34 protein-coding genes (2 of these 34 cut by a window edge) are annotated in these 57,671 nt (G+C 65.6%); 11 read left to right on the top strand and 23 right to left on the bottom strand.

The window, feature by feature from the left end:
• The 11 genes from CAG29_RS15625 to CAG29_RS15575 all read right to left on the bottom strand — a co-directional run.
• Positions 1–3,032 carry the 5' portion of an autotransporter serine protease gene (locus CAG29_RS15625; RefSeq protein ID WP_085694741.1) on the bottom strand. The gene continues 55 nt to the left of window position 1, outside the view, so only the first 3,032 of its 3,087 coding nucleotides appear in the window; it begins with the start codon at positions 3,030–3,032; the stop codon falls past the left edge of the window.
• Between the two features lie 139 nt (positions 3,033–3,171).
• Positions 3,172–6,123 carry an autotransporter serine protease gene (locus tag CAG29_RS15620; RefSeq protein ID WP_085694740.1) on the bottom strand — a complete coding sequence of 984 codons (2,952 nt, stop codon included), beginning with the start codon at positions 6,121–6,123 and terminating at the stop codon, positions 3,172–3,174.
• A 73-nt stretch (positions 6,124–6,196) separates the two neighbouring features.
• Positions 6,197–7,555 (bottom strand): TolC family outer membrane protein, encoded by a 1,359-nt coding sequence (locus CAG29_RS15615; RefSeq protein ID WP_256575549.1) that lies wholly within the window; start codon positions 7,553–7,555, stop codon positions 6,197–6,199.
• A gap of 14 nt (positions 7,556–7,569) precedes the next feature.
• Positions 7,570–8,919 (bottom strand): HlyD family type I secretion periplasmic adaptor subunit, encoded by a 1,350-nt coding sequence (locus CAG29_RS15610; RefSeq protein WP_085583137.1) that lies wholly within the window; start codon positions 8,917–8,919, stop codon positions 7,570–7,572.
• A complete protein-coding gene (locus CAG29_RS15605; protein ID WP_085583139.1) occupies positions 8,916–10,691 on the bottom strand; it encodes a type I secretion system permease/ATPase in 1,776 nt (591 codons plus the stop codon). Before CAG29_RS15605 ends, CAG29_RS15610 begins: the two co-directional genes overlap by 4 nt.
• A 204-nt stretch (positions 10,692–10,895) precedes the next feature.
• The gene (locus tag CAG29_RS15600; protein WP_170930051.1) at positions 10,896–11,324 is read right to left on the bottom strand and encodes an AprI/Inh family metalloprotease inhibitor; all 429 of its coding nucleotides are present in this window, start codon (positions 11,322–11,324) and stop codon (positions 10,896–10,898) included.
• A 93-nt stretch (positions 11,325–11,417) separates the two neighbouring features.
• Positions 11,418–12,881, bottom strand: a complete 1,464-nt coding sequence (locus CAG29_RS15595; protein ID WP_085656802.1) for a serralysin family metalloprotease — start codon at positions 12,879–12,881, stop codon at positions 11,418–11,420.
• A 443-nt stretch (positions 12,882–13,324) separates the two neighbouring features.
• On the bottom strand, positions 13,325–14,410 hold the full coding sequence (locus CAG29_RS15590; protein ID WP_085632482.1) for a polyamine ABC transporter substrate-binding protein: 1,086 nt from the start codon (positions 14,408–14,410) through the stop codon (positions 13,325–13,327).
• Positions 14,411–14,476: 66 nt separating this feature from the next.
• Positions 14,477–14,821 (bottom strand): cupin domain-containing protein, encoded by a 345-nt coding sequence (locus CAG29_RS15585; RefSeq protein ID WP_085583147.1) that lies wholly within the window; start codon positions 14,819–14,821, stop codon positions 14,477–14,479.
• Between the two features lie 32 nt (positions 14,822–14,853).
• A complete protein-coding gene (locus tag CAG29_RS15580; RefSeq protein WP_085694739.1) occupies positions 14,854–16,260 on the bottom strand; it encodes an FAD-binding oxidoreductase in 1,407 nt (468 codons plus the stop codon).
• A gap of 51 nt (positions 16,261–16,311) precedes the next feature.
• The gene (locus tag CAG29_RS15575) at positions 16,312–17,127 is read right to left on the bottom strand and encodes an AraC family transcriptional regulator (RefSeq protein WP_085583151.1); all 816 of its coding nucleotides are present in this window, start codon (positions 17,125–17,127) and stop codon (positions 16,312–16,314) included.
• A 265-nt stretch (positions 17,128–17,392) separates the two neighbouring features.
• Here CAG29_RS15575 and CAG29_RS15570 point away from each other — a divergent pair, with 265 nt between their 5' ends.
• Complete coding sequence (locus tag CAG29_RS15570) at positions 17,393–17,665, top strand: DUF1652 domain-containing protein (protein ID WP_085583289.1); 273 nt, start codon at positions 17,393–17,395, stop codon at positions 17,663–17,665.
• 61 nt (positions 17,666–17,726) lie between these two features.
• On the opposite strand, the gene CAG29_RS15565 is transcribed toward CAG29_RS15570, so the two are convergent.
• Together CAG29_RS15565 and CAG29_RS28515 are read right to left on the bottom strand one after the other, a co-directional pair.
• On the bottom strand, positions 17,727–20,201 hold the full coding sequence (locus CAG29_RS15565; protein WP_085694806.1) for a UvrD-helicase domain-containing protein: 2,475 nt from the start codon (positions 20,199–20,201) through the stop codon (positions 17,727–17,729).
• An 81-nt stretch (positions 20,202–20,282) separates the two neighbouring features.
• Positions 20,283–20,453, bottom strand: coding sequence for a hypothetical protein (locus CAG29_RS28515; RefSeq protein ID WP_170930376.1), 171 nt, complete (start codon positions 20,451–20,453; stop codon positions 20,283–20,285).
• Between CAG29_RS28515 and CAG29_RS15560 the strand changes: the two genes are divergently transcribed.
• A complete protein-coding gene (locus tag CAG29_RS15560) occupies positions 20,452–21,147 on the top strand; it encodes a pirin family protein (RefSeq protein ID WP_085583153.1) in 696 nt (231 codons plus the stop codon). The genes CAG29_RS28515 and CAG29_RS15560 overlap by 2 nt on opposite strands.
• Before the next feature lie 141 nt (positions 21,148–21,288).
• Here CAG29_RS15560 and pgm read toward each other — a convergent pair whose 3' ends face one another.
• The 4 genes from pgm to CAG29_RS15540 form a co-directional block, all read right to left on the bottom strand.
• On the bottom strand, positions 21,289–22,935 hold the full coding sequence (gene pgm, locus CAG29_RS15555) for a phosphoglucomutase (alpha-D-glucose-1,6-bisphosphate-dependent) (RefSeq protein ID WP_085632478.1): 1,647 nt from the start codon (positions 22,933–22,935) through the stop codon (positions 21,289–21,291).
• Between the two features lie 106 nt (positions 22,936–23,041).
• Positions 23,042–24,442, bottom strand: coding sequence for an aminotransferase class I/II-fold pyridoxal phosphate-dependent enzyme (locus CAG29_RS15550; protein WP_085694738.1), 1,401 nt, complete (start codon positions 24,440–24,442; stop codon positions 23,042–23,044).
• Positions 24,443–24,490: 48 nt separating this feature from the next.
• The gene (locus CAG29_RS15545; RefSeq protein ID WP_085694737.1) at positions 24,491–25,948 is read right to left on the bottom strand and encodes a hypothetical protein; all 1,458 of its coding nucleotides are present in this window, start codon (positions 25,946–25,948) and stop codon (positions 24,491–24,493) included.
• A gap of 536 nt (positions 25,949–26,484) precedes the next feature.
• Positions 26,485–27,507 (bottom strand): zinc-dependent alcohol dehydrogenase family protein, encoded by a 1,023-nt coding sequence (locus CAG29_RS15540; RefSeq protein ID WP_085583161.1) that lies wholly within the window; start codon positions 27,505–27,507, stop codon positions 26,485–26,487.
• A 270-nt stretch (positions 27,508–27,777) separates the two neighbouring features.
• Here CAG29_RS15540 and CAG29_RS15535 point away from each other — a divergent pair, with 270 nt between their 5' ends.
• Positions 27,778–28,692, top strand: coding sequence for a LysR family transcriptional regulator (locus tag CAG29_RS15535; RefSeq protein ID WP_085583163.1), 915 nt, complete (start codon positions 27,778–27,780; stop codon positions 28,690–28,692).
• Positions 28,693–28,746: 54 nt separating this feature from the next.
• On the opposite strand, the gene CAG29_RS15530 is transcribed toward CAG29_RS15535, so the two are convergent.
• Positions 28,747–30,153 (bottom strand): amidase, encoded by a 1,407-nt coding sequence (locus CAG29_RS15530; RefSeq protein WP_085632470.1) that lies wholly within the window; start codon positions 30,151–30,153, stop codon positions 28,747–28,749.
• A 505-nt stretch (positions 30,154–30,658) separates the two neighbouring features.
• On the opposite strand from CAG29_RS15530, the gene CAG29_RS15525 reads away from it, so the two are divergent.
• The 8 genes from CAG29_RS15525 to CAG29_RS15490 all read left to right on the top strand — a co-directional run bounded on the left by CAG29_RS15525 (position 30,659) and on the right by CAG29_RS15490 (position 53,164).
• Positions 30,659–31,609 (top strand): fatty acid desaturase, encoded by a 951-nt coding sequence (locus CAG29_RS15525; RefSeq protein WP_085632468.1) that lies wholly within the window; start codon positions 30,659–30,661, stop codon positions 31,607–31,609.
• Between the two features lie 68 nt (positions 31,610–31,677).
• Entirely contained in the window at positions 31,678–36,930 is a 5,253-nt protein-coding gene (locus tag CAG29_RS15520) for a non-ribosomal peptide synthetase (RefSeq protein WP_085694736.1), read from the top strand.
• Positions 36,931–37,037: 107 nt separating this feature from the next.
• Positions 37,038–47,279 carry a non-ribosomal peptide synthetase gene (locus CAG29_RS15515; RefSeq protein WP_085694735.1) on the top strand — a complete coding sequence of 3,414 codons (10,242 nt, stop codon included), beginning with the start codon at positions 37,038–37,040 and terminating at the stop codon, positions 47,277–47,279.
• 36 nt (positions 47,280–47,315) lie between these two features.
• A complete protein-coding gene (locus tag CAG29_RS15510; RefSeq protein ID WP_256576792.1) occupies positions 47,316–49,820 on the top strand; it encodes a methyltransferase domain-containing protein in 2,505 nt (834 codons plus the stop codon).
• Positions 49,821–49,871: 51 nt separating this feature from the next.
• Positions 49,872–50,078 (top strand): MbtH family protein, encoded by a 207-nt coding sequence (locus tag CAG29_RS15505; protein WP_085583173.1) that lies wholly within the window; start codon positions 49,872–49,874, stop codon positions 50,076–50,078.
• Positions 50,079–50,180: 102 nt separating this feature from the next.
• Positions 50,181–51,464: an MFS transporter gene (locus CAG29_RS15500; protein WP_085694734.1), complete on the top strand. Its 1,284-nt coding sequence runs from the start codon at positions 50,181–50,183 to the stop codon at positions 51,462–51,464.
• A gap of 225 nt (positions 51,465–51,689) precedes the next feature.
• A complete protein-coding gene (locus tag CAG29_RS15495; RefSeq protein WP_085583177.1) occupies positions 51,690–52,175 on the top strand; it encodes an Lrp/AsnC family transcriptional regulator in 486 nt (161 codons plus the stop codon).
• A 179-nt stretch (positions 52,176–52,354) separates the two neighbouring features.
• A complete protein-coding gene (locus CAG29_RS15490) occupies positions 52,355–53,164 on the top strand; it encodes an isocitrate lyase/phosphoenolpyruvate mutase family protein (protein WP_085694733.1) in 810 nt (269 codons plus the stop codon).
• 98 nt (positions 53,165–53,262) lie between these two features.
• Here the strand turns inward: CAG29_RS15490 and CAG29_RS15485 are convergent, their stop codons facing one another.
• From CAG29_RS15485 to CAG29_RS15465, 5 genes are all read right to left on the bottom strand, one after another.
• Positions 53,263–53,718, bottom strand: coding sequence for a DUF6691 family protein (locus tag CAG29_RS15485; RefSeq protein WP_085694732.1), 456 nt, complete (start codon positions 53,716–53,718; stop codon positions 53,263–53,265).
• Between the two features lies 1 nt (position 53,719).
• Positions 53,720–54,145: a YeeE/YedE family protein gene (locus CAG29_RS15480; protein ID WP_085583183.1), complete on the bottom strand. Its 426-nt coding sequence runs from the start codon at positions 54,143–54,145 to the stop codon at positions 53,720–53,722.
• 45 nt (positions 54,146–54,190) lie between these two features.
• Positions 54,191–55,384, bottom strand: coding sequence for a sodium:proton antiporter (locus tag CAG29_RS15475; protein WP_085694731.1), 1,194 nt, complete (start codon positions 55,382–55,384; stop codon positions 54,191–54,193).
• 154 nt (positions 55,385–55,538) lie between these two features.
• Positions 55,539–56,681: an ABC transporter permease gene (locus CAG29_RS15470; RefSeq protein WP_085694730.1), complete on the bottom strand. Its 1,143-nt coding sequence runs from the start codon at positions 56,679–56,681 to the stop codon at positions 55,539–55,541.
• A protein-coding gene (locus CAG29_RS15465; RefSeq protein ID WP_085694729.1) for an efflux transporter outer membrane subunit crosses the window boundary here: on the bottom strand, positions 56,678–57,671 show its 3' portion. Its footprint extends 470 nt past the window's final position; the window shows 994 of its 1,464 coding nt (coding positions 471–1,464); its start codon lies beyond the right edge, outside the window; the stop codon is at positions 56,678–56,680. Before CAG29_RS15465 ends, CAG29_RS15470 begins: the two co-directional genes overlap by 4 nt.

Here is a 57,671-nt window from a genome sequence, read left to right as displayed (position 1 = left end):
ATCAGTCCGTTGTAATCCAGGCTCACACGGGCGGCGCTGCCCACCGCCAGCCCGGCGCGCACGCCGACCACGGCGGCATCGCGGTCCATCGACACGCTCTGCACGGTGAACGCGCTGTTGCCGTTGGCGAAGGCCAGGTGCTCCTTCGAGTCCACGCCGCTCAGGTTGTGCTGCCAGCCCAGGCTCGCGCCCAGTTCCAGTTGCTGCTTGTCGGTCAGGGCAAACGTGCGCTTGGCCCGTACGCCGAGGGTCGAGAGCACCGCGTCGCGGTTGTCTTCGCCGCCCTTGAGCGCCGCCGCGTCACCCTTCTCGGTGAAGCTGTCGCTGTTCAGGTGCACGTAGGCCAGGTTGACGAACGGCTCCAGGTTCATCGGTTTCAGGCCCAGGTCGTAGGCCGCTTCGGTGAACAGCTGTGCGGTGGTGGCGTCGCGCTTGACCTTCTGCTTGCCGCTGACGTCGCCGAACGCCAGGTCACGCTTGACGTCGATGCGGTGCCAGCCGTACGCGCCGCCCACGGTCAGGCGCCACGCGTCCATCTGATGCCCCAGGTAGGCGCCCAGGTGGTAGCTGTCGACCTTGGCCGACGAGTGCGTGCCCTCGCCCATGCTCAGCGAGCTGTCGCTGTAACCGGTCACGAAGCCCAGACGGGTATTTTCAGCGACCAGACCGTCGACACCCAGCAGCAGCCCGCCGATGGAGTTGGTGGAGTCGGCGTAGTCGTGCCCGCCGTCGCTCTTGCCCCAGGCGCCGAGCACTTTGAACCAGGCGTTGCTGCGGTCATCGGTGGGGGCGCCGGCGTCGAACATGTCACGTTCGCGCAGACGTTCGCCCACAGCATCGCGCAGGTGGCGGCTGTCGTTGATCAGCAGCGTGCCGATGGCCGGGTGGATCTCGCCGGTCAGTTGCTGGAAGGCCTGTTGCGCGTCCGCCGGGGTGGCCGACAGCAGCAGGGTTTCGTACAGGGCGTTGCCCGCACCGAGGGCTTCGGCGGCGGCGCCGACGGCACGCTGGTTCGGGGTCGCGCCGACGCTGGCGAACGATGCGCCGTTGCGCGCGACGGTCAGCCCGATCCCGCCGGTCGAGTAGTCGAGGATGCCGCCGAGGAACGCATAGTTCGGCAACACCTGGCCGAAGCGCCCTTCGATGCCGCCGGCCGCCTGCAGGATGTCGTAGCGGGTGCCGAGCAGGGATTTGACCTGGGCGCTGGTCAGCAGGGTCGGGCTGTTCTCCAGGGACAGGCTGACCGTGGCGCCGTCAATGATCGCCTTGCCGCTGGCGACGATCTGGTCGCTGCTGGTGGGCGAGACCTCCACCGCGTAGGTCGAGCCCGGCTCGAAGGTCACGTCACCGACCACGTTCAGGGTGCCGATGGAGTTGCCCGGCGCCACGGTGCCGCCAAGTTTCACGCTCAGGGCACCGATCCGGCCGTTGCCGCCCAGGATGCCGCTGTCGTTGACGGTGACCGCCGAGGTCAGCGAGCCGTTGATCGCCAGGCGTCCCTGGTTCACCAGGGTCGGGCCTGCGTAGGTGTTGGCGCCGGCCAGCACCAGGGTGCCGAGGCCTTGCTTGGTCAAGCCGCCGTGGCCGGAAATGTCGTTGCGCCACACATCGAGCCCGCAGGTGATGTCGGTGCACAGCCGCTGGGTCGGTTTGCCGGCGTCCAGCACCGCGCCGATGCCCGGCAGGTCAGCGACGAACTGGCCGTTGCCGTAGGCGCCGTCGACGCGGAACTCCGCCGGGATGTCCTGGGCGGTGACGAACATCGCCGGGCCGTCGATGGCCTTGCGCAGGTTGATCATGCCCCAGCCGTACAGGGCGTCGATGCCCGGTGCGCCCAGGTCGGTCGCGGTGGTGCGCAGCACGCTGGCGACTTCCGCGCCGGTCATGTACGGGAAGCGCTCCATCAGCACCGCCACGGAGCCGGCGGCATGGGGCGCGGCCATCGACGTACCGTTGTAGTTGGCGTAGCCGGTGGTCAGGTTGTCGGCGTTGGTGCCTTCGATGATCGAGCTGTAGATCCGGGTGCCGGGGGCCGACACGCAGAAGCTCGCGGTGTAGCCGCAGCGCGAGGAAAAGGTGCTGAGGGTGTACGGAATCGGGCTGCCCTGATCCGGGTTCTTCTGCAAGGCCGCGACGGTCATCCAGTTGGGCGCGATGTCCGGCACGAAGTAACCGAGGCCGGCGATGGCGTCGGGGTTGTTCAGGTTGTAGTCGTTGCCGGCGGCGAAGATCGTCACGATCCCGCTGCGCGCCGCCGCGATGGCGCCGTCGTAGGCGCCGCCGGGCTTGGTGCCCATCAGCTGGCGGATCTCGTTGAACTGCAGTTGCGCGTCGTTGACGGTGAAGTGCGGATACGCCGGGTCGCGGCCGCCGAGGTCGAAACGGTCGGTGATGCCGATCCCCCAGCTGTTGTTGATGATCCGCGCACCGCTGGCGATCAGGGCATCCCAGCCGGCCTTGTACACGGCGCCGTCGTTGCCGCGCACGATCCCGTCTTCCGGGCCCGGGTCGCCGTTGTCGGCACTGATGATCTGCGCGCCGAACGCCACGCCGTGCATCACCCCACCGTCGCGGCTGCCGGCGGCGATGCCGCCGACGTGGGTGCCGTGGGCGCCGAGCTTGCCGTTGGAGCCCACCGAAGGCGAGCCGTCATAGACAAACGCATCGCCTGCCTTGACCGGAATGTAGGGGTCGGTGTACTCGCGGATGCCGCGGGTCACCAGGGTGACGACCTTGTTCGCGCCGGAGAACTCCGGGTGCGCGGCGTACACCGGCTGGTCGAAGATCCCCAGTTTCACGCCTTTGCCGGAGTACCCGGCGGCGTAGGCATAGTCCGCGCCGATGGCGCCCAGGCCCCAGTCGGCCTGGAACTCGGCGCTGCGCCAGCTGGCCGGGTCCCCGGCCCGGCCGTTCTCCACGTAGGGCGCCGCCTGGGCGTTGCCCCAGATGGCGAGCGCGCAGAGCAGCGCGCCGTTGAGGGTTTTCAGGCGAAAGCGTCCACCCGATTGCGCGGGGGTGTTGTTGTTTTTCATCCAGCGACCTTCCTTAGTGATGTTGCACAAAATCCTTTTTCCTCAACGCATCGAGGAACACCCTGTGGCGAGGGATCTGGCGCCCGCCCGACGGCATGGCCGCCGTCAAAGAGGCGCGGCCGCAGCCCCCTCCCCACCTTCAAAACTGCCAGTTCAGGCTCAGGCCCACCCCATGGCTCTTCTCGCGGCTGGCCAACTGGCCGGCGTAATCCAGGTTCACCCGCACATCGCGACTCAGCGCCAGGCTGGCCTGCACGCCCACCACGGCGGCGTCGCGCACCAGCGGCGAACTCTCGACCGTGTACGGCGCAGTGCCGCTGGCGAAACGCAGGTGCCGTTCCGACTCGATGTCGCTGAGGCTGTGCTGCCAGCCGAGCTTGCCGCTGACGTCCAGGGCCTGGCCGGCCGGCAGGGCGAACGTCTTGCCCGCCCGCACGCCGAGGGTGCCGAGCACCGCGTCGCGGCGGTCATCGCCGCCCTTGAGCGCGGCGGCGTCGCCCTTCTCTTTGAACCCGTCGCTGTCCAGATGCACCCAGGCCAGGTGGGCGAACGGTTCCAGCGCCAACGGCTGCACGTCCAGCCGGTACGCCGCTTCGCCGAACACCTGTGTGGTGGCGGCATCGACCTTGGCCTTTTGCTTGGCGCTGAGGTCGCCGTACTGCAGATCGCGCTTTACGTCGGCGCGGTGCCAGCTGTAGGCGGCCCCCGCGCTCAGGCGCCAGGCCTCGATCTCGCGGCCGGCGTAGACGCCCAAGTGATAGCTGTCGACCTTGGCCGACGCGTGCGTGCCGGAGCCCATGCTCAACGAGCTGTCACTGTAGCCGGTGACCAGGCCGATGCGGGTCTGCTCGTCCAAGGCCCCGTCGACGCCCGCCAGCAGGCCGCCGAGCGAGGTGCTGTAGCCGGCGGTGTCGTGCGTCGAGTCCGTGGTGCCCCAGGCGCCCAGGGCCTTGACCCAGCCGTTGCCTTGCGCAGCCTGCGGGTCGCGCAGCCGCTCGCCGACGGCATCGCGCAGCTGACGGCTGTCGTTGATCAGCATCGAGCCCAGGGCCGCATGGATTTCCCCGCTCAGTTGCTGGAACGCCTGCTGCGCCGAAGCCGCCGTCGCCGACAGCAACAGGCTTTCGTAGACGGCGTTGCCCGCCCCCAGCGCTTCTGCGGCGCCGGCCACGGCACGCTGGTTGGGGGTTTGCCCGACACTGGCGAAGGACGTCGCGTTGCGCTGCACATCGAGCTGAATGCCGTTGCCGGCGTAGCTCAGGTTGCCGCCGATGAACAGGTAGTCCGGCACCACCGCCGCGAACTGCCCCTGGATGCCGCCCGCCGCTTGCAGGATGTCGTAGGAACGGCCCAGCAGGCTCTTCGCTTCGACGGTGCTGAGCAGCGTCGGGCTGTTCTCCAGCGACAGGCTGACGGTGGCGCCGCTCACCGAGGCTGTGCCGCCGGCGACGATGCGGTCGCTGGCGGTCGGCGACAGTTCCACCGCATAGGTCGAGCCGGGTGCGAAGGTCACGTCGCCGGCCACGTTCAAGGTGCCGATGGAGTTGCCCGGCGCCACCCGCCCGCCCCGGTTGGCGGTCAATGCGCCGATCCGTCCGGAACCGCCGAGGCTGCCGCCGTCGTTGACGGTGACCGCCGATGTCAGCGAACCGTTGACCGTCAGCAGGCCGCCGTTGACCGTGGTCGCGCCGCGATAGCTGTTGTTGCCGCTGAGCACCAGTTGCCCTGCGCCGCTTTTGGTCAGGCTGCCTTCATACACCCGGCCTGCCGCGGCGGCATCGCGAAGGCTGCCGACCGCGTAGTCGGTCTGGTCCTGCTGGCTGCTGCCCGCCGGCAGGCCGTTCTGCCAGCCGCGGGTCTGCAGGGTCTGCTGCCAGGCGGCGCGTTCGGCGAGGTCTTCGTTCTGACGCTGGATCAGCGCCTTGTCGGAGAGGTCGTTGCTCCACACGTCCCGCTGCCCTGCCGCTAGGTTCGCGTCGAAGGCCCCGAGCAACTGGCCCGGCCCGCGCATCGCCCGGGCGAGGTCCGCCACGCCCCAGCCGACCTGGGTGGTCGGCGCCTCGGTGACCGAGCCGTCCAGTTGCGTGGCGGTGGTCAGCAGCACCTCCAGCGCCTGGCGGTTGGTCATGTACGGGTAGCGTTCCATCACCAGCGCCAGCGCCCCCGTGGCATGGGGCGCGGCCATCGAGGTGCCGGACTTGACCGCGTAGCCGCCGTCGGGAATGGTGCTGTCGATCTTCGCCCCCGGCGTGGTGATGCACCAGTACTTGGCGATGCCGCACTGGTTGTACTTTTGCTGGTTGCCTTGGTCCAGCCCCGAGACCGCCAGCCAGTGGCCTTCCAGGTCCGGCTGGAAGTACGGCAGCGCCGAACGCACGCTGGCGTTCGGGTAACCGCTGTTGCCGGCGCTGAACACGTTGATCACACCGCGCCGCGACACGTCGGCGGCGGCATCGAGCCAAGTGCCTTTGTTCCAGTGCTGGGCGTAGGCCGCGTGCAGGTCGGCCAGGGTGCGGTAGCTGACGTCCGGCGGCTGGCTGCCCCAGCTGTTGTTGATCGCCCGCACGCCGGCATCGGCCAGGGCGTCGTACGCCGCCTTGAAGTAGCGCGGGTCGGGATTGGGGCCGAACAGGAAACTGTCGTTCTTGTTGGTGTTGCCGACGTAGATCTGCGCGTTGTACGCCACCCCGTGCATGCCGTTGCCGTCCCGGGCCGCGCCCATGGTGCCGACCACGTGGGTGCCGTGGGAATCGTTGTTGGGGTTGAGTGTGCCGTTGACGCTGAACGGCGAGCCGTCCAGGTAGCTGCCGTTGGCCAGCACCGGGCGGTAACGGTCCGTGGAGAACTCGGGATGGGGCGCATCGAAACCCGAATCCAGGGCGCCGATCTTCACGCCTTTGCCGGTGATGCCGGCGGCATACGCCTGGTCGGCCTGCATGCGGCCCAGGCCCCAGTCGCGCAGGAACTCGGCGCTGCGCCAACTGGCCGGATCGCCGGCCTTGCCGGTTTCGAGGTACTGCGCCTGGGCCTGCGCCACGGAAATCGCGAGCAACAGGGTGCCGACCGCTGCCGGCTTGAAGTGTACGTCCATGTTCACCACTCGTTTTTCTATTGTTGTTTTAGTGCTGCAATCCCTTCACCTACCCCTATGGTGAAGGCCGCCGTCAATTCATCCGGCCTTTGGGACCTTGTCCGAAGGCTTCGTCCACCCGGGCCAGATCCTGCTCGCTCAAGGTGCCTGCGTAGTAGTGCAGCTTGGTCCAGGCCATCAGGTAGTCGTAGCGTGCCTGCGCCAGGTCGCGGCGGGTGGTAAACAGTTGTTGTTCGGCGTTCAGCGCGTCCAGGTTGGTGCGTTCGCCGCCGAGAATGCTCTGCTTGGTCGACACCACCAGCGCTTCGGCCGACGCCAGCGCCTTCTGATAGGCGCGCAGCTTGCTCACGCCGGACAGACAGGCGCTGAACTGGCGGCGCAGCTCGATCAGGGTTTCGCGGGTCTTGCCGTCCAGTTCGTATTCGGCCCGCTCCATGTTGCGGCTGGCCTGACGGGTCGAGGCCGAGACCCCGCCGCCGGCGTACAGCGGCACGCTCACTTCAAAACCGATGGTGTTGGTCTCGTAGCGCTGGTTGTAGGTGTTGCCGCTTTCCGATTCGTTCTGGCGCATCGACGCGTAGGCGCTGACCTTGGGCAGGTGCCCGGCGCGGTTGCGCTCCACTTCGTAGCGTGCGACTTCCACGGCCTGGCGCTGTGAGGCCAGGTTCGGGTTGTTGCTGATCGCCAGCTCGTGCCAGGTGTCGTAGTTGGCCGGTTGCAGGGTGAACGTCTGGAAGTTCTGGTCCAGCGGCGCCAGGTCGCCGATGTCGATGGCCGGCACGCCGGTCAGGGCGCCGAGCTCCCGCAGCGCCGCGTCCTGTTCGTCGCGCGCCTCGATCTCTTCGGCGGTGGCCAGCTCGTAGCGCGATTCAGCTTCCAGGATGTCGGTGCGGGTGCCCTCGCCTGACTTGAACAGATGCTCGTTCTGCTGGAACTGCTGCTCGTAGGCCTTTTTCTTGGCCTGCGCGATGTCGATCTGATCCTGGGCGAACAGGGCCTTGGTGTAGTTGTCCAGCACCCGCACCAACAGCTCCTGGCTCTTGCCGCGAAAGTTTTCGTCGGCGAACAGAGACTGCGCCACGCCCTTGCGGTAGGCGGCGTAGGCCTCGTAGTCAAGCAGCGGCTGTTGCAGGGTCAGGCTGGAGCCGTAGCTGTTGTACTTACGGTCTTCGGTGATGTTGCCGCGACTGTTGAGCTGAGTGGCCTTGGAGTCGTTGTGGCCCTTGTTGTAGGTGTAGCCGAGCTTGGGCAACAGCCCCGCGCGGCCGATGGCGCGGTTCTCAAGGCCGGCGTCGCGCTCCTTGATCGCGCCGAGGAACACCGGGTCGTTGCGCAACGCTTGTTCGTAGATCTCGAACGGCCCCACGGCCGCCACCGCACTGTTGCCTGCGAGCAGCGCGAACGCTGCCGCCAGCATGGAAAGCTTATTCATACAGCCGAACATCCTTATTCTTCGGTCAACGCGGAGCCGGCCCGATCGAGCAGCGGTTTGAACAGGTAGTTGAGGAGTGAACGCTCGCCGGTGCGCACGAACATTTCCGCCGGCATGCCGGGCTTGATCACCAGACCGTTGAGTTTCTCCATGGCCTGGTCGCTGACGCTGCTGCGAATCACGTAATAGGGCGCGCCGGTCTTCTCGTCGACCATCTGGTCGGCGGAAATCAGGCTGACCTCGCCCGGCACCCGTGGGGTCTTGCTCTGGTTGAACGCGGTGAACAGGATGTCCACCGGCAAGTGGGTGCCGACCTTGTCGATCAGGTTGATCGGCAGGTGGCCTTCCACTTCCAGGCTGGTGCCTTGCGGAACGATCTCAAGCAAGGTCTCGCCCTGGCGCACCACGGCGCCTTCGGTGTGCACGCCGAGGTTGACCGCCACGCCGTCGGAGGTGGCCAGGATCTCGCTGTGCTGCAAATCGAAGCCGGCGGAGGTCAACTGCTCGGACAGGGTGACGCTCTTGAGCTGGGCGTCGGCCAGTTGGCTGCGCACTTCTTTCTGGTATTCCTCGCCGTGCTGCTGCAGTTTCAGGCGCGATTCGAGGATGCCCTGCTCCACCCGCCCGCTTTCGCCGGTGTTCTCCGCCAGTTGCTGCTGCACTTGCGACAGCTGACGCTGGTATTCGAGTACGCGGTTGCGCGGGATGTAGCCGTTGTCCGCCAGCGGTTGCAGGTTGCTCAACTGCTGTTGGAGCGAATCGGCCTGGGCGTTGAGGTCCGTGCGGGCGCGGCGCATGCCGGCCAGTTGCGCACTGGCGCCTTCGATGCTGGCGCGCAGCGCGGCCTGCTCGCGGGAATACGCCTCGCGTCGGCTGCTGAACAGCTGACGCTGGCCTTCGAGCACCAGCGCCAGGCGCGGATCCGGATCGTTGCTCAGTTCGGCCGGGAACGTCACCTGCTTGAGGTTGTCGCGCTCGGCCTGCCAGCGCGCCAGGCTGGCCCACGCCATGCGGTACTGGGCCTGGAGCGACTGCACGTCGGCGGCGACCTGGGTCTGGTCGAGGCGGAACAGCGGCTGGCCCTGCTTCACGCTTTGGCCTTCACGCACCAGGATGCGGCTGACCACCCCGGCGCTCATCGACTGCACGGCCTTGCGCTTGCCCGACACCACCACAGTGCCCTGCACGGGAATGCCTTGGTCCAGCGGCGCCAGGGCCGCCCAGGTGAAGAAACTGCCGGCGCCGGCCAGCGCGAGGATCCAGCCCATCCGGGCGAAGAACTTCGCGTCGCGCTCCGGACGCTCGCGGGTGTAGTCGTTTTCCAGCGACGCTTCGTTGGTTGTGTTCATGCTTGCACTGCTCATACACCCGAATTCCTTGTCGTCGGCTGATACTGCCGGCTCATGCTGAGCCCGGCCGGTGCCTGCGCAGTCTTCTCACGTGGTTGTTCCTGATTGCCGGACAGCGCCCGCAGCACGTCCTGGCTCGGGCCGAACGCCTGCAGGCGCCCGTCGTTGAGCACCAGCAGCTTGTCGGCCTGGGCCAGCACCGAAGAACGGTGGGTGACCAGAATCACGCTGGTGCCCTGGGCCTTGAGCTGGGCGATGGCGCTGGCCAGCGCGGCCTCGCCGACGGTGTCGAGGTTGGAGTTCGGCTCGTCCAGCACCACCAGGCTCGGGGTGCCGTACATGGCGCGGGCCAGGGCCACGCGCTGCTTCTGGCCGCCGGACAGGCCGCTGCCGTCCTCGCCCAGCGGGGTGTCGTAGCCTTTGGGCAGGCGCAGGATCATCTCGTGCACGCCGGCCTGCTGGGCGGCGGCCACGACCTTCTGCGGGTCGGCGTCGCTGAAGCGGGCGATGTTTTCGGCCACGGTGCCGCTGAACAGCTCGATGTCCTGGGGCAGGTAGCCGATGTACGGGCCGAGCTGGTCGCGGTTCCAGCGGTGGATGTCGGCGCCGTCCAGGCGCACGGTGCCGCCCAGGGCCGGCCAGACGCCGACCAGCACCCGCGCCAGGGTCGATTTGCCGGAGCCCGAAGCCCCCAGCACGCCCAGCACTTCACCGGCCGCGAGGCTGAAGTTGACCATGTGCAAGGTAGGCATCCGCTGGCCCGGCGGGCCGGCGCTGACCTGTTCGAAACTGATCTGGCCCTTGGGCGCCGGCAGCGCCATATTGTCGTCGCTGGGCGGGAACGCCTGCAGCAGCGAGTCCAGGCGACGGTACGCCAGCTTCGCCCCGCTCCACTGTTTCCACACGGCGATCAACTGATCGATCGGGCTCAGCACCCGGCCCATCAGGATCGATCCGGCGATCATCATCCCGGCGGTCATGTCGCCCTTGATCACCAGCAAGGCGCCCAGCCCCAGCACCAGCGATTGCAGGCACAGGCGCAGGGTCTTGCTCAGGGACGAGATGACCGCGCCGGTGTCGCTGGCCTGGTTCTGCAGGCCGAGGAACCGCGAATGCACCTGGAACCAACGCTTGCGCAGCGCGCCGAGCATGCCCATGGCCTGGATGGTTTCGGCGTTGTGCAGATGGCTGGTGGCCAGTTGGCTGGACTTCTGCGAAAACCCGGAGGCCTCGCCCAACGGCTTCTTGGTCATGTATTCGTTCAGGCACGCCAGGGCGATCAGCAGCACCGCACCGGCGGTGGCGAGCACGCCCAGCCAGACATTGAACAGGTAGATCACAAACAGATAGACCGGGAACCACGGCGCATCGAAGAACGCGAACAGCGCCGGCCCCGTGACGAATTGGCGGATATGGGTCAGGTCGTTCAGCGACTGGCCGGCGTTGCCTTCACCCTTGAACAGGTTGCGCTCGAACGCGGCCTGGTAGACCCGCAGGTTGAAGCGGCGCTCCAGCTGGCTGCCGATGCGGATCACGATGAAGCTGCGCACCACCTCCAGCAGGCCGATGAAGGCGAAGAAACCGACCACCATCAGCGACAGCATCGCCAGGGTGGTTTCGTTTTGCGAAGACAGCACCCGGTCGTAGACCTGCAGCATATATATGGAGGGCACCAGCATCAGCACGTTGATCAGTGCGGTAAAGCAACCGACGCTGATCAGAATGCCCTTGTAGTCACCCAGTGCCTTGAATAACGGTGCGGTGGCTGGGGCCTTCGCCATCTTCATTGATAATTCCCGAATGATATTCCCCGCCATTCTTTGGCGAGTCTTTATTAAACAACCCGTGCATGGCCCGGGAGATACTCTGCAAGTGTCCGCTTACACTTCAATAACAACTTTCGCGATGTTTAACCGGCGTTGTCGCTATCAAGGCAATGCTTATAACTGCATCGAGGTCATTTATATTCAAACTGTTCGTTCGGACGGCCGTCACGGTTGCGCTGCGGCGCGCACCAGCGTGATCACCAGGCCCGACTTCAAAGTGCTCAGATAAAGCCCATCACGTTGTCGGCTGAAGAACTGGATTCTTGAGCCTTCCTTGCCGGTGATCGACAGGCCGTCGGGGTCGGGAAACCAGCCGATGGCGCTGTCCTGCAGCCAGGCGCTCAGGCAGTCGGCGCCTTTGCCCAGGGTTTGGTCCGGCTCAAGCTCGATGACGCAGGTGTTCGACGGCTTGTCTTGCAGGGCCTGGGCATCCGGCGCGTCGCTGCGGTCGCTCAAGGTCGCCTGCCACGGGCCGGCGAACGTCGAAGGTTCTTCGAGTCTGAGGCTGCTTGCCATGGGTGTCTCTCCAGAAATCATCATCAGCGTCGGCAACAGCCAAGCCACTGCCTTGCGGGAAATTGCGCTACGGGTCATGGGACATTTCGCTCCGGCGTGTAGCCTTGCCCACAGGGCGAGGCGATGCAAGTGAAGAAAGCGGCGCACCGTGCGCCGCTTTCCCGCTTCACATCACGCTGCGATGTCGGTGACAGCCGCGACGCCGACGGTGCTGACCAGGAAGTCCGCTACGCCGTGCCCGGAGAAGTCCACTTGCAGGGTGCTGTTGCCGCCCGAGGTGGTCAGGATCGCGTCACCCGCCGCACCGGTGAAGGCGCTGACGAAGTGCAGGCCGGCGCCTTTGGTGATGCCGGTCAGGTCGATCTTGTCCAGGCCCGAGGTGAAGTCCAGGATCTGGTCGGCCGCGCCCGGCTTGGAGTCGGTGCTGGCGCCGAACACGAAGATGTCCGCACCTGCCCCGCCCCACAGCTTGTCGGCGCCGCCGGCTCCGTAGAGGATGTCGTTGCCGGCACCGCCCTTGAGCTCGTTGGACACACTGTTGCCGATCAGCAGGTCGTTGCCCGAACCGCCGATGGCGTTCTCGATGGTGACGCCCTTGGCGATGGACACGTTGCCCACCAGGCCGCCCACGTCGGAGAACGACGCTTCATTGAGGTTGATCTTCTGGTTCTGGGTGAAGCCCGAGAAGTCGAAGGTGTCCTTGCCGCCTGCGTCCCACACCGAGAACACCAGCTTGTCGGCCGACGACGTGGCGCTGAGGAAATCGCGCCCGGCGTTGGAGTTGAAGCCGTAGGTGGTGTCGCCGGTACGGGTAGTCATGTTGGCGCCGTACAGCTTCTGGATCGCTGCGATGTCATCCATCAGCGGACCGGACGAATAGGCTTCCACCCCACCCTTGCTGAAGTTCTGGCTGGTGTTGCTTTCGCTCCAGTAGCTCATGACGCTGTAGCCACGGGTGTCTTGACCGTAGTGGGCGTCATTGTAGGTCGGGTTGCCGTTGCCGGCGTTGTAGTCGCCGGGGTGGGCCAGGCCCAGGGTGTGACCGATCTCGTGGGTCAGGGTCTGACGGCCGTAGTTGTTCAGGTCCGGGTTCTTGTTCTGCTGGTAGCCGCTGTTGATCAAGTACCACGAAGTGCCGTCGTAGCCGGCGCCGGTGCCCGGCAGATAGGCGAACGCCGCCGCGCCGTCCTGGCCGCCGCTGTAGTTGCCGAAGGTCATGTGGCCATCACCGCCCGAGGCTTTCTCGGTGAAGGTGACGTTGGCCACGTCGGCCCAGGATTGCATGGCGAGCACGGCCTGGGCTTTCTGTTGGGCGCTGAACTGACTGAACCCGCTGATCCCGTGCTTGTACATCGTGGTGGACGATGCCGAGGTCAGGAACGTGTAGGTGAGTTCGATCTTGCCGCTGCCGTCCAAGTCTTTGTAGGCAGCCCCGTCGCGCAGGATGTAATCGGCGGCCTGGTCGACGGAATAGGAGGGTTTGCCATTGACCGTGAGGTTGCCGCCACGATCGTACTGATGGCTGAAGCTATTGATCTGGTTCCAGGCGGTGCTGGACGCCGCCAGGGGGTTTGCCGCCGACAGCTGGAATGCCTGTTCGGCCGTATCAATAGCGTTAGCTTTTACTTTCGACATAAACACACTTCCTTGTTTAGCAATGGAACAGTTTTTGTCAGATAGCGACAACCTCTGGCGAGATTGTCCTATCACTCGCCCAATGAAGGCATTCGCAACCTGACACAATTTGAAATCGAACGTCTAGCGTTTTTTCGAACTCAAAACGAACTTTTCCGCAAAGCTCCCGTAAACAAAGCATGTGCTGTTGGACAATTGTTTGAACTTTGGTGAATTTGCCGAATTGTCTGACGATTTCTTATTTAAATATTAAATAGGGGTTAATTGTTTTTTGCCGAAGGCGTCTCACTTTCCTGCACTTTATTAGTGCAACCGGGCGTAGGCCGGCACCTGAACGACAGTAGGAGCGAGCCTGCCCGCGATGCGCATCCTTCAACGTGACTGCCGAGGGATCCACGCATCGCGAGCAGGCTCGCTCCTACGTTTTTTTGGGGGGGGATTGATCAGCTGCCGGTGCGGATCTTGTTCCAGACGCGGGTACGGATCCGGTCGATGTTGAGGGGCATCGCCTCCAGCGCGAACAGCTTGCCCATCATCTCGGGGCTCGGATAGACCTTGGTGTCGCCCTTGATGGCCGGGTCGATCAGACCGTCAGCCTGTTCGTTGCCGTTGGCGTAGTGCACGTAGTTGCTGATGCCGGCCATCACGTCCGGGCGCAGCAGGTAGTTCATGAACGCGTAGCCGGCCTTCTCGTCAGGCGCGTCGGCCGGCATCGCGACCATGTCGAACCAGATGGCGGCGCCCTCCTTGGGGATCGAATAGCCGATCTCGACGCCGTTCTTCGCCTCTTTGGCGCGGTTTTCAGCCTGCAGGATGTCGCCGGAGAAGCCCACCGCCACGCAGATGTCGCCGTTGGCCAGGTCGCTGGTGTACTTGGAGGAATGGAAGTAGCTGACATAAGGCCGCACCTTCATCAGCAGCGCTTCGGCCTTCTTGTAGTCCTCGGGGTTCTTGCTGTGGTGCGGCAAGCCCAGGTAGTTGAGCGCCGCCGGCAGCAGTTCCGGGCCGTTGTCGAGGATCGCCACCCCGCACTTCTGCAGCTTCTGCATGTACTCGGGCTTGAAGATCAGGTCCCAGGAATCCAGCGGCGCACCCTCGCCCAGCACAGCCTTGACCTTGGCCACGTTATAGCCGATGCCGGTGCTGCCCCACAGGTACGGGAAGCCGTGTTCGTTGCCCGGATCGTTGGTCTGCAGCGCCTTGAGCAGCACCGGGTTGAGGTTCTTCCAGTTCGGCAGCCGGCTCTTGTCGAGCTTCTTCAGCGCCCCGCCCTGGATCTGCCGCGCCATGAAATGGTTGGAGGGAAACACCACGTCGTAGCCGGACTTGCCGGTCATCAGCTTGCCGTCGAGGGTTTCGTTGCTGTCGTAGACGTCGTAGGTGACGCCCAGGCCCGTGTCCTTCTCGAAGTTCTTCGCGGTGTCCGGCGCAATGTAGTCGGACCAGTTGTAGACCTTGACCGTGTCGGCCGCGTGGCTGAGCGAGGCGACCAGCAGCAGCGGCGCCAGTGAGAGGGTTTTCTGGATCATGGGGATACCTGTGGGTGCTGTTGTCTTTTTTGTCGTGAAGCGGGCAGGCAATCAAAGATCGGAAAGTCAGAAAATCAGGACATAGGTCTTGCGCACAGTCTCCTGGATGTCCCAGACGCCGAGCGTGTTCGCCGGCAGCATCAAGGCGTCGCCGCCTTGGATGTGCAGGGTTTCGCCGCCGCCGTCGGGGGTGAAGGTGCAGCGGCCGGAAATGAAATGGCAGAACTCCTGGGCAGTGATCTGCCGGCGCCAGCGGCCGGGCGTGCACGCCCAGACGCCGGTTTCGACGCCGTCGTCGCGCTCGACGCTGGTGGTCGAGGCGACCGCCACCGGCGTGCCGAGGGGAACGGCCACCGGGTTGGATTCATCCAGCGGCATCGTGGCGGTGTTTTTGAATTGGGTGATGCTCATGGGGCTACCTGTCTTGGGATTGAGGCTGGGGTTCAGTGCATGAAACCTTCCATGAAGCCCGCCACCCGGGTGGCCAGCTTGCGCCGCCAGGGCGCGGTCGCCGGGTTGGCCAGGGTCTGGTCTTCATGGACGAAGCTCTTGATGATCGCGTTGTAGCCCAGCCACCGGCACGGCTCCGGCTCCCAGGCGCGCAGCGCGTGGATCCCGCCGTCCGGCAGCACCCAGGGCTGGCGCACCAGCTCGCTGTCGCGCTCCAGGATCAGGTCGGCCAAGGTGCGCCCGCCCAGGTTGCTGGCGCCGACGCCCTCGCCGCCGTAGCCGCCGGACAAGGCGATGCCGTTGGCGCGATCGCAGAGCATGTGCGGCTTGAAGTGCCGGGACATGCCGAGGTTGCCGCCCCAGCCATGGGTGATCTGCACGTTTTTCAGTTGCGGGAACAGCTCGCCGAACAGATAGCGACGCAGCTGCACTTCATCGCGGGTCAGGTCGAAGTCGTGCCGCAGCCTGCCGGCGAACCGGTAGCCGCCCCGGGCCCCGAAGATCAGGCGGTTGTCGGCGCTGCGCTGGCCGTACGTGACCTGGCGGCTGAACTCGCTGAACGCCTGGCCGCCATTGAGGCCGATCTCGTCCCAGACCGCCGCCGACAGCGGTTCGGTGGCGACGATCAGGCTTTGCACCGGCAACTGATAGCGGCCCAGCGGCGGCAGCGTCACCGAATAGCCCTCGACGGCCGGCACGATCCAGCGGCTGCGCACGCTGGCCTTGTCGGTGCGCAGGCTGCCGGCCTGCCAATGGGTGACCGGACTGTTTTCGTAGATCTTCACGCCCATGCGCTGGACGGCGCGGGCCAGGCCGCGCACCAGTTTGGCCGGGTGAAGGGTCGCCACGTGGGGGGCGAAGATCGCGCCGTACGGCTTGGCGATCCGCAGCTGCTGCGCCAACTGCTCGGGGCCGAGCCAGCGGTAGTCGTTGTCGCTCAGGCCCTGGGCGTGCAGCTTGTCGAGGTACTGGCGCAGGCTCGCCACCTGTTCCGGGTAACGCGCGGCGCAGTACAGCACACCGCCCTTGCGGTAATCGCAGTCGATGCCTTCGCGCTCAAGAACGACTTCCACTTCGTCGGGAATGCTGTGCAGCAGGTCGTAGGACGCCCGGCGCTCTTGGGGAGACAGCCCGGCCAGCAAGCGATCCTCGCCCAGCAGGTTGCCCATCAGCCAGCCGCCGTTGCGCCCGGACGCGCCGAACCCGGCGGTCTGCGCCTCGACGATGGCGATGTCCAGGCCCGGCGCCAGCCGCTTGAGGTAGTACGCCGTCCACAGCCCTGTGTAGCCGGCGCCGATGATCGCCACGTCGACGTCCAGGTCCTGCTCCAGCGCCGGCCGCGCGGTCAGCGGCTCGTCGAGCTGGTCCATCCATAAACTGATGTTGCGCCACGCCGGCATGCAAGACTCCGCCAATCAAAAGGTCGATGGCGGCGATCCTAGTGGCTGGACTCAAGGGCTGTCTTGCGCGCGTGCCCGCAAAGAAATTTGTTTGGCGTAAGCCTTGGGCGACTGCCCGGTGTGCTGGCGAAAGCAGCTGTAGAACGCCGACAGCGAGTTGAAGCCGGCAGCGAAGGCCCGTTCATCGATGCGCAGCGGCGGCGTGGCGGTGTCCAGGCCCCGCAACACATGCTGCAGGCGGGCCTGATTGACGTAGCGATAGAAGCTTTGCCCCAGCACCTGGTTGAGCAAGTAGGAAATCTGGTTGCGGCTGTAGCCGCACTCCTTCGCCACCCGCTGCAGGTCCAGTTCCGGGTCGAGGTACGGTTGCTGGCGCTGGAAATAGCTTTGCAGGTCATCGGCCATGAAGCTCAACTGGCGCGGCGACAACCCCAGGCGGCTCGCCGCCGGGCGCCGGTTCGACGCCTGGGCCGCAGCGGCCGTTTCCCGCACCAGCGAGGCGTATTCGTTGACGCGCCAGATCAAGCCGTCCTTGACGGTGATCGCTTCGCTGGAGCGGAACGACACCAGGCCGCTGCCGCCGCGCAACGTCACCTCGTACTGAATGAACGCCGTGTTGCCGTCGATGCGGATCCGGTCGCAATGCTCCAGCGCTTCGTCGGATTCGCGCGGCATGCTGACCCGCACGTACTCGCGCAGTTCATCGAGGCCGAGCACACGGTTCTGGAAAAAGTCGTTGTACTGGATGGCCGGATGGTAGAGCGCCATCACGCTGTCCAGATCCCGGCGCTTCCAGCTCAGGTGATAGCGCATGACCGTTTCGCGGGTGGCCGGGGACTGCTCCGGGCCGTCGTCGTCGGCGTGCATAAGGGTCTCTGCCAAAAGCACCGAGCTTGCCCAACTTCAGGCGCCCGGGCAATGACCGGACCGCGGCGGCACTTCGCCGGCCACAGCCGTATGGTTCGTGACTTACATCAAAATAATCCGAGCAATCGCCAAACGGCCTGAAAATTCTCACAGGATTTTCACATCCAGGTGCTACTTTTAATGGCACCCACCGGTTGAGCCAATGAAGGCTCTTCCCACCTACCCTGAGCAAACGGAAGCGCTCGATGAAGAAGGCGGGCAACACATGAATAGAGCCTCAAGCAAAGTCACCTTTCCCAATGCTTGCCAGCTGATGCGCTGGCATTTTCATCCCATGGGATTCGAGGCGAAGATGGACGCACCGGGCAGCATGATCGCCCGTCTGTTCGACCGCGCCAGCGGCGAAACCCTGATCGCGATCGCGGGCATTCCCTGCGCCACCGTGATGAACGCTGCGGATGTCGAACGAATAATCGAGGCGGTCGAGGATGAACTGGACGCGTTCACTCCTCCGGAATCGTTGAGAAGTTACGCATAACCACATGATCCATAAAGAAAAAGCCCGCTAGCGATAGCGGGCTTTTTGTTGGTCGGTCGATTCAGGCGGTCTTTTTCTCCGGGCGCCGGTCGGCGAAGAACGGCTTGCCCCCATCGACCCTGTCCGATGCCCGCGGCATGTTCACCGCTGGCCCGTCCTGGGGCTCGACATACCAATAGCAGTGACTGACCGCACGGGTGATACCGACGTAGGCCAAGCGCAGGATCTCATCCTTTTGCGCACTGTCGTACGGCTCGCCGTCGCCGGCCTTGCCCAGGCCAGCCATGCGGTAGACCTGGTTCTTGTAGGGGGAACTGGTCAAATGCTGGCAGTCTCCCAGCATGAACACCGCGTCGGCCTGCAGGCCCTTGGCGCTGTGAAAGGTCAGTTGCTTCAGGCGCCGGGCGTCGTACGGCAAGCTAGAATCCACATTAACTACGAACTGAATATGCTGTTCAATCAATGACTTATCGCTACTTTTTCGATACAGCATCAAGATCGAATCGCCTTGCCGGTAGTGCTCCGCCAAACGCTGGGCCAATGCGGCGTCATCGCGCTCCATAACATTGACCGGCCGCAGTTCGCCGGCCTCGCCGCAGGCCTTGGCCTTTTTCCCGGGAATCGCCGGAGCGGCCCGCACCACATGCTCCGCCGCATCGATGATGTGCTGGTGGCTGCGGTAGTTCTCGCTGAGCATCACCCGCGTGGTGGCCGGCGACGGGAACTCGGTGGTGAAGGCCATGAAGTAGCTCGGCGAACTGCCGCGCCAGCCGTAGATGGACTGCCAGTCATCGCCCACGCACAGCAGCGACGAGCGTTGCGCCCCGCGCCCGACATGCATGGACGGCCCGCGGCTGCGGATCTCGCCCAGGCTGGCGCGGATCCACGAGACGATCTGCGGCGAAACGTCCTGAAACTCGTCGATCATCAGGTGCGACATCGGCCGCAGCAGGTCATCGCCGAGCAGTTTGAGGTTTTCCGGCGAGTGCTCGCTGAACAGCGCGAACATGCGGTTGTAGGTCATGACCGGCGGCTTCTGATCCAGCAGGTGATCTTCCAGGGCGCGCCAAAACAGGCTCAAGGCCTCGAAGAAGAACCGGTCGGGGTCGTCCTTGGCGAAACTCATGCGGCCGACCGCGTCCGGCACGTCCAGCCCCAGGTTCTCGATGAAGCCGGCGGCGCCGACGAAACAGTCGAGCAGCGGTGCGGAAGCCAACTCGCCTTTGACCTTGTAGTCGAAGCCGGGGCCTGCGCTCGCATCCCCCGCCAGCGTGGCCAGAACCCGCTTCGACATTTCGTAATTGTCCAACCAAATCAATGGTTTACGACAGAAAGCTTGAAACAGGGTGCGTTTCACGGCCCACTCGGCGCGCACCGTCAGCTTGGCGCCCGGCCGGCAGGTCTGGGGGTTTTCGCCGGCGTCGAAGCCGAGCACGACCCAGGCATCCAGGCTCGGGATGTAGCCGTGGCAATGGAAACGGGCACCGTTGATCTCGAAGGTCTGGCGGTTCGGTTCGATCCCCTTGATCGGCCAGGCCCCGGCCCGGAACCACAGATCCTCGATCACGTCGCACAGCTCTTCATCGCGCTTGGCGGCCAGTTCGGTCACCGCCACGCGCTTCTGCACGTCCGGGTGGTCGCGCTCCAGCTCCTTGAGCTGCAAGGCATGCCGCGACAATGGCTGGACCAACTGACGGAAACGCTCATCCTCGGTGTACAAGCGGTGGTAACAGGCATTGAGCCGCTGGCGCTGGGCCTCGTTGATGCGCAGGTCGAACGGATTGCTGTCTGCCTCGTCATCGCCGCCCTGGGGCCGGTTGCTGAGGTTCTCGAAGGCCTGCAACCGCTCGAACCCCGGCAGGCTGCGCACCATCGGCAGGATGAGCGAGTGGAACGTGCGCACCAGGTCGCGCGCCTGCTTCTGCTCCAGCGGCCGCCCCCACAGGGCGAACAGTTCGATCAGCTTCCTGATGAAGTCCCGGCGCGATTCGCGGGTGAACGTCACCACGGTCATCGAGTCGAGCTCGAAGCCCAGGTAATGGGTCAGCAGCAGGATCCGCAGCACCAGGGTCGTCGACTTGCCGGCGCCGGCACCGGCCACCACGGACGTCGACGGCGTGTCGCTGAAGATCATCTTCCACTGCGCCGCGCTCGGCTGGGCCTGGGCCGGCAGCAGGCGCGCCACATCGGCCTTCATCCGCTTCTTCAGCTCCGGGGTGAGCGGCAGGCGCCAGTCGTCGAACAGGTGATCATCGATGGACGGCGGCCGATGTTCGGTGCTGCGGCTGTCACGGATCAGTAGGACCTGGCGGCCCTCTTCCAGTCCGTCCTGCCGGCCTTCCTTATAGCCGTACTCGACGCCGGCGGTGTGGCCGCTGCGAAAGCCGTCGGCCTGGCCGTGCAGCCACGACGACCGGTGCTGGGCGCGCAAGCGGGTCAGGCCGTGCCCCAGGAAACGGGCGGCCAGGCGCTTGAACCACGGCATCTCGGCCAAGGGGCGAAGTTCGGGAGGAAGATCGGGGGTGTGCTGCGCCACGCTGACGGACTCCGGCATCTGAAACGGTTGAGCGCTATGGTGTCTGGAATTGCTTTCGAGTTCTAGCGAAATGCTTGCGCGTCATGGGGTTAGACGACGAATTGAAGGCTGGGTGAGACCGTTTCGAGGATCATAAACATCGATCGATTCGATTGTTATGGCGCACTTTTTACGCTTTTTATCGATGACTCCCTGATAGATGATGCCCGTCATCCCCCGCTGCTCCGGGAACCTATCGAGGATCACGACCATGCTTGAACTCCGACCTTTCAGCTCGCTGGGCGGCGCCCACCACGGCTGGCTGGATGCCCATCACCATTTTTCGTTCGCCGAGTACTACGACCCTCAACGCATGAGCTGGGGCAACCTGCGCGTGTGGAACGACGACATCATCGCGCCCGGCACCGGCTTTCCCACCCATCCGCACCGGGACATGGAAATCATCACCTATGTCCGTGAAGGCGCGATCAGCCACCAGGACAACCTGGGCAACAAGGGCCGCACCGAAGCGGGCGATGTGCAAGTGATGAGCGCCGGCACCGGCATCGCGCACAGCGAATACAACCTCGAAGCGGGCGACACCAAGATCTTCCAGATCTGGATCCTGCCGACCGAAACCGGCGCGCCGCCCTCCTGGGGTGCCAAGCCCTTCCCCAAAGGCGAGCGCGAAGGCTTCGTGACGCTGGCCAGCGGCAAGGACGGCGATGACCAGAGCCTGCGCATCCGCGCCGATGCCCGCCTGGTGGCCGCCAACCTCAAGGCCGGCGAAACGGCGGAGTATCGCCTGGACGCCGGACGCCGTGCCTATCTGGTGCCGGCCACCGGCCTCATCGAGGTCAACGGCGTGCGCGCCCAGGCCCGGGACGGCGTCGCAGTGGCCCAGGAACAGGTGTTGACGGTCACGGCCATCGAAGACAGCGAGGTCGTCCTGGTGGACCTGGCCTGACGGCCGAACACGCAGGCAAAAAAAAGGGGCGACCGTAGTGGTCGCCCCTTTCTGTTTCACACCGACCTCTTCAGTGCCTGACCCACCGCTTTCGCGGGCAAGCCCGCGCCCGCAGAGGCCAGGGTGCAGCAGGATCCGTGGTCACTTCGCGCTGATCGCACCGTCCACCAGGGTCTGCGCCTCGGCCACCAGTTGCTTGAGGTGGTCGTCGCCGATGAAGCTTTCGGCGTAGATCTTGTAGATGTCCTCGGTGCCCGACGGACGCGCCGCGAACCAGCCGTTTTCGGTCATCACCTTCAGGCCGCCGATGGCCTGGTCGTTGCCCGGCGCGTGGCTGAGGATGCTCTGGATCTTCTCGCCCGCCAGTTCGGTCGAGGTGACCTGCTGCGGCGACAGCTTGCTCAGCAGCGCCTTCTGCTCAGGGTTGGCCTTGGCGTCCACGCGTACCGAGAACGGCTCGCCCAGCTCGTCGGTCAGGGCACGGTAGGCCTGGCTCGGATCGCGGCCGGTGCGGGCGGTCATTTCGGCGGCCAGCAGCGAAGGGATCAGGCCGTCCTTGTCGGTGCTCCAGACGCCGCCGTCCTTGCGCAGGAACGAGGCGCCGGCGCTTTCTTCGCCGCCGAAGCCGAGCGAACCGTCGAACAGGCCGTCAGCGAACCACTTGAAGCCCACCGGCACTTCGTACAGACGACGGCCCAGACGCTTGGCGACGCGGTCGATCAGCCCGCTGCTGACCACGGTCTTGCCCACGGCGGCATCGGCGCGCCATTGCGGACGGTTCTGGAACAGGTAGTCGATGGCCACGGCCAGGTAATTGTTCGGTGCCAACAGGCCACCGCTCGGGGTGACGATGCCGTGACGGTCGTGATCCGGGTCGCAGGCGAACGCCACGTCGAAGCGTTCCTTGAGGCCGATCAGGCCTTGCATGGCGTGGCTGGAGGACGGGTCCATGCGGATCTGGCCATCCCAGTCGACAGTCATGAAGCGGAAGGTCGAGTCGACCTGCTTGTTCACCACCTCCAGGTCCAGACGGTAGTGCTCGGCGATCGCCGACCAGTAGCGCACCCCTGCTCCGCCCAACGGATCGACGCCCAGGCGCAGCTTGGCTGCGCGGATCGCGTCGAAGTCGATGACGTTGATCAGGTCGGCCACGTAGGTGTTGACGTAGTCGTGGCGGTGGGTGGTGTCGGCCTTGAGCGCTTGCTCGTAGCTGATGCGTTTGACCCCGGCCAGCTTGTTGGCCAGCAGTTCGTTGGCCTTGGCTTCGATCCACTTGGTGATGTGGGTGTCGGCCGGGCCGCCGTTGGTCGGGTTGTATTTGTAGCCACCGCTTTGCGGCGGGTTGTGCGACGGGGTGATGACGATGCCGTCGGCCAGACCGGACGTGCGTCCGCGGTTGTAGCAAAGGATCGCGTGGGACACCGCCGGGGTCGGCGTGTATTCGTCGCCGGCGGCGATCATGACGGTCACGCCGTTGGCCGCCAGCACTTCCAGGGCGCTGGCGCCCGCCGGGGTCGACAGCGCATGGGTGTCGATGCCGACAAACAGCGGCCCGGTGATGCCTTGGGCTTCACGGTACAGGCAGATGGCCTGACTGATGGCCAGCACGTGCCACTCGTTGAAACTCAAGTCGAAGGAGCTGCCCCGGTGCCCGGAGGTGCCGAACGCCACACGCTGGGTGGAGACCGATGCATCCGGTTGACCTGTGTAATAGGCCGTTACCAGTCGCGGGATGTCGACCAACAGATCTGTCGGTGCCGGTTTGCCCGCAAAAGGACTGAGTGTCATGCAAAACCTCTGAGAGAGAGTGGTTCAGGAAATACCGCGCAGTTTACTGGCACTTCGACCGCAGTGCGATGGGATCTATCCTGACAACATTTAATGTTTTTTCCGCTCACCGCAGCGGCGCCAGACGCAGCGCATCCGCCAACAGCCCTACCGTGCCCGAGGCGTCCCGGGCATCCAGGCCGAGGGGGCTCAAACGCAGGTGCTGGGCATGCAACCCTTGCAGACTGAACAGCTCTCCAGGCGCGATCACCACCTGCTGCTTGAGCAGGCGCCGAAAGACGTCGCGCATGTCCACCGGGCGCTTGGCGCGCACCCAAAGCGTCGCCCCGCCCTGGGGCTCGACCACCTGCAGGCTCTCCCCCAGCCGCTCGCGCAACAGCTCGACCATGGGCGTGCGGTGCTCTCTCAAGCGGCGGCGCAACGACTCCAGGTGCTGATCGAGCCGCCCACTGTCATACAAGCGTGCGATCGCCTTCTGGCGGATAGGCGACAGGCGGAACGAACGCAACAGGAAATGCCGCTGCAGCTCCGTGCGCCACTGCCGTGACAGCAGGTAGCCGTACGGCGCCTCCGCACCGATGAACGTCTCGAAGCAGGAGAACACCAGCAGGCGGTCAGGGTCGAGCAAGTCGCGCAGGCGCAAGCGGTCGAGGCCTTCGTCGAGTTCGCTGTAGCAATCGTTCTCCAGCACCCAGGTGCCGTGCCGGGCCAGCAGGCGCGCGATGGACTGCCGGTTGTCCGCCGGCACTTGGCTGCCCCGGGGCATGCTCAACCCGGAAGACAACAGGATCAGCGCCACCGACCGGGTCTTGAGCAGATCCTCCAGCCGCTGCGCATCGAGCCCGCCTGCGGCCTGCAACGGCAACTCGATCACCTGCACCTGCGCCGACTGCAGCAGGCGCAGGATCACCCAGTCGCACGGCGACTCGACCACCAGGGTGGCATGCCTGAGATCCAGCACGGCGATCAGAATCTCCAGCACCCCGCGCAGGTCGGCGCCGACGTACACGTCGTCCGCGTGCCAGCAGTGCCGGTGCGACGTGGTGTAGCGGGCCGCCACGGCTGCCCGCAACTGCTGCTCGCCGCAAGGAGGCGCCAGCCACTGCGACGGCCGGGGATACTGGCGCAGCAGCTCCCGCTCAAGCACCAGCAGCGGGCTGTCCAAAGGCTGGATCGACGCCGGCTCGTCACCGCTCAGCACTTTCATGCCCGGCCAGCGGGCACTGACATAGACGGTCTCCAGCAGGTCACGGTCGTCGTCCGGCGACGGCACAGACGAGACGGCGCGGGCGAAATAGCCGGACTTGGCGACCGAATACACCCGCCCTTCCTTCTCCAGCAGCGAGTAGGCGCACTGGATGGTCGATATCGACACGTTCAGACGGTCGGCCAGTTGCCGCAGGGACGGCAAACGGATGCTTTCATCCGGGCCACAGCCGGCCATCAGTCGGGTCAGGTAGCGGTACACCGCCTGATACGCAAAGTCGGTCTCCCGCCGCGCCTTCATGGGCGCCCGCCCGGCGCGATCCAGTCATTGTCGTGTGCGCCGCCCATCCTAACGTTCCTGGGAGCGGTCGCCCCCGAACGCGTCGTCACTCGTCGGCGACGCCGTTTCAAGCGGCCGCTGCGGGAACGCCGGGACGGGCTCCATGGCATACAGCCGGCCGATGAGCCTGACGGGCAATCCGCTGACCTCCGTCATCCACTGCAACACCTGCTCCGGTGCGTGCAGGCCCTGCATCGCGCGATGCAGATCCGGAATCGCCACCAGCATGCCGGGGTGGCAGGCCCGCAGGAAACGCTCAAGGCCTGCGCCGCTGTGGGTGAACGGCGCAAACAGCAGGCAGACGATCTGGTTTTCGTTGAGCCCGAAACGCGCCTGCAGGCCGGCCAGGGCCTTTTGCCTCAACTCTTCATACCCCTGGGGCTTGGCGAAGGTCGCGGCCAGATGCTCACAGACCGGTTCCGGCACCTGTCGGCGCCGCATGGCCGCCAGGCTGCGCTGCACAAACGCCTGGACGCCGGCCTCGTAGCTGTGCCCTTCCACGAACTGGGCCTGGAGGCCGCACAGGTAAGCGGCCACCAGCGGATCCGGGCATTCGTCGTCGAACAGCGCCGCGGACCATTCGTCCGCCTTGAACCCGAGGAACTCGCTGAGCAGCGGCCAACGGTCATCGAGCTTGGCGACGAGCATGTCGTGGACGTCGATGAACACCGTGCGCCGGCAGGCCTCGAACTGCCCTTCCGGACGCCAGGGCATGCGCTCGGGCTCGGTGTAGAGCCGGCGGTAGCAGTCGCCGTCGAGGCCGTCGAGCAGCGCGAACAATTGATCGTAGCTGCCCGAGTTGTCCGCCAGCGGCCCGATGCCGACCTTGCGCACCGCACGGTCCAGCCCGTCGATGAAGCGCCTCTGGCGCGCGGCGGAGTCGCAGCCGGCCAGCACATCGACGCCGTTGTTCCAGCGCGCCACCTGCCCATGGAACTCCGCCGTCGCCAGGTAGCGGTCGTCCCACAGCTCCAGCGCCTCGTTCCAGGTCCGGCGGTGCCCCACCATCAGCAGATTGATGCGGTTGGCCTCACTGCCGCCTTCGCTGATGGGCGCCTGGTGATCGAAAGGCATCACCTCGCGGTGATCGACCATCAGCAACTCGACCCGCGGATCGTCGCAGAGAAACAGCGCGGCATGGCTGCGGTGCATGTTTTCGAGCGCGGCCAGGTCATTGCCTTCATAGCGCAAGGTCGCCACCCGCAACTGAAAGGTGGCCGGCGCGCGCCCGGCGATGCTCAACTGAGCGGCCCGCAGCATCGCCAGGGCGTAGCAACTGTCACGGGTGCCGGTCTGGACGGCCAGCACCTTGAACTCGCCGATGCGCTCGCTGCCGCCGGCCGCGACGACGAGCCGTTGAATAAGAAGTTGCAGCGCCGTGCGTTCTGCGCGGGAGAAAAAACTCAACAAGCGTTGCAGCACTTGCTGGTAGACATAATTCATTGCCTGATCATGGATTGTGCTCATCGGTCTCTTACCCGGTGCAGAAAAGTTTCATACCCCGCCGCCAAACTCAGTGGCACGGAATAATGGATCACTAATAAATAGACGCTGAATCCTAACACTTAAGATTTCGTAGTTATTTGAAACACTTGAGTGCCGCTCACCCCATGAAACCAGCACAGGCCAAGGGCCGCAAGGGTTTTCCGGAAGCAAAAGAGAGTCCTAGGAAACTTCTTACGCAGTCCCACAAACAGTGACCACAAGAAATAAAGAATGCTTTTTGCAACCCGCCTACAACTTTTAAACAAGAATCGGCATATCGCAAAAAGACAAACAAGAGTATTCGCCCAGAAAAAACAGAATGCACAGCCATGGCTCATTCCTTGAGATGAAAGTAATCATTCAATTATCAGGGCTTGAAGGACGATTAGAAGATACAGATCCCAGGCAAAAACCGGTTCAGTTGCTGAACGGTTGCGGGCAGACGCCGGTGAGAGTCCGGCCAGGGGCGTGAAGCAAAGGAAGGAGTCCGTGGCGGCACGGACTCCTGGGCTTGAAGATCAGGCCGTTTCGACCTGCAGGGCCACGCGTTCGCGGCAAGGGCACTCATCCATGTAGCGGTGGGCCTCGACGAACTGGTCGAACGGGAACACCCGGGTCTTGAGCGGCACCAGCACGCGGTCGGCGGTGAACTGGTTGATGTCGCGCAGGGCCCGCTGCAGCGCGTCGCCGTCCTGCTTGATGCCCAGCTCAGGCTTGCCGGTGAAGTTGCCGATGCAGTGCACGAAGAACTGGATGTTCTTCTGAAAGGCGGCACAGGCCGGGAACGGCGTCTGGTTGCCGCCCTGCAGGCCATACAGCACCAGGCTGCCGCGCGGCGCCAGCACATCGCCGAGCAACGACATCTGCGGACCGCCGAGGCCGTCGAACACCATCTCGACGCCACGGTTGTCGGTGATCTTGTTGACGCGGGTCAACAGGTCTTCCTCTTCGGTGACGATGACCTTCTCGGCCCCCAGCGACAACAGGTATTCACGCTCTTCGGCCGTCTTGGTCGCGGCGATCACCTTGACGCCCAGCGCCTTGCCCAGCTGGACAAAGGAAGGCCCCGCGCAGTGGCTGGCGTCGGTGACCAGGGCGAACTGCCCGGGCTTGACCCGCGCCAGGTCCATGTAGGCGAAATAGGCGATCAGCAGCGGCGTGTAGTGGACGCTGGCCTCGATCGGCGTGAGCACGTCCGGATAGCGGGTCAGCGCGGTGCGCGGCATCACGATCAGCTCACCGTAGACCGGGTAGTCGTTGGGGCTCTCGGCCGGGAAGCTTGCGACCTTGTCGCCCACCGCCAGGTCCTCGATGCCTTCGCCGACGGCCGTGACCACGCCGGCCATTTCATGGCCCAGGCCCGAAGGCAGGCGGGCCTGGGACGACGCCAGGTTCTGGCGCCACAAGGTGTCGTACCAACTGATGCCGATCGCCTCGACGCGCACCTGCACTTCGCCAGGACCTGGCTGAGCGGCCGCATGCTCTTCGCACTTGAGCACCTCGGCCGGACCAAACTTGTGAAAACGGATCGTGCGGGACATCGCAAACCTCGTCAAAGTAACCTCTAATGCCCTGAACTCTATCTGGGCTTTCCGGCCAAGACCATCAGCGGCCATTAATAGTCGACATGCCTGTCATTGATTCCGCAGCATGGGCGGTATTGGCAGAATCCATGAGCGTAAGACCGGAACCCGCTCAGTAAAGCTCAATTTTCCGGTGCAGAGTACCAGCCTTTCCCCGTACTATTCATGCCGGCCATTGTTCTCATATGGTCGCTCTCGTCAAGCTTGATGACTCTGCCAGGACTCCAGATGAATCGTAATGACCTGCGTCGTGTCGACCTGAACCTGTTGATCGTTTTCGAAACGCTGATGCACGAACGCAGCGTGACCCGCGCCGCGGAAAAACTGTTCCTCGGCCAGCCGGCCATCAGCGCCGCGCTCTCGCGCCTGCGTGGCCTGTTCGACGATCCGCTGTTCGTGCGCACCGGCCGGAGCATGGAACCGTCCGCCCGCGCCGTGGAAATCTTCGCCCTGCTCTCCCCGGCCCTGGACTCGATCTCCACGGCGGTCAGCCGTGCGGCCGAGTTCGATCCGGCCACCAGCACGTCGGTGTTCCGCATCGGGCTGTCGGACGACGTCGAATTCGCCCTGCTGCCCATGCTGCTCAAACGCCTGCGCGCCGAAGCACCGGGCATCGTGCTGGTGGTGCGCCGGGTCAACTACATCCTGATGCCGAGCCTGCTGGCGTCCGGCGAAATCTCCATCGGCGTCAGCTACACCACCGACCTGCCGGCCAACGCCAAGCGCAAGGTGCTGCGCCGCAGCCAGCCGAAACTGCTGCGCGCCGACACCGTGCCGGGGCCGTTGAGCCTGGACGACTACTGCGCGCGCCCGCACGCATTGGTGTCGTTCGCCGGCGACCTCAGCGGCTTCATCGACGAGGAACTGGAAAAGCTCGGCCGCAAGCGCCACGTGGTGCTGGCCGTGCCGCAGTTCAACGGCCTGAGCACCCTGCTGGCCGGCACTGACATCGTCGCCACCGTGCCGGACTACACCGCCGACGCCCTCACCGCCGCCGGCGGCGTCCGGGCCGAAGACCCGCCACTGCCCACCCGCACCTTCGAACTGCACATGGCCTGGCGCGGCTCGCAGGACAACGACCCGGGCGAGCGTTGGTTGCGGTCGAGGATTCAGATGTTCTTCGGCGATCCGGACAGCCTCTGAACACCCTCCATCACTCCTCCCCAGCCTCCAGCCCCCTGGAGGCCGCCCACGTTTTCAAACCTCGCCAAAAACCGCCGGCCGCCACCGCGCAAGCTGGCGTTCAAGCAGCGCGGCCAGCGCCAAGAGGCGCTGTTCCTTCCAGTGAGGGCCGATGATCTGGAGGCCGATCGGCAGGCCCAGTTCCGGGTCGAGCCCCACCGGCAGCACCACCACGGGCGAACCGGAGAGGCTGAAGGGGAACACGTAGCCGTACCGTGAGCGGCCGTCCAGCGATTCGCCCGGCTTGAACGCGACGTCCGGGAAGACCGGGCAGATCAGCACGTCGTGGTCGCGGAAGAAACTGCTGAGGCCGCGGCGGAAGGTATTGATGTAGGCCAGGTCGACCTTGAACTGATCGACGCTCAGTTCCGTCTCCCTGCTCGCCTGCACCAGGCCCTCCAGGCATGCCGAGAATTTGTCGCGCCCAAGGCTGGGCAGGAATTTGTCCCAGGCCCGGGCGGCATCGCCACCGGAAAGGAAGATGTTCCACAGGCTATCGCAGGCCTGCTCCATGCCCGGCGGCGCGACCTGGCTCACTTGCCCGACCTGCGGCTCCAACAGGCCGGCGACCCGTTGCAGCGCATCGCGCACCGAAGCGCGCACCGTCACGCCCGGCAGCTCATGGAACAGCGCGACCCGTGCCTTGGCGAGGGGCAGGTCATCCTCGAACGGTACGTCGACGGTGTCCGGGTCATGGCCGTCCGCCCCGGCGATCAGTTGCCCCAGCAGCTTGATGTCATCCACGTAGCGCCCCATGACGCCATAGGCCGATGTCATGTGGATCAGGCCGGTACGCTCCACCGGGTATTGTCCGGTCAGGGGGACACGGCCCTGGGTCAGCTTGAACCCGCACACGCCGTTGAAATGCGCCGGGATGCGCAGGCTGCCCCCGGCATCCGAACCCAATCCTGCCGGGCTGCAACCTGCGGCGATGCCGGCGGCTTCCCCACCGCTGCTGCCGCCGGGGCTTCTGGACAGGTCGAAGGGGTTGAGGGTGCGTCCGTACAGGAAGTTTTCCGTCTCGAAGGACATGCACAGCTCCGGGACATTGGTGATCCCCAGGATCAGCGCCCCGGCCTCGCGCAGCCGCCGCACCACGGTGGCATCGGCCGGGCTCGGTGCGCCGTGCCATTCGGGCATGCCGCAGGACATCTTGAAGCCCTCGACATGGCAAACGTCCTTGATGGTGATGGGCACGCCATGCAACGGCCCCAGCGCCTCCCCCGCCGCGACCCTGCGGTCCGCCGCCTGCGCCTGTTCGAGCAACCGGGCCGGATCGGCCGGCTGGACGATGGCGTTGATCGATCCGTTGCGCTCGGCGATGCGGCGCAGATAGAACTCGACAAGCTGTCGGCTGGTGACGTGTCCCTCACGAATGGCCCGTGCCATCTGGGCAATACTCAGCGCGTCAAAGTCCGTCATGAATGGCTTCCGTAAAAACACTGTTTGAAGGGTGCGGCGGGCATCGCCGGTGCCGCCATGGCGCCCGCACGGCGGGTCGGATGGGGCGAGCGTGCGCAAGAATAGGGGAAAAACCGGCCGTCACAAAAACCGGGCCACCCAGCCGACCGAACGTCGCGCATCGGGCAAATGCCCGTGTTTGCTGGGCGAGAAAACCGAACTGATTTTTTTCTCTTTTTTGTCCGCCAAAAGAGAAATAAAAATCCCGAAGCCTTTGTCATGACGGCAAAAAAAGCAAAAAACCTCTCACGCGGATTCAGATAATAGAGCTACAACACTTGCCGCCGGCAGCGGTTCACATGTCGGCGGCTCATAAATACTCAGGGCTCGCCTTATCGGACCGTGCCCCTGCCAGGATGGAACCTCTTCTCGCAACTTCTGCCCTTCTTCGATCATGCCGCTGCCTCATCAGCGAACGGCATCGGGCAACGTTGTCTCGCGAAAAGGCGCCACACAAGGAGTGGACATGCTTCAAAGTAAAGTCTTCAGGTACTCGTACTGGGATCTTGCATGCTGCCTGGTGATTCCGTTCCAGATCGCCGTCTATTGGCTGCTGGCCCTGAACTACGAACACCTTTCCCTGATCGCGCTGCTGGCCATGGTGCCTGTGCTGTTCGCCTTGTCCTTGCAGAATGCCGGCGCCAACCATAACCACTACCACACCCCGTTCTTTCGCATCCGCTGGATGAACACCCTGGTGCGGATGGGCTTTTCCATGACGGAAGCGCCCAAGACGCCCTACAACATCGGGCACGGCATTCACCATGTCACCCACCAGTCGTGGAACGACACGTCCATCCTGCGCATCCTCGGCCTCAAGCGCTCGTTGCCCGGGCAACTCGTCAACTTCGGCCTGTTCGTTCTCGAATCGGTGGGCCTTAAGTATTTCGTCCTGCTGATCCTGCTCAAGCACTGGCCCCTGGAACGCGTCGCGGCGCTGGCCTCGCCCGACGACCCTGAACTGGGTGTCCGGGCGCTGAAGAAACTGCTGGAGCCGTCGAAGCTGAAAGCGGCGAAGTACGACCTGGCGGCCTGGTTCCTGTTCCGTCTGGTGCTGTGCCTGACCGACTGGCAGTTCTTCTTCTTTTATTTCATCCCGGTCACCTACCTGATCGACAGCCTGCGCCAGGGCGAGAACTACTTCCAGCACTGGGGCGCCACCGACCCCTTCGACCCCAAGCGCGACTCGGTCAGCTGCTACGGCAAGCTCTACAACTGGCTGACCTTCAATCTCGGCTACCACCAGGAACATCACTACAAGCCGGGCGTGCATTGGCTGAAGCTGCCCGAGCTGACCAAGGACCTGCCCAGCGACCGCCATACCGTGCCGTACTCGCACTACCTCAATGCACCTTTGATGTTTCCGCAACGCTCGGCCCAACTGAGGGCAGAGCGCGCCGCCCAGGCGCCTCAATGAGCTGAAGGCGGCCGCGCGCCGCCGTACCACGCTCCTCAACGAAACCGCGAATTCTTCAGAGTCGTGACATGGACAAGTCCCCGATGCACACCTTCGCCACCCTCCTCGATGTCGTCCGGTTCAGGGCCTCGCCAGGCGAGCCGAGCGCCGAACGCCTGGCGTTCACCTACCTGGATGACGGGGACTCGGTCAGCGGCTCGCTGACCTACGCCCAACTGGACCACAAGGCCCGCAGCCTCGCGGCCCACCTGCAGCGCCTGACCCGCCCGGGCGACCGGGTGCTGCTGGTGTATCCGCCGTGCCTGGAATACATCATCGCGTTCTATGCCTGCGTCTATGCCGGTGTCATCGCGGTGCCGGCCCTGTCGCCGGCCAACGCCAAGACCCTGCCGCGCCTGCAACTGCTGGCGGTCGACTCGCAACCTGCCCTCGCCCTGACCCTCGACAAGGTGTCCGGCGCCCTTGACCGCATGACGGCGGACAGCGAGGCGGACTGCCCGCTGACCGGCCTCACGTGGCTGGCCAGCGACACCCTGGACGATGCCAGCGAGCACTGGCAGCACCCGCCGACCGTGGCGAGCGACATCGTGTTCCTGCAATACACTTCCGGCTCGACCGGCGCCCCGAAAGGCGTGATGGTCAGCAACGCGAACCTGTTGGCCAACGTCGAACTGTCGAAGCGCACCTACGGGATCCGCGAGCAGGATGTCTTCGTTTCATGGCTGCCCCCGCATCACGACTTCGGCCTGATCGGCGCCATCATCCTGCCGGTCTACCTGGCCAGCCACTGCGTGCAGTTCCCGCCGGCGGCGTTCGTGATGCGCCCGTTCCGCTGGCTGAAACTGATCGCCGACTACCGTGCCCGGGTCACCGGCGGGCCCAACTTCGCCTTCCAGCTGTGCGTGCAGCGCATCAGCGCGGCGCAGAAGCAGTCCATCGACCTGAGTTGCCTGGACATCGCGGTCAACGGCGCCGAACGCATCCGTCCGGCGACCTTGCGCTCGTTCGTGGAAGCGTTTGCCGAGTGCGGGCTGCAACCGCAGTCGATGATTCCCGCCTACGGCATGGCGGAGTCAGTGTTGCTGGTGAGCGCCAACACCCGCACTGCCGCCGGGCAACTGCCGAAGATCCGCAGCATCAGCAAAAGCGCCCTTGAAAGCGGCCGGGTGGAACCTCAGCCGCACGCCGCGGACGCCGTGGAAGTCGTCGCCACCGGCACCGTGGTCACCGCCGACCACCAACTGGCGATCTTCCATCCGCAGACCGCCGTCCGGCTCGGCCCGGAACAGGTGGGCGAAGTCTGGATCAGCGGGCCGTCGACCGCCCGGGGCTACTGGCGCCGCGAAGAAGAAAGCCGCGTGTTTCACACCCGCGCCACGGATGACGATGCGCGCTGGTTCCGCACCGGCGACCTGGGTTTCGTCAGCGAGGGCGAGCTGTACATCACCGGTCGCCTGAAGGAAGTGATGATATTCAGCGGCCGCAACATCTACCCCCAGGACATCGAAATCACGGTCGAAGCCCTGGATCCGGCATTCCGCGCCAACGGTTGCGCGGCCTTCTCCATCGAGGACGGCGAGTCCACCCAGTTGGTGGTGGTGCAGGAGCTGGAAGCGCGGCATCAGCCCGACACCGACACGCTGGTGGCCCGGTTGCAGGCGGAGCTGGCCGAGCGGCATGAGGTCTTCGACCTGTCGGCGCTGCTGCTGGTCAAGACCGGCGCCATTCCCCGCACGTCCAGCGGCAAGATCCAGCGCACCCGCTGCCGACAGCTGTTCCAGGATGCTGCCATCAAGACCGTTTGGGCCTGGCACCGGCAAGACCGGGCCGACGACCAGGAAGCCCAGGACGATCCGGCGCTGGCCGACATCGAGGCGGCGCTGTCGGCGATCTGGCAAGCCACGCTGGATCGGCCGGAGATTTCCAGCAGCGACAGCTTCTTTCAGTTGGGCGGACACTCCCTGCTGGCCACGCAGATGATGCTGGAGGTGCGCAAGCGGTTCGACGTCGAACTGCCGCTGAGCACGCTCTTCCACTCGCCGACCCTGCGCGCCATGGCCCGCGCGATCGCCAGCGCATCGGCGCATTCGGCCCCCGCCCTGCCCGCCATCGTCCGCGCAACGGGCAACGATCCGTTGCCGTTGTCCTATGCCCAGCAGCGCTTCTGGTTCCTCGACCAATACCAACCGGAAAACCCGTTCTACTCATTGCCCTTGGCGTTGGACATCGAGGGCCCGGTGGATCCGCAGGTCGTCCAGCAGGCGCTGGACACGCTGGTGGAGCGCCACATGCCGCTGCGCACCCTGTTCGACAGCGAAGGCGGTGTGCTGCGGCAACGGATCCTCCCGGCGCTGCACATTCCCCTTGAGCGGATCGACCTGAGCCGACCGGCCGACATCGACGACGCCATCCGCCGCGAAGCCCACCGCCCCTTCAACCTCTCCCAGGGGCCGCTGATCCGGGCGTGCCTGCTGCGCAGTGCGCCGCAACGGCATGTGTTGTTGCTGACCCTGCACCACATCATTTGCGATGGCTGGTCGAGCCAAGTGCTGGAGAGGGAGTTCCTGGCGATCTACGACGCGCTCGCGCGCGGCCATGCCGTCGCGTTGCCGCCGCTGGCCATCGACTATGCCGACTACGCCGTCTGGGAGCAGCAGCACCTGAGCGGCCAGTGGCTCGAACAACGCCTGGCGTTCTGGCGGGAACACCTGTCGGGCGCGCCGACCGCGCTGGATCTGCCGACCGATTTTGCGCGTCAGGACGGCCACACCCAGGAAGGCGCGGTGAAAACGGTCGAGGTGCCGCCGGCGCTCGCCCGTCAGCTCGAAACCTTCGCGCAGCGCCATGACGCGACGCTGTTCATGGTCTTGCTCAGCGCCATGACGGTGCTGCTGCACCGCATGACCGGGCAGGATGACCTGTGCCTCGGGGTGATGTCCGCGAACCGCCCGCAAGGCACCGAAGGCCTGGTGGGCAACTTCATCAACGTGGTTCCGCTGCGCAGCCGTGTGCCGGCCGACGCGTGTTTCGCCGCACTGCTGGAAAGCACCGCGCAGCGCTTGCTGAGCACCTACGACCAGCAGATTCCCTTCGAGCTGATCCTCAAGCATCTGGCGCCCTCCCGGCAGGCGACCGGCACGCCCTATGCCCAGGTGGTGATGAACTTCCACAGCGAACTGGCCCAGACCCCGCCACGCCAGGCCGGCCCGGAGGACCGCCGCATCAGCCTCACCGGTCATCACGCCGGCAGCATCCACCACGCCGCTTTCGAGCTGAAGATCGAAGTGCACAACGCGGGCGGCCGCCTGGAACTCGCGTGCGAGTACAACACCGGGCTCTACAGCGCGCAGAGCGTCGAGCGCCTGCTGGATCACTACCTCCTGTTGCTCGACGGCGCCACCACCCGGCCGCAGGTGCCGGTCGGCCACCTGCCCCTTTTGCGCGACAGCGAGAAGCAACGGCTGACGCAGCAATGGAACGACACCGCCAGGGACTACCCGACGGGGAAAACCCTGCACGCCCTGTTCGAGGCGCAGGCCGAACGCAGCCCCGACGCCATTGCCCTGGTCTTCGAGGGGCAACAGTTGAGCTACGCCCAGCTCAACGCCTCGGCCAACCAGTTGGCCCACCACCTGGTCGGCTGCGGGGTCACGCCTGATTCGTTGGTCGCTTTGTGCCTGGAGCGCGGCCCGCAAATGGTCATCGGCCTGCTGGCGATCCTCAAGGCCGGCGGCGCCTACGTCCCCCTCGACCCGCACTACCCGGCCGAACGCCTGGCCTACATGCTCGAAGACGCCAAGCCTGTGGTGCTGGTCTCCGAGGAAAGCCTGCGGCACTGCCTGCCCGCACATGCATTGCCGACCCTGTGGCTGGACACCGATCAGGCACTGATCGCCAGCCAGCCCACCGCCAACCTGCAGCGCGGCGACGCCCAATGCCTGGCGTACTGCATCTACACCTCGGGGTCGACGGGCCGTCCGAAAGGGGCGATGAACAGCCATGCCGCCGTGGTCAACCGGTTGCTGTGGATGCAGGAACAGTACGGCCTGTCCAGCGATGACCGGGTGCTGCAGAAGACCCCCTTCGCCTTCGATGTCTCGGTCTGGGAATTCTTCTGGACGCTGCTGCACGGTGCCCGGCTGGTCATCGCCAAGCCCGAGGGGCACAAGGATCCGGCCTACCTGATGGAGGTGATCCAGGCCCAGGGCGTGACCACCCTGCACTTCGTGCCCTCGATGCTGCAGGCCTTTCTCGCCGCCGGGAACGCCCCGCACGCCAGCCCGTTGCGTTTGGTGTTCAGCAGCGGCGAGGCGCTGCCCGTCACGGTGGCCAACCAGTTTCTCGCCCGCTACCCGCAAGCCCGGCTGCACAACCTGTACGGCCCCACCGAAGCGGCCGTGGACGTCACCTACTGGCAATGCCAGCCCGACTATCGCCACGCGCTGGTGCCGATCGGCCGGCCGGTGGCCAACACGCGGATGTACATCCTGGACGAAGCCCTGGCGCCCGTGCCGGTCGGGGTCATCGGCGACCTCTACATCGCCGGGGTGCAGCTCGCCCGTGGCTACCTGGGGCGTCCCGACCTGACCGCCGAGCGCTTCCTGCCCGACCCGCACGGTGCCGACGGCGGGCGCATGTACCTCACCGGGGACCGCGGGCGCTACCTGCCTTCGGGTGATATCCAGTACCTGGGCCGCAGCGACCATCAGATCAAGATCCGCGGCTTCCGCATCGAGCTGGGGGAAATCGAAAACGCCCTGCTCGACTTCCCCGCCGTGCGCGAGGCCGTGGTCGTGCCCCGCGACGATGCCAGCGGCGCCCCCTGCCTGGTGGCGTTCGTCGCCGCCGACGCCAGCGAGGCCGACAGCGCCCGTTTGCGCCAGCACCTGGCCAAGACCTTGCCCGACTACATGGTGCCGAGTTTCTTCGTGGTGCTCGATGCCCTGCCGCTGAACGCCAACGGCAAGATCGACCGCCAGGCGCTGCCGGCCACGGACGTGCGCCTGGCCTCTTCGGACGAACGCTACGTCGCGCCCGGCACGGCCACCGAAACGGCACTGGCCGAGATCTGGCAAGACGTGCTGAAGGTTCCCCGGATCGGGGTCAACGACAGCTTCTTCGAGTTGGGCGGGCATTCGTTGCTGGCCACACAGATCCTCGCCAGAACCCAGGCGCTGTTCGCGCTGAGCCCGCCGCTGAAGGTGCTCTTCGAGTCGCCGACGGTGGCGGCCATGGCGGCCTGGCTCGACGCCCAGAAACGCACGCCGCGCGCATCGGCACCGCCGATCAAGCGCCTGGCGCGCAACCAGGCCGTCGACTGAGCAATGCCTTGAACGCCGATCCGGGCCTTGGCCTCGCCCGCCAAGGCCCGGAGGTGCCCCAGGCACCGCAAACGCCCTGCACAAGAAACCAGATGAGAGTGTGAGTCATGTCGTCAGATCAATTCAGTACCTCCTTCGCTCAACAGCGTCTGTGGTTTCTTGAGCAATATGAGCCGGGCACTGGCCTGTACAACATACCGGCGGCCTGCCGGATCGAGGGCCCGCTGCGACTCGACGCGCTCGAACACAGCCTCAATGCGGTCATCGCACGCCACGAGGCATTGCGCACCCGCTTTGACGTGGCCGACGACCTGCCGGTGCAGGTCATCGAGCACCACGCACCGGTGCGGATCGAGTGCATCGACCTGCAAGCGTTGCATGACCGGCACCTAACACTGCAGCAGTACATCGATGAAGAAGCGGCCAAGCCCTTCGACCTGGCCCAGGCCCCGCTGATCCGCGCCAGCGCGATCAGGGTCGGCCCCCACGAGCACATCCTGCTGCTGACCCTGCACCACATCGTCTCCGACGGGTGGTCCATGACGCTGCTGCTCAACGAGTTGAGCGCGCTCTACAACGCCCGGCTGCGCGGCGACGATCCCGTCCTGCCGGAACTTGAGGTGCACTACGCCGACTACGCCCACTGGCAACGGGACTGGCTGCAGGGCGAAACCCTCCAGGCCCAGCTCGACTACTGGGCGAGCCGGCTCGAAGGGGCGCCGGGCGTGCTGGAGCTGCCGAGCGACCGCCCTCGCCCGCCTCGCCTGGACCACGCCGGCGAGCGGGTGCATTTCGAGTTGCCCCGCGACCTGACGGAGCGCCTCCAGCAGCTCAGCCAGCGCCACCAGGCGACCCTGTTCGCCACGCTGCTCTGTGCGTTCAACAGCCTGCTGTTCCGCGTGAGCAACCAAGCCGACATCAGCGTCGGTTATCCGGTCGCCAACCGTAACGACGCGCAGACTCAGGCGCTGATCGGTTTCTTCGTCAACACCCTGGTGTTCCGTAGCCAGGTCGGTGCCGGACAACCCTTCGCCGACTACCTGAAACAGGCCCAATCGCGCCTGCTCGATGCCGACGAGCATCAGGACGTGCCGTTCGAGCGGCTGGTGGAAGCCTTGTGCCCTACCCGCGAGCTCAACCACTCACCGCTGTTCCAGGTGATGTTCTCCTTCTTCAACCAGGACATCGCCCAGGCGCTGACGCTCGACGCCACCACCGCGAGCGTGCTGCCCCAGAACAGCCGCTTCGCCAAGTTCGACCTGTCGCTGGAAATGCACATGCGCGACGGCGTGCTGGGCGGCTTCTTCGAGTACCGCACCGCGCTGTACGACCGGGACAGCATCGAGCGTCTGAGCAGCTACCTGCACGTCTTGCTGGCGTCCATCATCGCCGACCCGGGCCGCCCCATCGGTGACCTGGAACTGCTGCCGCCGGCGGAGCGCCTGTCCCGGCTGGCGCCCCAACCCGACGCCGGATTCGCCCTGTCGGCCGAGCGCTGCGTACACGACCTGTTCCTCGATCAGGCACGGCTGACACCCGACGCCACGGCCATCGTCTGCGCCGGGCAGCACGTGAGCTATCGCCAGCTCGAACAGCAGGCCCAAGCCATCGCCGCGCACCTGCTGGAGCTGGGCGCCGGGCCGGACAGCTGCGTGGCCGTGTGCCTGGACCGCTCCGTCGGCATGGTGGCGGCCTTGCTCGGCACCTGGATGGCCGGGGCCGCCTATGTCCCCATGGATCCTGCCTACCCGCACGCCCGCCTGCTGCACATGCTCCAGGACTCGCAGGCGCCGATCTTGCTGACCGAGCGCCAGCACGCCGAAGCCTTCGCCGGGCACGCGTCCGCCGTCGTGACCCTGGAGGACCTTGATCCGAACCGGTCCGCCGTCGTCACCCGTCCTCCCGTCGCGGCCCTGAACACCGCTTACGTGATCTACACCTCGGGCTCCACCGGCCTGCCCAAAGGCGTTCAGGTGCCCCATCGCGCGGTGGTCAATTTCCTCCGCTCGATGACGGCGAAGCCCGGCATCGGCGCAACGGACCGCTTGCTGGCGGTGACCTCCATTTCATTCGATATCAGTGTCCTGGAGCTGTTCTTGCCGCTGGTGAGCGGCGCCAGCATCGTTCTGGCCGAGCGCGAGGCGGCGGCGGACGGGCATGCGCTGATCAAGCTGGCGATGGCCCATGACGCGACGGTCATCCAGGCCACGCCCTCGACCTACTGGCTGATGCTCGAAGCCGGTTGGCCGAGCACGCTCAAGCTCAAGGCCCTGTGCGGCGGCGAGGCCCTGGCGCCGGAGCTGGCGGACAAACTGCTGCAACGCACCGAGTCGTTGTGGAACATGTACGGGCCGACCGAAACCACCATCTGGTCGGCCGTCGGCCGGGTGACCTCGACCCACTGCCCGATCGGCGAACCGATCGCCAACACGGTGCTGCGGATCCTCGATGAAAGCGGCCACCTGTGCGCCATCGGCAGCCCGGGCGAACTGCACATCGGTGGCGAGGGGGTCAGCCGCGGCTACTTGAACCGCGCCGAACTGACCGCCCAGAAGTTCGTCCCCGATCCGTACGCCAGCGAGCCGGGCGCACGGCTGTACAAGACCGGCGACCTGGTTCGCTGGCTGGCCAACGGTGACATCGAGTTCCTCGGGCGGATCGACAACCAGGTCAAGGTGCGCGGGTTCCGCATCGAGCTGGGGGAAATCGAGCAGCAGCTGGATCGCCACCCCGCGGTGCTCCAGGCCGTGGTCGCCGTTCGGGAGGACGTGCCCGGCGAGCGGCAGATCGTGGCCTACCTGCGCCTTGCCGAGGGCCACACGCTGGATCCGGCGATCATGCGCCAGCACCTGGGGCTGGCCTTGCCCGGCTACATGATCCCCAACCATTTCGTGGCGCTCGAACAGCTGCCGTTGACCCCCAACGGCAAGATCGACCGCAAGCGCCTCCCCGCACCGGAGCCGACCGCCCGGACGGCAGCGGGCCAGCCGCCCTCCACGCCCCTGGAAAAGGCCATCGCCGACATCTGGCAACAGGTCCTCAAGCGGCAGGACATCGCCGTCACCGACAACTTCTTCGAACTGGGCGGGCACTCGCTGCTCGCGACCCAGGTCATCTCCCGGATGCGCAAGCACCTGAAGATCGACATCCCGATCCGCAGCCTGTTCGAAACGCCGACCATCGCCCAACTGGTCGACGACCTCGACGCGCAGGCGGGCCGAGAGAGCCCGCCGATCCTCGCCTACACGCTGCCGCAGACGCTGCAGCCGTTGTCCTTCGCCCAGGAACGCCTGTTCTTCCTCAGCCATTTCGAACCTGACAGCGCGGCCTACAACATCGCGCTGGCCCTGGAGCTGAACGGCCCGCTGGACGCAGCGGTGCTGCAGCGCTGTCTGGATGCGCTCATCCAGCGTCACGCCAGCCTGCGCACCACGTTCATCCTCGACGAGAACGGCAAGGCCCAGGCGCAGGTCCATCCGGCCGCTTCCGCCGCGCTGGCCTGCCTCGATCTGCGCCAGCACGGGCAACCGCTCGAAGAGGCCCGCCGCCTGGCAGAGGCCGAGGCCCGGCAACTGTTCGCGCTCGAACAAGGGCCGTTGCTGCGTACCGCCCTGCTGCAGCTCGGCGAGCAACGGCATGCCTTGCTGTTCACCTTGCACCACATCGTCGGCGACGGCTGGTCCATCGCCCTGCTGGCCCGCGAAGTGATGGCCCTGTACCGGGCCTTCGCCCAAGGCCAGCCATCCCCGCTGCCGGCGCTGGAGATCCAGTACAGCGACTACGCCTTCTGGCAGCGTCAATGGCAGGCCCCCATCGAGTTCGAACCCCAGACCGCCTTCTGGCGCGAGCACCTGGCCAACGCCCCCACCACCTTGGAGCTGCCCACCGACCGCGTGCGGCCGGCGATCCAGACCTACCGCGGGCACGTGATCGAGCGGCCGCTGGACGCGCCATTGTCCGGGCAGATCGATGCCTTGGGCCAGCGCCACGGCGCCACGCCGTTCATGGCCCTGCTGGCCCTGTTCAACCTGCTGCTGGCCCGCTACAGCGGCCAGCACGACATCGTCGTCGGCACCCCGATCGCCAACCGCACCCGGGCCGAGGTCGAGCCGCTGATCGGCCTGTTCGTCAACACCCTGGCCTTGCGCACCCGGCTGGAAGGCAACCCGAGCTTCAGCGCATTGCTTGAACAGGTCCGCCAGACCACCCTCGGCGCCTACGCCAACCAGGACGTGCCGTTCGAGAAAGTCGTCGAGGCCCTGGAACTGCCCCGGGACATGAGCCGCTCGCCGTTGTTCCAGGTGATGTTCGTGCTGCAGAACGCGCCGACCGAGGCGTTCACGTTGCCGGGCCTTGAGATCGCGCAGCTGGCGGTCGAGGCGACCACCGCCAAGTTCGACCTGACCCTGGAGCTGACGCCGTCGGACCAGGGCTACCGCATGCGCTGGGAATACAACTGCGACCTCTTCGACGCCGCGACCGTGGAACGCATGGCCAGCCACTTCGAGACCCTGGCCCGTTCGGCCGTGGCGGCGCCAGACCAGCCGCTGCGGCGGATCGCGATGATCACCGAGACGGACAAACAGCAGCTGCTCCACGGCTGGAACGCGACGCAGCAGGCTTTCCGTCCGCTGCCGGTGCACAGTCTGTTCACGGAAATGGCCGAGCGTTGCGCCGACCTGCCGGCGGCGGTCTTCGGCGACGAATCACTGAGCTACCGCCAACTGGAAGCGCGCTCCAACCAGTTCGCCCGCTACCTGCAACGCGCCGGTGTCACGCCTGACACCCTGGTGGGCATCTGCCTGGAGCGCTCGCTGCACGTACCGGTCGCGATTCTCGGCATCCTCAAGGCCGGTGCGGTGTGCGTGCCCATGGACCCAAGCTATCCGACCGAGCGCCTGCGCTTCATGGCCCAGGATGCCCGGGCCGACCTCATCGTCACCCTCACCAGCCTGCGCCACCGCGTCGAGGGCTGCTGCGAAACCCTGGTCTGCATGGACCGCTGCGACGACGCCTGGAACGAGTCGTCGGTCAACCCAGGCCAGCCGCAACACCTGCTGAGCCTGTGCTATGTGATCTACACCTCGGGCTCGACCGGCCAGCCCAAGGGCGCAGCATTGACCCACGAGATGCTGACCAACCTGGTGCAATGGCAACTCACCGAGTCGCAACTGGGCCAAGGCGACAACACGCTGCAATTCTCGCCCCTGAGTTTCGACGTCAGCTTCGACGAGTTCTTTTCCACCTGGGCCAGCGGCGGCACGCTGGTGATGGTCAGCGAAGAGACCCGCAAGGATCCGGTGCTGCTGCTCGAACTCATCGAGCGGCAACGCATTGCCCGGCTGTTCATCCCGTTCGTGGCCTTGCAAGGGATCGCCGACGCCGCCGCCGATCTCGATCAGTTGGCTTGCCTCCGGGAAATCGTCTGCGGCGGCGAGCAACTGCAGATCACCCAGGAAGTCGTCGAGCTGTTCCAGAAGCTGCCCGCCGCGTTGCTGCACAACCAGTACGGCCCCACCGAGTCGCATTTCGTCACCGGCTACCGCCTCACCGGCGACCCGACGCAGTGGCCGGCGCTGCCCCCGATCGGCAAACCGCTGTTCAACTCACAGATGTACGTGCTCGACGCCGACCTGGAGCCGGTGCCCGTGGGCGTGCGCGGCGACCTCTACATCGCCGGCATCCACCTGGCGCGCTGCTACTGGGAGCGCACGGACATCACCGCCGAACGCTTCATCCCCAACCCTCACAGCCCGGTGCCGGGGGCGCGGATGTACAAGACCGGCGACGTCGCACGCTATTTGCCGGACGGCAACATCGAGTACCTGGGACGCTCCGACCACCAGGTCAAGATCCGCGGTTTCCGCATCGAGCTGGCCGAAGTGGAACAGGCCCTGATGACCCTCGACGGCGTGGCCGCTGCGGCGGCCACGGTCAGGGAGGACCGTCCGGGCCTGAAGAAACTGGTGGGTTATCTGGTCGCCAAGGGTGGCGATACGCTGGACATCGCTGCGCTCCGGGAACAGCTCAAGCAACGCCTGCCGGACTACATGGTCCCCAGCGCCTTCGTCTGCCTCGACACCTTGCCGCTGACCCCCAGCGGCAAGGTCGACAAGCGTTCCTTGCCGCGTCCCCAGCACGAAGCGCTGGAAGACGACCACGTCGCCCCCCGCAATGACGGCGAGCGCCAACTGGCGCAGATCTGGGCCGATGTCCTGAACCTGCCGCGGGTCGGCGTCACCGATGACTTCTTCGCCCTCGGCGGACATTCGCTGCTGGCGACCCAAGTGGTGTCGCGCATCCGCCGGCAACTGCAAGTGGACCTGGCCCTGCGCACGCTGTTCGAGACCCCGACCATCGAACAACTGCTGCCGCGGCTGGGCCAAAGCCCGGCGGCCAACGGCCAGGCGATCCCCGCGGCCCATGCCGGCCCCGGTGCGAGGAGCGCGTCTTTCGCGCAGGAGCGCCTGTTCTTCCTGAACCGGCTCGAGCGCTCCAGCGCCGCCTACAACATCGCGCTGGCCCTGGAGCTCAACGGAGCGCTGGACCGAACGCTGCTGCAACGCTGCCTGACCGAGCTGACCGCGCGTCACGAACCGCTGCGCACCACCTTCGCCCTCGACAGCGACGGACAGGTGCTGGCGAAAGTTCATCCGGCCGGCCCGGCCGCGCTGACCTGCCTCGATCTGCGCCAGCACGGGCAACCGCTCGAAGAGGCCCGCCGCCTGGCCGAGGCCGAAGCCGGGCATCTGTTCTCTCTTGAGCTGGGCCCGTTGCTGCGCACCACCCTGCTGCAGCTCGGCGAGCAACGGCATGTCTTGCTGTTCACCCTGCATCACATCATCAGCGACGGCTGGTCCATCGCCGTGCTCAGCCGCGAGGTCATGGCGCTCTACCAAGACTTCGCCCAGGGACAGCCGGCGTCCTTGCCGCCGCTGGAGATCCAGTACGCCGACTACGCCGCCTGGCAGCGCCAGTGGCAGGCGCCCCGCGTGTTCGCGGCGCAGGCGGACTATTGGCGCAAACAGCTGGCCCACGCCCCCGCCAGCCTTGACCTGCCGACCGACCGGCCGCGCCCGGCGATCCAGACCTACCGCGGGCACGCGCTCAGCCTGTCGCTGGGCCGTCAGCTGTCCGGGCAGATCGACGCCTTGGGCCAACGGCACGGCGCCACGCCGTTCATGACCCTGCTGGCCCTGTTCAACCTGCTGCTGGCCCGCTACAGCGGCCAGCACGACATCGTCGTCGGCACCCCGATCGCCAACCGCACCCGGGCCGAGGTCGAGCCGCTGATCGGCCTGTTCGTCAACACCCTGGCCTTGCGCACCCGGCTGGAAGGCAACCCGAGCTTCAGCGCGTTGCTCGATCAGATCCGCCAGACCACCCTCGGCGCCTACGCCAACCAGGACCTGCCGTTCGAGAAAGTCGTCGAGGCCCTGGAGCTGCCTCGGGACCTGAGCCGCCCGCCGTTGTTCCAGGTGCTGTTCGTGCTGCAGAACACCGTCCCGCAGGCCCTGCAACTGCCGGGTGTGGAAGTCGCACCGTTCGACATCGGAACGACCACCGCCAAGTTCGACCTGAGCCTGGAAATGACGCCCTCGGACCAGGGCTACCAGATGCGCTGGGAATACAACCGCGACCTGTTCGACGCCGCCAGCATCGAGCGCATGGCCAGCCATTTGATCAACCTGGCCTGCGCTGCGGTGGACGATCCGGAACAGCCAATCGCCAGCCTCCCGCTGCTGTCTGCGGCGCAAAGGCACGAGATGCTTGAGCAGTGGAACGCCACCGAGGTGGATTACGAGCCCGTGGCCGCGCTGCATCAGCTGTTCGAGCGCCAGGTCGAGCGCACGCCCGATGCCGTTGCGCTCACCTTCGAAACGCAATCGCTCAGCTACCGCCAGCTCAACGAGCGGGCCAACCAATTGGCCCGCTACCTGATCGACCAGGGCGTGAAGAACGATGACCTGGTCGCGGTGCACGCCCACAGAAGCCTGGAGATGACCATCGGCTTGCTGGGCATCCTGAAGGCGGGGGCCGCCTACGTGCCGGTCGACCCGGACTACCCCGACGAGCGGGTCGCCTACCTGCTGGCCGATGCGGCGCCGGTGATGGTCCTGACCCAACAGGCCTTGCAGGCGCGCGCACCGCTGCGTGCCTTCCGGCAGGTGTGCCTGGACGCAGACGCCGCGCGGCTGGCCGAGCTGCCGCGCAGCAATCCGCAGCGGACGGTCGATCCGTTGGGCCTGGCCTACTGCATCTATACCTCCGGTTCCACCGGCAAGCCGAAAGGTTCGCTGAACACCCATCAGGCGATCATCAACCGCATTCAGTGGATGCAGGCCCAATACTCGCTGGACGCTGCGGACAAGGTCCTGCAAAAGACGCCGTTCTCGTTCGATGTCTCGGTCTGGGAGTTCTTCTGGCCGCTGAGCGTCGGTGCCCGACTGCTGGTAGCCCGCCCCGATGGGCACAAAGACCCGCGCTACCTCGAAGCGTTCATCGAACGGCATGGGATCACCACGGCGCACTTCGTGCCTTCGATGCTCAGTGCCTACATGGCGTATACCCAGGCCGGCCATTGCCGCACGCTGCGCCAGGTGTTCAGCAGCGGCGAGGCTTTGTCCACGGCGGTGCAGAATGACTTCTTCGCACGCTTTCCGGCGACCGCGCTGCACAACCTGTACGGGCCGACCGAGGCGGCGATCGACGTCACTTTCTGGCCATGCAGCCCCGACGAAAGCCGCCATGCCGTGCCGATCGGCCGGCCAGTGGCCAATACCCGCACCTATCTGCTCGATGCCCGTCTGCAACCGGTGCCCGTCGGCGTGACCGGCGACCTGTACATCGCCGGCGTGCAGCTCTCGCGCGGCTACCTCAACCGGCCGGAACTGACCGCTGAACGATTCATTCCCGACCCCTACGGCGCGCCGGGCAGCCGCATGTACCTGACCGGCGACAAGGCCCGTTACCTTGCCAGCGGCGACATCGAGTACCTGGGCCGCAACGACCAGCAGATCAAGCTGCGCGGCATGCGTATAGAGCTGGGCGAAATCGAAATGCAGCTGTGCGCGCACCCGCTCGTCAGCCAGGCCGTGGTCGGCGTGCAAACCCAGGGCGGCGACGCTTGCGGCCTCACCGCCCACCTGGTGTGCGTCGCCGGCGCGCAGCCGAGCGCCGCCGAACTGCGGGACTTCCTGTCCCGCACCCTGCCCGGCCACATGGCGGACATGAGCTTCAGCTTCGTTGAGCGACTGCCGCTGCTGCACAACGGCAAAGTCGACCGGCAAGCACTGTCCGCCCTGGCGGGCACGCCCCAGCAGAGCGAGCCGTCGACGCAAGCGCCGGCCACGGCACTGGAAAAGAGCGTGGCCCACATCTGGAAGTCGACCCTCAAGCTCGACGCGATCGGCCTGAACGACAACTTCTTCGAGAAAGGCGGTCATTCGCTGCTGGCCATGAAGATGGTCGATCAGGTCAACCGGGAACTCGGCCTCGCGGCCGAGGTGCGCCAGGTGTTCGAGTCGGCGGACCTGGGAGCCTTTGTGCGCAAGATCAGCCAGGGCGATGCCGAACGCAGCTCGACACGCATGCAGCTTAAGGAAGGCGGGAGCAAGCACCTGTTCCTGGTGCATGCCGTGGGCGGAACCGTATCACCCTACATCCGGCTGGCGCACCTGTTGCCCGACGACTTCACCGTCCATGCGTTCCAGTCCGCCGGGCTCGAAGAAGGCACCTCGCCCGGCGACAGCATCGAAGCGCTGGCCACGGCCTACATCGAGCAGATGCGCCGGGTGCAGCCGACCGGGCCGTACTACTTGGGCGGCTGGTCGATGGGCGGTGTGATCGCCTTCGAAATGGCGCGCCAGCTCGAAATGCACGACCAGCCCGTGCGCCGGTTGCTGCTGATCGACGCGCCTGCCCCGGGCCTGGCGTCGCCGGCCCAGGCGTGGCCGCTGGGCGCCTACCTGGTGGATCTGGCCCGTTCGCTGTCGATGGACCTGCCGTTCTCGGCCGAGCGCCTGAGCCAGCTCATGGCGCAACCGGACCGGGACGCGGCGACCGTCGCGGCGGCCCGCCGCACCGGCCTGATCCCGGACAGCCTGGACGACGCCCAACTGGAGCGGCGCCTGGCGGTCTTCGCGGCCAACCAACAGGCGCTGTCCACGTATGCCCCCCGGAACGGGGTCAACAGCCCCGTGAACCTGCTGCACACCCAGGACAACGCGGCCAGCGAGACGCATTGGCGCCGATGGTGCGGACAGTCGTTCGCCGGCCAGGCGCTGCAGGCCGACCACTACAGCATTCTCGAAGCCGCCACCCCCTGCATCTACAAGCTGCTCGGATAAAAAAAATGATCAAGATCGGTTCGATAAGGAGTGTCCATGACCAACTTCAACAATGATGCCTATCTCCAGGCAAAAGCAGCCGAGCCACAGCAGCCTTGCGACCTGCGTGCAAACCCGGCCCACTCGGGCGGCCTGTTCATGGAGGCGCCTCACAGCGAGCTCTGGAGCCGCAATTTCGGCGCGCCCGTCACCGGTCTCTGCCTCACGGCGGATGCCGCGTGGCTTGCCGTCGCCTGCCGCAACCGCACCCTCACGGTGCTGACCCGCGATTGCCGACCGTGCTGGTCGCAGCAGTTCGCGGATGAGCTCACGTGCCTGGCGATCAGCTCCACGCCTTGCGTCGCGGCGGGTACGCAACGGGCGGCAGACGGCAGCGGTACGGTCAGCCTCTTCGATGCAGACGGCCAAGCGCTGTTCAGCGTCCCCCTGGTGTCGGCGCCCTACGACATCAGCCTCTCGGCCGACGGCGAACGACTGGTCGTCCTCTGCCAAGACCAGACCCAGCACATCGTCACCCGCAGCGGCAGCGGCTACGAGCTGCGGCAAGCCGACGCCCGCCACCTTGAGCCGGCCGCTTCATCGGCGGCTTCGAGCCACTGCGCCAGCCTGCTGAAGGTCAAGGAGCGCCTGATCAGCGTGCTGGACCGGGACGCCGGGATCGTGGCGCTGCACGAGCTGCCGCGCACGGCGGTCAAATGCGCGGTCTCCCACACTGGCCGCGCCGGCATCGTCGCCCTGGAAGACGGCTCGGCCCTGCTGCTTGAGGGCGACGGCCTGCGGCAGTGCAAAGCCACCGCCGTGGTGGCCGCGCCGGGCATCTGCAGCGTCGCGATCTCTGCGGGCGGCACAGCCGTCATCGGTTCGCCCGACGGCACCCTTCGCCTGCTCGATCGCCAAGGCAAGCCGCTCTGGGCCTGCAAGGCGGGCGGTGAGGTCTGGGCCGCCGGCATTTCGCAAGACGGCTCGATCGTCGTGTCAGGCTGCACCGACGGCACGGTCAAGCTGCTGGTCAACCATGCCCACGACAGCCACAACCAGCACATCGGCCTGCTGCAACTGAACGCAGAACAACTGGCCGACGAGGCCGAACAGCGCAACGCGGCCGAAGCGCTGCTCGCCCAGCTCGGGCAAACGGGGCTGATCGAATATGCCGTGGACTGGCTGAACGGCGGATCGCTGCGACTGAGCCAGGCAGACCGGGAGGCACTGGCGATCAAACTGCTGGCCGAGGATGTGCGGCTGTTCCCCAGCCACTGCACCAGCCATTTCCTGTTGGCGCAGGCCTACCAGCAGCGTCAGGAATGGCACCAGGCGGCGCGGCACTTCACTTGGGCGGGCCAGGACGACCGGATGAAGCTCAAGAGCTTCACCCAGGCCGGCGAGAGCTTCCTCATGGCCGGTCATCACTTCGCGGCGAAATCGGCCTTCCGACGCGCCCGCGAACTGACCGTCAGCGAAGAGGCCAAGAAAACCCTCTACACCCTGGGGCGTATCCATCAGGAGCAGGGCTCCTTCGCCGAGGCCCAGAAATACTACGAAGTGGTGTTTACCCTCTGCCCCGACTACCTCGATACCGACACCCGACTGCAGCAGCTCAGCCGCCAGGCCGCGCAACCTGACAGCCTGCGCAGCGACGACAAGGACTGGTACGCCAGCCTGATCCTGGGGCTGCTCGACCCCGCCGCGCAACGCGGTTTCGCCCCGGGCACCGCACGGGCCACCCAACTGGCGGGCGTGGCCGAACAGCGCGGGCGGCTGCTCTCGGTGATCGATGGGTTCGCGCTGGACAAAGCCGACAAGGCCGCCGATGCCGCACTGGACTACGACGTGGCGGCCTACATGCGCTACGACTGCTCCGTGCCCGAGGACGAAGCCAAGAAATCCCTTGAGCTGGTCAACATGCTCGATTGCCTCAAGCATTACGGCCCGTTCCGCAAAAGCCTGGACATCGGCGCCGCGACCGGCCGCTACCCGACCCTGCTGGCCCAACAAGGCATCCAGGCATTCGGCGTCGACCTGGAACCGAGGGCCGTCGAGTATGCCCGGCAGAAAACCGGCGGCGCGCTCAATCCGGACTTCCGTCAGGGCGACGCCAGGGCGCTGCCGTTCGAAAGCACTCAGTTCGACCTCATCACCTGCATGATGGGCACGGCAGCGCACTTCCCGAGGCAGGACTTCTCCAAGGTCATGTCCGAAATCCATCGCTGCCTGGTGCCGGGCGGGTTCTGCGTGATCTCGACCTGGGACATCGAATGCCCGCACCTGACCTACCTCTCGATCTACTCCCACGAGCAGAAGGAACTGATGCGACAGAACGCCCTCAGCCGTGGCGAGGCCAGTGAGATCGCCCGGGCGCAGGGCTTTGCGGTCGAGGAGATCCGTCCGCTGGGGCTGCTCCCCGAGTCGCTGGGCTACGAACTCGACCTGCAGCAGGACGGGCCTGCCCGGATCCGCAACCTGCTGGACATGGATCTTGCGCTGAAGGCCAAATTCCCGAGCCTGCACGGCCAGATGTACATGTTGATCATCCGCAAGACCTAAGCCTGGCCGATCGCAAAACACTAGCCTTCAACTTTTCAAGGACGTTCAACCATGACCACCGAAGAACAAGACACCGGCCTCTATCTCGTCGTGATCAACGACGAAGAGCAGTACTCCCTCTGGGCGGCCGAGCGCCCCCTGCCCGGCGGCTGGCACGCGACAGGGCAACAGGGCGACCGCTCGCAGTGCCTGGCCTACATCAAGGACACCTGGACCGACATGCGGCCGCTCAGCCTGCGCCAGCGCCTGCAACCCTAGTGCCGGACAAGGCTCGGGGTCACCCGGGCGGCGCCTTGCGCGTCGTCCGGGCGGGCCCGAGCCACCGGCAGGCGCCGCTTCTCTCTCTAAAGGAATAGCCTGATGTCTGTACGCAGTCGCTTCTCCAACAAGGCACCGGTCTCGCACGAGCGTGCCTCTCTTTTGCTGTTGCTCATTGCCTTCGTCGATGCTTCCGGGCGTGGCCTCTTCCTCGCCGGCGCCACGTTCTTCTATACCCAGGTGGTCGGCCTGAGCACCGTCCAGGTGGGCATCGGCCTGGCCCTGGCGGGGCTTTGCGGGCTTGTCTGCACGGTGCCCATCGGCCGGATCGCCGACCGCTTCGGCGCTGCCCGGGTGCTGGCGGTGCTGCAGGTCTGGCGCATGCTGGGCTTCCTGATCTACCCGTTCGTCAACGACTTCTACGCGTTCCTGCTCATCGCCTGCTTCATCGGCTGCGTGGAACAGGCGGTGTGGCCGATCATCCAGACCCTGGTGGGGGCGGCGGTCAAGTCCGATGCCTACGTCAAGACCATGTCCAAGGTGGCCATCGTCAGGAACGTCGCCTACATGCTCGCCGCAGGCGTGTTCGCCATCGTCGTCGGCGTCGCCAGCAGCGCCAACGCCGTGATCGGCCTGCTGATCGCCAATGCGCTGGCGTTCCTCATCTCGGCCGTGCTCCTGGTGGTGGCCAAATTGCCTCAGGCGGCTGCCCGGGAACAGGTCGACAGCGCGCCGGCCGCCGCCGCTGCGCATCCGCTGAAGAACCTCAACTTCCTCTCGCTGTCGCTGTGCAACGGCATCCTTTCGCTGCACCAGGCCGTGATGACCATCGCCGTGCCTCTGTGGCTGCTGACCAAGACCCAGGCGCCCAAAGCCCTGATCGGCCTCATCCTGGTGGTCAACGGCATCATGGCCATCACCCTGCAACTGGCGTTCAGCAAACGCGGCAACGAAGTGGTGCACGCCGCGCGCAAGCACCTCTACGCCGGGATCACCTTGGCGCTCTCCTGCGCCATGGTCGCCATGACCACGGCCGATCAGTCGCCCTACCTCGCGGCAGGGATTCTTCTGTTGGGTTGCGTGGTGATGACCTTCGGCGAACTGTGGCAATGCGCGGGCGCCTGGGGGATTTCCTATTACCTGGCGCCGGCCGAGAACCGGGCCTACTACCTGAGCGTGTATGCCTTGGGGGCGAACCTGATGACCGTGGTCTTCCCCGCGATCTTGCCGATCGCCGTGGTGGAACGCGGAGCTGCCGGATGGATCGGGCTGGGGGTCGTGTTTGCGATTGCCGGCATCGCCACGCCCCTCCTCGCCCGCGCCGCCAGCCGCCAGCGCGCAGGAACCCATGGCGATGACCTGCAGGCCCAAGGCGCGGAGGCCTGACACACGACGCTGACCAACCGGCCATTAAAGGACGCACTATCCAAACAGCTCATTAGTTGACCGGTTGTTTTGGCGCCATATGTAACCATCCCGTGACATTCAATATAAGCCACGGGAAGGACGGCCGTGCCCATTTCAAAATGTTGCGCACCCTATCCGTTGCTGGCACCATGGCAAAGTTATAAGGACTGCACTTGCTCATGGCACGCCAGAAAGGACTCTGATTTGAAAAAGAACTCTACGGTGCTCGATGCGATCGATCTGAAGATCCTGAACATCATGCAGACCGACTGCCTGACCACCACTTCGAAACTCGCGGAAGTTCTTTCCATGAGTGAAACGCCTTGCTGGCGCAGGCTCAAACGCCTTGAGGAAGAAGGCTTCATCCAGGGTTACCAGGCCATCCTGAACAAAGAGGCCCTGGGCTTCGAAGTCACCGCCTTCGTTCATCTCTCCGTCGATACACATACCGAAGACGTCACCCGAAAACTGGAAGAAAAGATTACTTCCTGCCCGGAAGTCGTCGCTCTTTACAATGTGACTGGGGACTATGACTTCTTGATAAAGATCGTCTGCAAAAGTATTTCCCTGTACACCGAGTTCATTGAAAAGACACTTCGCAAGATCCCCTGCATTACTCAAATCAAGACTTCCATCACACTTCGGGAGGTCTATGATTCCCGGCTGTTGCCTTTATCGGCACGTACATAACTTGCACACGCCACTGCTACGAACGCATACACGCCCAGGCGATCGCCCTGGCGACGACCCAGGCGCGGGCGAATCCCGTAACGATTGGCTACAGTGCATCTTCCGATGCCGCGAACGCACGGTCGCGGTCTGACCTCAGCAGTGATCCATCAACAGGATGTTCAAAGGAGCAGGATTTCATGGCAGCACTGGATACCGTTTTTCATGATCTTCATCGGCAAGGCCTGCTGATGCTCGCCAACGTGGGCGATGCCGGCGGCGCGCGCCTCGTCGAGCGCCTGGGCAGCAAGGCCGTGGCCACCAGCAGCGCAGCGATGGCCTGGTCCCATGGCTACCAGGACGGCAACAAACTCCCGCTGGAATTGCTGCGCTCCACCATCGCCTCGATGACCCGGGTGCTCAGCGTTCCCCTGACCGTGGACATCGAAGGGGGCTATTCGGATGAACCCGAACAAGTCGCCAACGTCATCGACGCCGTCCTCGCCGCCGGTGCGGTCGGGGTCAACATCGAAGACGGCGTGGGCTCCCCCGACCTGCTCATCCGCAAGGTCGACGCCGCCAAGAAAGTCGCCGACCGGCACGGGGTCAACCTGTTCGTGAACGTGCGCTGCGACGTCTACCTGAAGAACCTGCTGCCCGCCGAGCAGCGCCTGGAAGAACTGCTCAAGCGCGCCGCGCTGTATGCCAACGCAGGTGCAGACGGGCTGTTCGCCGCCGGCGTGGTCGAACCCCATGAAATCGCTGCGGTGTGCCGGGAATCGAAATTGCCGGTCAACCTGCTGTGGCGCGCAGGCCTGGCCGCTCCCGAGGAGCTGCAACGCCTCGGCGTCAGGCGCCTGAGCGCCGGCTCGGCCATCGCCGAGTTCCTGTATGGCGCCATGGGCGGGTTGGCCAGCAGCTTCCTGGAGCACGGGCATCTGGACACCCATGCCTTGAAGGCCCACACCTACGGCGAACTGAATTCGCTGATGGCTCCCCGGGCGCAGTGATCCAGTCCGGCTCGCTGACGCCGGCACAAGCCAAGGACATCGCCGGCAGCGAGCTGCCGGCCTACGTCACCGTGTTGTTCAATGCCGGCGAACGCGCTTCATGACGGGATGTGCCCGCTGCCTTTCGCGGCCCTGTTGCGCGAACGCAGCGCTTCGATGCCGCTGAAGAGCAACATGCCGCCGAGCATCGCGGCCACGAACAGCCAGGCCTGCCAATCCCCACCCGGCAGCAGCACCAGCGCCGGCCCCGGACAGAGGCCGGCCAGCCCCCACCCCACGCCGAACGTCAGGCTGCCGACGACGAGACGGCGGTCGATGTCGCGCCGGTCAGGCAAGTGCATCTTGGCGCCCAGCAAGGCCACCGGATGGAGACGCGCCCAGGCCATGGGCAACGCCGCCGCCCCGATGGCCCCGACCATCACCAGCGCCAGCGACGGATCCCATTCTCCGGCAAGGTCGAGAAAGCCCAGCACCTTGGCGGGGTTCGCCATGCCGGCCAGCAACAGGCCCACGCCGAACAGCACGCCTGCGAAAAAACCGATGATCCGGGTCATGTCATCCTCCTTGCATCAGATGCCGGGCAACGAAGACGGTGATGAACCCCGCCGCCATGAAGCACAGCACCGCCACCGCCGAGCGCGGTGACAGCCGGGACAGGCCGCACACGCCATGACCGCTGGTGCAGCCGCTGCCATAGCGCGTACCCACGCCCACCAGCAGGCCCGCCGCCACAAGCGTCAAGGCGCCTGCGCCGAAACGGGCCGGCGGCACCGGCGCAAACAGCTGCCAGAACAGCGGCGCGGCGATCAGTCCGAGCAGGAAAGCGCCCTTGTCTCCCCGCCCCTCCCCGCCGCGCTGCAACAGCGAGCCGAGCAACCCGCTGATGCCGGCGATCCGACCGTTCGCAGCCACGAACAACCCGGCCGCCAACCCGATCATCACGCCTCCCGCCAATGCCGACCACGGCGTAAAAGCAGACATCGCAACCTCCTCCCCTCTATACAGAAAAACGGATGCGCCTGCGCCTCAGGGCTCGGCCCTGCGGCTCAGCCGGCCCACCCAGGCCCATGCGCTCACGCCGTGCAATATAACGCTGAGCACGACGCAGGCAATGGTGGCGGAAATGAGCGTGTCGCGCGCCTGTAACGGCACATCCAGCACCAATACCGCGAAGACAATGGAGGCCAGGCCCCGCGGCCCGAACCAACCGATGAACAAACGGCTCTGCGTCGCCAGGGCACTGCCCGCCAGGCTGACCCAGACGGGCAGCATCCGCACCAGCGACAGGCTCAACAAGGCGTAGAGCCACACGGAAGGCGACAGGATCTGCGTGGCCTTGGGCGCCACATAGGCGCCGAACACCACCCAGGTGATCAACGAAAGCGCCTCGCCGAGGGACTCCCCAGCCTGCAGCAACGCGTGGGTTTCCCGCCTGAACAGGCAGCCGGTCAGCAGCCCCGCGCAGAACGCGGCGATGAACCCGCTGCCGCCCAATGCCTGGGCGCAGGCGAAGCTCAACAACGCCAGGCCCGGCATCACCAGTTGCTGCCATGAAGCGATCGGCGCGATATCGCGGCGCGCCCAGCGCAGCACGCCCCCCGACACCAACGCCAGGCCGACGCCGGTCAGCAGGCCGATCCCCAGCTCTTCCAGAAAGAGGTGCCCGGCCAACGTGAAAGGCAACGCGGTGTGCTTTTCCGCCACCAGCGCCATCAACAGGAGCATCAACGGCACGCAGATGCCGTCGTTCAGGCCGCTCTCGACGTTCAGGCTTTCCCGGATATCCGCCGGCACGGCGGGGTTGCTCACCACGGCCTTGCCGAGGGCGGCGTCCGTGGGCGCCAAGAGGGTCGACAGCAGGGCCATCTCCAGCCATGGCATCGCCGGGAACAGCCACCGGGCGACCAGCCAGCCGGCGATCAGGGTCAGGGGCAAACCGATCAGCAGCAGACGCAACGGCAAGTTGCGGTGCAGGCGCAACTGGGCAAGGTCGGCATTGGCGGCATCGGTGAACAGCACGATGGCCAGGGTCAGCTCAGCCAACTGGCGCAGGTCGTGACGATCCATCGCCAGGTTGAGCAGGCCCAGCCCGGCAGGGCCGGCGGCGACACCGGCCAAGAGGAACAAAAGCGGCCCGTTGACGGGTTTGGCCTCAAGCGAACCGGCGAAGGCCGCATACAGCACCAGCAATGCGCTCAACACGGCCAGGTTCTGGTACATGGCAACGCTCCTTGATCGCAACGTCTGTGCCTGACGCTATCACCGGGGCCGCGGCGCGGCGAGGCGAAACCCGGCAGAAGTTATCTCAGGTCAAGGAATCGTCGAATAAACCGCTGCGCCCGTTGCGCGCCGACCGTCGGCCGCAACCGGGCGCTCAGGAACGGAAGATCTCGAAAGGCTCGACCCGCAGCACCTTGCCGATGCCCAGGTAGCTGGACACCCCGGCGATCAGCAGCACCAGGCCGAACGCCAGGCCCAGGTTCCAGAACGTGATGATCGCCGCATAGTTGGGCAAGTACGTTCGCCCCAGCGCAATCACCACGGTGACCAGGCCCACCCCCAGGCCATAACCGGTCAAGGCCGTGGAGAGCGCCATGTACAGGATCATCAGGAGCAGGTCCCGGGGGTTCGCCCCGATCGCCTTGAGCGCCGCGAACTTGTCCAGGTTCTCGAGGATGAAGCTGTAGAAGATTTGCCCTGAAATGGATAACCCGACCAGGAAGCTGATGGTCGTCATCAACAATATGTTGGTGCCGACCCCGGTCTGGTAGATGTAGAAGTCTGCGATGCGTTGGTTGAACTGCGCCCGGGTCAGCGCCACATAGCCCAGCCGGGCGACGCTTTCCTGAATGCGCGCCACCGCCTTCTCGTCCCTGGGCTTGACCAGGATGTAGGAGATCTTGAACCGGGCGGTCGGCACGTATTCGATCGCCCGCCGATAGGTGGTGTAGAGGGTCGGCACGCCGATCAGCCCGCCGGTCAGCACCTTGGCGATGCCGACCACGGTGCCGCGGTGGTCGTTGAGCTCGAAGTCGGTGCCGATGCCAGGGCTTCCGAGCTTTGCGTATTCGGCGTCATGCACGATGACAAAGCCGTTCTCGGCGTAGAGCGCCTCGATGGCGCCCTGCTCCAGGTCCGGGCGGCCGTACAGGCTGGTGTCGTCGAGGCCTACGACGCTGACGATCTGATAGGTGCCGTCGGCCAGGCGGGCCTGGGCATTGCCGACGAACAGCGGGACGGCATAGTCCACCTGATCCAGGCTGCGCACGGCGTCCAGCAGGTAGTCCGGTAGCGCAATGACCGCGGTGGGCGTGTTCACCGCCGGATCGATCACCCACATGGGCGCGCCGATATTGGTGACCGTCGAGTAGGCCCGGGTCAGGATGCCGGCGAACATCGCCGTCATCTGCATCATCAGGAAAACCGAAAAGGTCAGGCCCACCAGCAAGGCGGAGAACTTCGCCCGGTCGCTGACCAGCAGCTTGAACCCGATGCGCAGTATCCCGGTGTACTTCATGGCGTCTCCTTGCCGGCCTGCGCCGCCGGGCCGTTCCACCCGCCACCGCCCAGCGCCACGAACAGCGCCGCTGTCGCCTGGCGGCGCTGGGCCGTCGCCTCCAGCAACGCGATGTCAGCCTGTTGCAGCTGCACATCGGCCACCAGCACATCGATGTAGGGCACCAGCCCCGCCCGGTAACTGACCTGCAGCGCCTGCAACGCAGCGTCGGCCGCCTGCGCCGCCTCGCTGCGCTTCTGCAAGGCCAGCGCATCGAGCTGCAACGCGTCGAGCAGGTCCGCCACCTGCGAGAACGCGCTCAGCACCACTTGCCGATAGGCCGCGTCCGCCTGCCGGTAAGCCTCCAGCGCCGCCTTGCGTTCGAACCACAACCGCCCGCCTTGGAACAACGGTATGTCGACGGTGGGCCCGATGGACCAGAAGCGTCCCGAAAACAAGGAACCGAGCGAAGTGCCGCCGGTGCCGTAGCTGCCCGTCAGTTCGATGCCGGGAAACAGGGCGGCGGTGGCGACCCCGATGGCGGCGCTGGCCTGATGCAGCTGCGCTTCGGCCATGCGGATGTCCGGGCGCTGGCGAACCAGCTGCGAAGGCAGGCTCACCGGCAGGTCGTGCGGCAGGCGCAAGCTGTCCAGGGGGATGTCGGGCAACGTCAGCTGGTTCGGCGCCGCGCCCGCCAGGCTCGCCAGCAAGTGCCCCGACTCGATGAACCGGAGGCGGACATCGGCCAGTTGCGCCTCGTTGGTCGCGATCAGGCTTCGCAGGCCCGCCTGCGCCGAGTCCGCCAGGGTGCCGCCGCGCACTTGCGCATCGGCGACGCTCAACTGCTGTTGCAGCAAGCCGATCAGCCGCTCCGTTGCCTGCACTTGCGCCCCGTAGGCGGCGCGGGCGATCGCCGTGTTGACCACATTGCCCGTCAGCGCCAGGTACGCCGCCTGCAAGCGGAAGGTCTGCAGATCGGCCTGCGCCTGCAGCCCTTCGACCGCCCGCCGC

It is taken from the genome of Pseudomonas sp. B7(2017), from assembly GCF_002112745.1.
Lineage (GTDB): Bacteria > Pseudomonadota > Gammaproteobacteria > Pseudomonadales > Pseudomonadaceae > Aquipseudomonas > Aquipseudomonas ekonensis.
Note: the sequence above shows the minus strand (reverse complement) of the source record. Positions and strands in the feature narration are given on the sequence as shown.

Coding starts and splice junctions, on each gene's coding strand:
- CAG29_RS15595 (WP_085656802.1), bottom strand. CDS start 12,881: ATGTCGAAAGTAAAAGCTAACGCTATTGATACGGCCGAACAGGCATTC.
- CAG29_RS15520 (WP_085694736.1), top strand. CDS start 31,678: ATGGACAAGTCCCCGATGCACACCTTCGCCACCCTCCTCGATGTCGTC.
- CAG29_RS15515 (WP_085694735.1), top strand. CDS start 37,038: ATGTCGTCAGATCAATTCAGTACCTCCTTCGCTCAACAGCGTCTGTGG.
- CAG29_RS15485 (WP_085694732.1), bottom strand. CDS start 53,718: ATGACCCGGATCATCGGTTTTTTCGCAGGCGTGCTGTTCGGCGTGGGC.
- CAG29_RS15570 (WP_085583289.1), top strand. CDS start 17,393: ATGAATAGAGCCTCAAGCAAAGTCACCTTTCCCAATGCTTGCCAGCTG.
- CAG29_RS15610 (WP_085583137.1), bottom strand. CDS start 8,919: ATGAGCAGTGCAAGCATGAACACAACCAACGAAGCGTCGCTGGAAAAC.
- CAG29_RS15505 (WP_085583173.1), top strand. CDS start 49,872: ATGACCACCGAAGAACAAGACACCGGCCTCTATCTCGTCGTGATCAAC.
- CAG29_RS15535 (WP_085583163.1), top strand. CDS start 27,778: ATGAATCGTAATGACCTGCGTCGTGTCGACCTGAACCTGTTGATCGTT.
- CAG29_RS15590 (WP_085632482.1), bottom strand. CDS start 14,410: ATGATCCAGAAAACCCTCTCACTGGCGCCGCTGCTGCTGGTCGCCTCG.
- CAG29_RS15600 (WP_170930051.1), bottom strand. CDS start 11,324: ATGACCCGTAGCGCAATTTCCCGCAAGGCAGTGGCTTGGCTGTTGCCG.
- CAG29_RS15575 (WP_085583151.1), bottom strand. CDS start 17,127: ATGCACGCCGACGACGACGGCCCGGAGCAGTCCCCGGCCACCCGCGAA.
- CAG29_RS15525 (WP_085632468.1), top strand. CDS start 30,659: ATGCTTCAAAGTAAAGTCTTCAGGTACTCGTACTGGGATCTTGCATGC.
- CAG29_RS15500 (WP_085694734.1), top strand. CDS start 50,181: ATGTCTGTACGCAGTCGCTTCTCCAACAAGGCACCGGTCTCGCACGAG.
- CAG29_RS28515 (WP_170930376.1), bottom strand. CDS start 20,453: ATGGTCGTGATCCTCGATAGGTTCCCGGAGCAGCGGGGGATGACGGGC.
- CAG29_RS15540 (WP_085583161.1), bottom strand. CDS start 27,507: ATGTCCCGCACGATCCGTTTTCACAAGTTTGGTCCGGCCGAGGTGCTC.
- CAG29_RS15615 (WP_256575549.1), bottom strand. CDS start 7,555: ATGAATAAGCTTTCCATGCTGGCGGCAGCGTTCGCGCTGCTCGCAGGC.
- CAG29_RS15550 (WP_085694738.1), bottom strand. CDS start 24,442: ATGAAGGCGCGGCGGGAGACCGACTTTGCGTATCAGGCGGTGTACCGC.
- CAG29_RS15545 (WP_085694737.1), bottom strand. CDS start 25,948: ATGAGCACAATCCATGATCAGGCAATGAATTATGTCTACCAGCAAGTG.
- CAG29_RS15510 (WP_256576792.1), top strand. CDS start 47,316: ATGACCAACTTCAACAATGATGCCTATCTCCAGGCAAAAGCAGCCGAG.
- CAG29_RS15620 (WP_085694740.1), bottom strand. CDS start 6,123: ATGGACGTACACTTCAAGCCGGCAGCGGTCGGCACCCTGTTGCTCGCG.
- CAG29_RS15605 (WP_085583139.1), bottom strand. CDS start 10,691: ATGAAGATGGCGAAGGCCCCAGCCACCGCACCGTTATTCAAGGCACTG.
- CAG29_RS15470 (WP_085694730.1), bottom strand. CDS start 56,681: ATGAAGTACACCGGGATACTGCGCATCGGGTTCAAGCTGCTGGTCAGC.
- pgm (WP_085632478.1), bottom strand. CDS start 22,935: ATGACACTCAGTCCTTTTGCGGGCAAACCGGCACCGACAGATCTGTTG.
- CAG29_RS15490 (WP_085694733.1), top strand. CDS start 52,355: ATGGCAGCACTGGATACCGTTTTTCATGATCTTCATCGGCAAGGCCTG.
- CAG29_RS15580 (WP_085694739.1), bottom strand. CDS start 16,260: ATGCCGGCGTGGCGCAACATCAGTTTATGGATGGACCAGCTCGACGAG.
- CAG29_RS15530 (WP_085632470.1), bottom strand. CDS start 30,153: ATGACGGACTTTGACGCGCTGAGTATTGCCCAGATGGCACGGGCCATT.
- CAG29_RS15560 (WP_085583153.1), top strand. CDS start 20,452: ATGCTTGAACTCCGACCTTTCAGCTCGCTGGGCGGCGCCCACCACGGC.
- CAG29_RS15480 (WP_085583183.1), bottom strand. CDS start 54,145: ATGTCTGCTTTTACGCCGTGGTCGGCATTGGCGGGAGGCGTGATGATC.
- CAG29_RS15475 (WP_085694731.1), bottom strand. CDS start 55,384: ATGTACCAGAACCTGGCCGTGTTGAGCGCATTGCTGGTGCTGTATGCG.
- CAG29_RS15585 (WP_085583147.1), bottom strand. CDS start 14,821: ATGAGCATCACCCAATTCAAAAACACCGCCACGATGCCGCTGGATGAA.